Below are 56,851 nucleotides of genomic sequence, written 5' to 3' on the forward strand. Positions count from 1 at the left end.
GGGCTACGTGCTGCCGTGGGGCCAGATGTCGTTCTGGGGCGCCACCGTGATCACCGGCCTCTTCGGCGCGATCCCGGGCATCGGGCCGTCGATCCAGGAATGGCTGCTGGGCGGCCCGGCCGTGGACAACGCCACGCTGAACCGGTTCTTCTCGCTGCACTATCTGCTGCCGTTCGTGATCGCCGCGCTGGTCGTCGTCCACTTCTGGGCGTTCCACACCACCGGCAACAACAACCCGACCGGCATCGAGGTGCGCCGCACCTCGCGCGAGGAGGCTGACCGCGACACCGTCCCGTTCTTCCCCTACTTCGTGATCAAGGACCTGCTGGCGCTGGCCTTCATCCTGATCGTGTTCTTCGCGGTCGTGGGCTACATGCCCAACTACCTCGGCCACCCCGACAACTACGTCGAGGCGAACCCGCTGGCGACGCCCGCGCACATCGTGCCGGAATGGTACTTCCTGCCGTTCTACGCGATCCTGCGCGCCTTCACCGCCGACGTCTGGATCGTGCAGATCGTCAACTTCCTGAGCTTCGGCATCATCGACGCCAAGTTCTTCGGGGTGCTGGCGATGTTTGGCGCGATCCTGGTGATGGCGCTGGTGCCGTGGCTGGACACGAGCCGCGTCCGCTCGGGCCGGTTCCGGCCGCAGTTCAAGTGGTGGTTCTGGCTGCTGGCCGTGGACTTCGTGGTGCTGACCTGGGGCGGCGCGCAACCGGCCGAAGGGATCTATCCCTACATCTCGCTGGTCGGCGCGGCCTACTGGTTCGCCTACTTCCTGGTGATCCTGCCGCTTCTCGGCCTGATCGAGCGTCCGGCGCCGATGCCCACGACGATCGAGCAGGATTTTGACGAACACTACCGGCCTTCGGCCGCCCATCCGGCCGAATAAGGAGCGCGCGAGATGACCTTCAGAACCGTTACGCTGACGGCGGTCGCGGCGCTGTCCCTGGGCATGGCCGCAAGCCAGGTCCAGGCGCAGGCCCAGACCATCACCGTTCCCCTGAACGAACCCGGCACCGCCGCCCCCGCCCAGACCGGGCCGGGCACGGTCGTGACCCGCGGCTCGGACGGCGCCACCACGGTCGACACCGTAGGCGGCGTCGCGGCGGGCAGCGCGCCCGCGGTGCCTGCGAACGATGCGGCGGCCCCTGCCGCGCCGGCCGCGACCGACACGTCGGCCGCGCCTGAAACCACCCAGACCCCCGGCGCGACCGGCGGCGTCGCGGCCACGGGTCCGGGCGCCGCCCCGGCCACCGGCTCGATCGCCGACCCGAACGCCACCAGCGCCGAGGCCGATCCGTCCGCCGAGGCCGCCAGCCCCTCGGGGATGACCGGCGGCGCGACCGTCGAATCGGGTGCGGGCAACGTCGTCTCGGGCACCACCGACGCGCCCGCGACCGACGGCGTGACCAGCACGGGCGTGCCAGCGGCCCAGCCGCAGCAGCCCGCAGTGACCGACGCGGCGACGACCGAAAAGACCGGCGGCGACGTGTCGGACAACGAATCGACCCCGCGCCCGACCGCCGAGGGCACGACGCCCGCGCCGCAAAGCTCGGACGCCGAGGCGACCTCGACCGCGCGTTCCGGGACCGCCGCGCCTGACGGGGCACCAGCGACGCCCACGCCGACCCAGTCGGCGGGCGAGCCGCCGGCGGCGCCCAAGGAAGGGCTGCCCGCCTCGGCCACCGAGGAGCAGGTGACCGCGCCGGTTCCGGTCGGGACCGAGGAAGGCGAAGCCGTCGTCGAGGACGCGCCCGCCCCCGCGGCGTCCGACGCCGCCGCCCCGGAAGGTGCGGCCGACACCCCCGCCGACGGCCAGGATCATGCGGCCGCGCCCGAAGGCGCCGACGCCCATGCCGCCGAGGGCGCGCCCGCCGCCGCTCACGCCGCGCATGTCGAGGACGTGGACTTCTCGTTCGAGGGCCCGTTCGGCCGGTTCGACCAGTTCCAGCTTCAGCGCGGCCTTCAGGTCTATACCGAGGTCTGCTCGGCCTGCCACGGCATGAAGCAGGTGGCGATCCGCAGCCTGTCGGACGAGGGCGGCCCCGGCCTGCCCGAGGATCAGGTCCGCGCCTATGCCGCGCAGATGACGATCATGGACGCGGAAACCGGCGAAGAGCGTCCGCGCCTTCCGACCGACCACTTCCCGACCGTGACCGGGCTTGGCATGGGTCCCGACCTGTCGCTGATGGCCAAGGCGCGCGCGGGCTTCCACGGCCCCTACGGCACCGGCATCAGCCAGCTGATGAACGGGATCGGCGGGCCGGAATACATCCACGCCATCCTGAACGGCTATACCGGCGAGCAGAAGGAAGAGGCGGGGTCGGTCCTTTACGAGAACACCGCCTTCGCCAGCGGCTGGATCGCCATGCCGCCGCCCCTGCAGGCCGACCAGGTTGCCTTCGCCGACGGCGCGCCGGCCGACGTGGACAGCATGTCGATGGACGTCACCTCGTTCCTGATGTGGGCGGCCGAGCCACACCTGATGGACCGCAAGCAGGTCGGCTTCATCTCGGTGCTGTTCCTCATCGTCCTGACGGTGCTGCTGTACCTGACCAACAAGCGCCTGTGGTGGCCGCTCAAGCACGGCCGGGACCGGCTGAACGACGGCCGCTGAACCGCCGCCACACGGCCAAGACATCGGAACGCGCCCCCCGGGGGCGCGTTCGTCCGTTTCAGGGACGCGCGGGTCGCGGGCATTGCTCGGATGCGCAGACAGCGGGGCGACATGACGATCTTCAACCTCGGCTCGATCAACGTCGATCACGTCTATCGCCTGCCGGCTCTGGCCCAGCCGGGCGAGACGATTGCGGCGCGAACGCTGTCGCGGGGCCTGGGCGGCAAGGGCGCGAACCAGTCCATCGCCGCGGCCCGCGCCGGCGCGGCCGTGCGCCACGTGGGCGCTATCGGCGCGGCCGACGGATGGGTGGCGGACACGCTGCGCGCGGCGGGGGTGGACGTGCGCGGGGTCCAGCGGCTGGCCGACGAGGCGACGGGCCACGCCATCATCATGGTGGACGACGGCGGCGAGAACGCGATCGTCATCCACGGCGGGGCCAACCACGCGCTGCCGCAATCCGCCGTCACCGCCGGGCTGTCGGGCATCGGTCCCGGCGACACGCTGCTGTTGCAGAACGAGACCGCGCACCAGCGCATCGCCGCCGCGCAGGCGCAGGCGGCGGGCGCGCGCGTCATCTATTCCGCCGCGCCGTTCGATCTGGCGGCCGTGCGCGACGTCATCCCCCACCCCACGATCATCGCCGTGAACGAGGGCGAGGCGGCGCGGCTGCAAGCCGGCATCGAAGGCCCGCTGCCGGTCGCGGGGCTGCTGGTGACCATGGGCGGCAAGGGGGCGGAATACCGCGACCTGACCGCCGGGCGGGTGACGCGGCAGGACGCCTTTCCGGTGACCCCGGTCGATACCACCGGCGCGGGCGACTGCTTCGCCGGGTGGTTCGCCGCCGGGATGGACGAGGGGCTGGCGATCGAGGCGAACCTGCGCCGCGCCGCCGCCGCCGCCGCCCTGCAGGTCACGCGGCCGGGTGCGGCCGACGCGATGCCCACGCTGGCCGAAGTCGACGCGATCCTGACCCGCGGGCGCTGAGCGTGTGCAGGCCCCGCGCTTGCGGCGCGCGGGCGTGGTGCCTATCTGCCAGTCATGCGTATTCCCATTCTGAAGTCCGCACCGTCGGTTGCGGTGATCCGCCTTCACGGCACCATCGGCGCGGCCACGCGGGGCGGCGGGCTGTCCGATGCGGCGCTGGCGCCGCTGCTTGAACGCGCGTTCCGCAAGGGCCGCCCCGTCGCCGTGGCGCTGTCGATCAACTCGCCGGGCGGCTCGCCCGTGCAGTCCTCGCTGATCGCCGACCGTATTCGTCGCCACGCGGACCGCCGCCGCCTGCCCGTCCACGCTTTTGTCGAGGATGTGGCCGCGTCCGGCGGCTACTGGCTCGCCTCCGCCGCAGACGACATCTGGGCCGACCACAGCTCGCTTCTGGGATCGATCGGGGTGATCGCGGCGGGGTTCGGCTTTTCCGACCTGATCGCCCGCCACGGGATCGAGCGCCGGGTCCACACCGCCGGCCGGTCAAAGTCGATGCTGGACCCTTTTCGCCCCGAAACGGCCGAGGACGTGGCGCGGCTGGAACGCCTGATGGCGCCCATGCACGAGGCGTTCAAGGCACAGGTCGCGGCGCGGCGGGGCGCGCGGCTGGCGCAGGGGCTGGACCTGTTCACAGGCGACGTGTGGACCGGCGCGCAGGCGGTCAAGGTGGGCCTGGCCGACGGGATTGCGCATCTGGAACCCAAGCTGCGGCAGCTGTACGGCGACAAGGTCAGGCTGCGCCCTTATGGCGCGCGCAAGCCGTTCCTGCGGCGGCTCGGCATGTCGGCCGACGATCTGGTGGGCGCGGCCCATGACCGGCTGATGTGGCCGGGGGCGGGGGCCTGATGGCAACGCAGGGCGCGACACGCGGGCCGCGATTGGGCGCGGCGCTGGTCACCGGTGCAGGCCGGCGGCTGGGCCGGGCGATGGCGCTGGCGCTGGCCGCGCGCGGCTACGACGTGGCGATCCACTATTACCGATCGGCCGAGGATGCGGAGCGCACGGCGGACGACGCCCGCGCGCTTGGCGTGCGCGCGGTGACGCTGCAGGCGGACCTGCTTGATCTGGACCGGGTCGAGGCGCTGGTGCCCGAAGCCGCGCGGCAGCTGGGTCCGCTGGCGGTGCTGGTCAACAACGCCTCGGTCTTTGAACACGACCGCATCGACACCGCGACCCGCGAGTCGTGGGACCGGCACCTGGGTTCCAACCTGCGCGCGCCGTTCGTCCTGTCCCAGCACTTCGCCGCACATGTCCCGCCCGCGCCGGACACGGGCGCCGAACCGGGCCCTACCGCGCTGATCGTCAACATGGTCGATCAGCGCGTCCTGAAACCGACGCCCGAGTTCATGACCTATTCGCTCGCCAAGGCCGGCCTGTGGGCGCTGACGCGGACGATGGCGCAGGCGCTTGCCCCGCGCATCCGGGTGAACGCGATCGGCCCCGGCCCGACGCTGCGCGGCGACCGCCAGAGCGAGGATCACTTTCGCCGCCAGCGCGCCGGAACGATCCTGGGCCGTGGCGCCGACGCGCAGGACGTCTCGGCGGCGCTGGTCTACCTGCTGGACGCGCGGGCGGTCACCGGGCAGCTGATCTGCGTGGACGGCGGGCAGCACTTGGCTTGGCGGACGCCTGATATCGTCGGGTCGCCGGGGCAGGCGGGGGCTTGAAGGATGCCGGGTTGTCCACTTGTCGCATTTGCGTGAAGCGACCGTCGCGAATCCGTCAACAAAATCAGCCGGTTCTTCGAGCGAGGTAAAATAGTATGCCTTTACAATGGCTTGTAACTGTGCACAATTTATGTGCAATCCGTTGCCAGCCTAACATTTGCTGGCAAGCGGCACCTCTCGCCCCAGCCCCTCCACAGAGTTATCCACAGAAACCGTGGACATGAATCCCCTTGTCAGATGGCCGCTCTTGCGGGGTGCCCCAGGAATCACTTTGTTGTCCCCATGACCGACCAGCCCCCTATGGATAACACGCCTGAGGCGAGTGGGCCGCCGTCCCCGACGCCGCCCCCGCCGCCGTCCCCGACGCCGCAGAAAACCGGGCACAGGCTGATCGCCGACTACGTCCGGCGGCTGGACGGCAGCCCTGGCGTCTACCGGATGCTCGATGCGCAGGGCGCGGTGCTTTACGTCGGCAAGGCGCGCAACCTCAAGGCGCGGGTGTCGAACTATGCCCGGCCGTCCGGGCACTCGGGGCGGATCGCCCGGATGATCCGCGACACCGCCAGCATGATGTTCCTGACGACGCGCACGGAAACCGAGGCGCTGCTGCTGGAACAGAACCTCATCAAGCAGCTGAAGCCGCGCTACAACGTGCTGCTGCGCGACGACAAGTCGTTCCCGAACATCCTCGTCGCCAAGTCGCACCCGTTCCCGCAGATCAAGAAGCACCGGGGCGCAAAGTCCGAGGCGGGCGACTACTACGGCCCCTTCGCGAGCGCCGGCGCGGTGAACCGCACGCTGAACCAGTTGCAGCGTGTGTTCCTGCTGCGGTCCTGCACGGATGCGACGTTCTCGTCGCGCACCCGGCCGTGCCTCTTGCACCAGATCAAGCGGTGCAGCGCGCCCTGCACCGGGCGGATCGACCTGCCCGACTACCGCGCCTTGGTGGCCGATGCCGAACGCTTCCTGCAGGGCAAGACGACCGCCGTGCAGGCGAACCTTGCGAACGAGATGGCGCGGGCGGCGGAGGGCATGGAATACGAACGCGCCGCCGCCTTGCGGGACCGGATCAAGGCGCTGACCTCGGTCCAGTCGGTGCAGGCGATCAACCCCAAGGGCGTGCCGGAGGCGGACGTCATCGCGCTGCACATGGACGGGGGGCAGGCCTGCGTGCAGGTCTTTTTCATCCGTGGCAACCAGAGCTGGGGCAACCGCGACTTCTATCCCAAGTTGAACGGCGCCGAGTCCGCCGACGAGGTGATGGAGGCGTTCCTGGGCCAGTTCTACGACGGCAAGGTGCCGCCGCGCATGATCCTGCTGAGCCACGGGATCGAGGACATGGACCTGATGACATCGCTGCTGTCCGACCGGGCCGGGCGGCGGGTCGTCGTCGGCGTGCCCCAGCGGGGCGAAAAGGCCGAGCTGGTCGAGAACGCGCTTAGGAACGCGCGCGAGAGCCTGTCGCGGCGGATGTCGGAAAGCGCCGCGCAGCACAAGCTGCTGGAGGGGCTCGCCGACGCCTTTGACCTGCCCGCCCCGCCGCGCCGGATCGAGGTCTATGACAACAGCCACATTCAGGGCGCGGCCCCGGTCGGCGGCATGATCGTCGCGGGCCCCGAGGGCTGGATGAAAAGCCAGTACCGCAAGTTCAACATCAAGGGGACCGAGATCACGCCCGGCGACGACTTCGGCATGATGCGCGAGGTGCTGACGCGGCGGTTCTCGCGCCTGCTCAAGGACGACCCGGACCGCGCGTCCGAGGCGTGGCCGGACCTGCTGCTGATCGACGGCGGGGCGGGGCAGGTATCGGCGGTGCAGGGGATTCTTGCCGATCTGGGCGTCGATGACGTGCCCATCATCGGGGTCGCCAAGGGGCAGGACCGCAATCACGGCAAGGAAGAGTTCTACCGTCCCGGCCGGACCGTCTTTGCCCTGCCGATGAACCACCCGGTGCTGTATTTCGTCCAGCGGCTGCGGGACGAGGCGCACCGCTGGGCGATCGGCACCCATCGCGCGCGGCGCACCAAGCAGGCGATGGCGAACCCGCTGGACGAGATCGCGGGCATCGGCGCGGCCCGCAAGCGCGCCCTGCTGGCGCATTTCGGCAGCGCCAAGGGCGTGGCGCGCGCGGGCCTGCCGGACCTGCAGGCGGTCGAGGGGATCTCCGACACGATGGCCCGCACGATCCACGATCATTTCCACGGGCAGGGGTGACGCGCGCGGCCGCGTGGGGCGCGCGCCCTACAGCAACCCCGACGCCCGGAAGCTCAGCTCACGGTCCTTGCCGATGATGAGGTGATCGTGGACGACGATGCCCATCGTCTCGGCCGCCTGCATGATGCGGCGGGTCATCTGGATGTCGGGATCGCTGGGCGTCGGGTCGCCCGAGGGGTGGTTGTGGACGAGGATCAGGGCGCTGGCGTTCAGGTCCAGCGCCCGGCGCACGATCTCGCGCGGGTAGACCGGGACGTGATCGACGGTGCCCCTCGCCTGCTCCTCGTCGGCGATCAGGACGTTCTTGCGGTCGAGGTAGAGGACGCGGAACTGCTCGACCTCGCCATGCGCCATCGCGGTGTGGCAGTAATCGACCAGCGCGTCCCAGCTGGTCAGGACGGGGCGCCGGATCACCCTGGACCGGGCCAGCCGCTGCGCCGCCGCCGCCACGATCTTCAGTTCCACGATGATCGCGGGCCCGACGCCGTCCACGTCCGCCAGCCGCGCCGGATCGGCCGACAGGACGCGGTTGAAGTCGCCGAACCGGTCCAGAAGCCGGCGGGCCAGCGGCTTCATGTCCCGGCGCGGGACGGCGCGGAACAGGACCAGTTCCAGCAGCTCATAGTCCGGCATCGCCGCCGCGCCGCCCTGCATGAAGCGGTCGCGCAGCCGGGCGCGGTGGTCGGCGATGTAGCTGGGGGGCGCCGCCTTCTTCGCTGCCGGGCCCGGCACCGGGTGGACGTCGTCCTGCGCCGGATCGAACCGGAACAGGGACGGCGAGTCTTCGTGAAAGGCGCGGTTCTCTGGCATGGCCTTCAGCCTGCCAGCGAAGGGTTAAGGCGCGGTTAAGCGCCCAGCCCCTCCCAGAAATTCTTGATCTTGCCGAAGAAGTTTGACGTCTGCGGGTGGTTGTCGGCGTCGATCGCCTCGAACTCGCGCAGGATCTCCTTCTGCCGGGCGGTCAGGTTCACCGGGGTTTCCACCGACAGCTCGACCAGCATGTCGCCGAAATCGCCCTGCATCCCCGGCCCGTGCCGCAAGGGCGGCATCCCCTTGCCGCGCAGGCGCATCTGCTGGCCGGTCTGGCTGCCGGGCGCGATCTTGACCCGCGAGCGGCCGCCGTCGATCGTCGGCACCTCGACCTCGCCGCCAAGCGCGGCGGTCGTCATGCTGACCGGCACGTGGCAGGCCAGCATCCGCCCGTCGCGCATGAAGATCGCGTGGTCCTTGACCTCGACGAAGATGTAAAGATCGCCAGACGGGCCGCCGCGCAGCCCCGCCTCGCCCTCTCCCGCAAGGCGGATCCGGGTGCCGGTTTCCACGCCCGCCGGGATGTTGACGGCCAGCGAGCGCTGCTTTTCGATCCGGCCGGCGCCGTGGCAGGCGGCGCAGGGGTTCTTCACGATCTGGCCCTGGCCGTTGCAGGTCGGGCAGGTGCGTTCGACGGTGAAGAAGCCCTGGCTCGCGCGGACCTTGCCCATGCCGGCGCAGGTCGGGCAGGTGGCGGGTTCCACCGCCCCTTCGGCGCCGGTGCCGTTGCATTCGCCGCAGGCAACCGAGCCGGGCACGGAAATCGTCTTTTGCAAGCCCGCGAAGGCTTCCTCGAGCGAGACCTGAAGGTTGTAGCGCAGATCCTGCCCGCGGGTGGCGCGGCTGCGCCCGGACGCGGCGCGCCCGCCCATCATGTCGCCGAACAGATCCTCGAACACGTCAGCGAAGGCGCTGCCGAAGTCGCCATTGCCGCCGCGCGCGCCACCAAAGCCGCCGGGACCGAAGCCGCCACCCTCGAACGCCTGGTGGCCGAAACGATCATAGGCCGCCCGCCGCTGCGCGTCCTTGAGGCAGTCGTAGGCCTCGTTCACTTCCTTGAAGCGGCCTTCCGACAGGGTGCAGTCGGGGTTGCGGTCGGGGTGCAGTTCCTTGGCCTTGGCGCGGAAGGCCTTCTTGATCTCGTCGGCCGAGGCGCCGCGCGCCACACCAAGAACCTCGTAGAAATCGCGCTTGGCCATGATCTTCCGGTCTGAGGTGGATCGTCAATGAAAGACCGGCCCGCGTGCAGAAACACGGGCCGGCCACGGTCGCGGGAAGCTTACTTCCGCTTTTCTTCGCCGAGGTCTTCGAAGTCGGCATCGACGATGTCGTCGTCCACGCCGCGCGGGCTTTCCTCGCCCTCGCTCTCGCCCGAGGCACCGGCCTGGCCGGCCTTGTAGATCGCCTCGCCCAGCTTCATGGACGCATCCATCAGGTTCTGGATGCCGCCCTTGATCTTGCCGGGCTCGTCGGATTTCAGCGCCTCTTCAAGCGCGCCGACGGCCAGTTCGATCGCCTCGACGGTCGAGCCGTCGACCTTGTCGCCATGCTCGTCCAGCGACTTGCGGGTCGAGTGGATCAGGCTTTCGGCCTGGTTGCGCGATTCGACCAGCTCGCGGCGACCCTTGTCGGCTTCGGCGTTCGCCTCGGCGTCCTTGACCATCTTCTCGATCTCTTCGTCGGACAGGCCGCCCGACGCCTGGATCGTGATCTTCTGTTCCTTCCCGGTGCCCTTGTCCTTGGCGTTCACCGACACGATGCCGTTGGCGTCGATGTCGAAGGCCACCTCGATCTGCGGCATGCCGCGGGGGGCGGGCGGGATGTCTTCAAGGTTGAACTGGCCGAGCAGCTTGTTGTCGGCGGCCATTTCGCGTTCGCCCTGGAAGACGCGGATCGTCACGGCGTTCTGGTTGTCCTCGGCGGTCGAGAAGGTCTGCGACTTTTTGGTCGGGATCGTCGTGTTACGGTCGATCAGGCGGGTGAACACGCCGCCCAGCGTCTCGATCCCCAGCGACAGGGGCGTCACGTCCAGCAGCACCACGTCCTTGACGTCGCCCTGCAGAACGCCCGCCTGCACCGCTGCACCCAGCGCCACGACCTCGTCGGGGTTCACGCCCTTGTGGGGTTCCTTGCCGAAGAAGTTCGTCACTTCCTCGATCACCTTGGGCATCCGGGTCATGCCGCCGACCAGCACGACCTCGTCGATGTCGGATTTCGCCAGACCCGCATCCTTAAGCGCGTCCTGAAGCGGCTTGATCGTCCGCTTGATGAGGTCCGAGACAAGGCTTTCCAGCTTGGCGCGGGTCAGCTTGACGACCATGTGCAGCGGCGTGCCCGAGTTCTTGTCCATCGAGATGAACGGCTGGTTGATCTCGGTCTGGCTGGACGACGACAGCTCGATCTTGGCCTTTTCCGCCGCTTCCTTCAGGCGCTGAAGCGCCATCTTGTCGCGCGTCAGGTCGACGCCGTGTTCCTTTTTGAACTCGTCGGCGAGGTAGTTGACGATCTTCATGTCGAAGTCTTCGCCGCCCAGGAACGTGTCCCCGTTGGTCGATTTCACCTCGAACAGGCCGTCGTCGATTTCCAGGATGGTGATGTCGAAGGTGCCGCCGCCGAGGTCGTAGACCGCGATGGTCCGGCTTTCCTTCTTGTCGAGGCCATAGGCCAGTGCGGCGGCGGTCGGTTCGTTGATGATCCGCAGCACTTCAAGGCCCGCGATCTTGCCCGCGTCCTTGGTCGCCTGACGCTGGGCGTCGTTGAAATAGGCCGGGACGGTGATGACCGCCTGCTCGACCTTTTCGCCCAGATACGACTCGGCCGTTTCCTTCATCTTCTGAAGGATCATCGCGCTGACCTGCGCGGGGGAATACTTCTCGTCGCGAACCTCGACCCAGGCGTCGCCATTGCCGCTGTCCACGATCTTGTAGGGGACGAGGTCCTTGTCCTTCTTTACCTCGGCGTCCGTCACCCGACGGCCGATCAGGCGCTTGACCGCGAACACGGTATTTTCCGGGTTCGTCACGGCCTGCCGCTTGGCGGGCTGGCCGACCAGGCGCTCGCTTTCGGTGAAACCCACGATCGACGGCGTGGTGCGCGCGCCTTCGGAGTTCTCGATCACCTTGGGCTGGCTGCCGTCCATAATGGCGACGACGCTGTTCGTTGTTCCGAGGTCAATGCCGATGACTTTGGCCATTCGTTTACCTTTCTTGAGGCGATGAGCGGGCTGCGGGTCCGATATGCGGCCCCCGGAACCCTATCCCTTGGGGGTGTGATGGCCGGTGACCCGGCCGGTTCGTTGGGTATATAGGAAGGGGATTTTGGGCCTGCAAGCATCGCGCGACACCAGGATGAACGACACGGAAACCAGTTCGCCGCCCGGTCCGACGGGCGCGGCCGCGCCGCTGAGCCTGCGGGGCATCGGCCTGTGGCCGGGGTTTCTGGGCGCGCGCGAACAGGCCGCGCTGATGGCCGAGGTCGCCGCGATCTGGGACGCGGCGCCGCCCGTGCGTCCCGTCACGCGCTGGGGCAAGCCGCTGTCGGTCGCCATGACCTCGGCCGGCAGCCTTGGCTGGACCACCGACCGGCGCGGCTATCGCTACGAACGCGCGCAGCCGGACGGGCGCGCGTGGCCGCCGATCCCGCCGATGCTGCTGGCGCTGTGGGACCGGGTGACGGGCGGGGCGCGGCGGCCCGACAGCTGCCTTGTCAACCTGTACCGCGACGCCGCGCGCATGGGTCTGCACCAGGACCGGGACGAGGCCGACCTGACCTGCCCGGTGGTGTCGGTCAGCCTGGGCGACGACGCGCTGTTTCGCGCGGGCGGGACCGAGCGGGGCGGGTCCACCGAAAGCGTCTGGCTGAAATCGGGCGACGTGATGGTGCTGGCGGGGGCGGGGCGCCTGGTCTTTCACGGCGTGGACCGGATCAGGCCCGGAAGCTCGGGCCTTGTGACCGGCGGCGGGCGCGTGAACCTGACCCTGCGCGTGGCCGGCGGCTGACCCGCCGGTTCGCGATCAGCCTCGCGAGCCCGCGATCAGCCCCGCGGGCCCGTGATCAGCGCGCCGCCCAGCTGAGCGAGCGGGCGTTGCGGGTCACGAACTCCAGCATCAGGGCGACCATCAGGCAGGCCAGCGTCACATAGACCGCATAGCGCACCGACGAGTTGTGGGGCGTATAGTTGATGAAGGCGAACCCCCGCGCCTGGTCGATCACGTGGAACAGCGGGTTCCAGTCGAACAGGTTCAGCATCATCGTCGGCAGCACGTTGGCCACGAACATCTTGCCCGACGCGATCATGTTGAGACGCTGGTAGAAGCTGCTGATGACGCCGATCCCCGACGGCCACCACTGCTTGGCCGACATGAAGATCATGCCGATCGCACAGCCCGACGCCCAGGCCAGAAGCAGCATCGCGTAGCAGCCCGTGATGTGCTCGATCCGGATCGGCATGATCAGGGCGTGGTAGGTCCACAGGATCACGATCGAGGCCAGCGTCTGCTGATACAGGATCGCCAGCGCGGTGGCGCTGATCGACACGGCGGTGTTCATCGGCTCGTGTCGCATCATGGTCGAGGTCGCGTTGGCCGCGCCGGTCATCGCCGCGATGGACTTGGTGTGCGTCATGAACATGAAGATGCCGGTCATGACGAAGACCATGAAGTCGCCGCGGATGGGCGAGCGGCGCACCCCCAGCACGTAGAACATGGCGACGAAACCGATCACCATCGCCAGCGACTGCATGATCGACATCGCCAGCCCCACGACCGCGTTGCTGTGCGACTGCCGCAGGTTGTGGACCGTCTGGTGATAGATCAGCGCCAGCGTCGCGAACGCGGCCTCGATCATGTTGCGGTTGCGCGGCTGGACGAACATGCGGGGCGGCTTTCGGTGGAAAGGTCTTTGGGTCGGTCGGGGGCTGTCGGGGGGTCTGTCGGGCCGCGTGGACGCGCCGCTTGCCGGAAACGATCGCTGCGATCATAAGAGGCGTGACCCCGTCTTTCAACGCCGCGCATCCGGCGGATGCCCGTGACTGCAAAGGAAAGCGCATGCAATTTGATGAATTGATCGCCGTCATGCGACGGCTCGCGCTGGAAGCCGGGGACCGGATCATGCAGATCTATGACGGCCCCGACTTCGAGGTGCGCGCCAAAAGCGACGATTCGCCCGTGACCGAAGCGGACGAGGCTGCCGACGCGCTGATCTCGGCCGGGCTGCGCGCGGCGTTCCCCGACGTGGCGCTGGTGACCGAGGAACAGGCCGACACCCACGGGCAGCGCCCGCGCAGCTTCCTGATCGTGGACCCGCTCGACGGCACGAAGGAGTTCGTGCAGCGCCGGGGCGATTTCACCGTGAACATCGCCTATGTGCAGGACGGAACGCCGGTGCGCGGGATCGTCTATGCGCCTGCCCGCAAGCGGCTGTTCTACACCCTTGCCGACGGCCGCTCGGTCGAGGAGATCGGGCCGTTCGGCGATCGTCCCGGCGAGGTGCGCCCGATCGGCGTCAACGCCACCCCCGACAACCGCGCGCTGATGGTCGTGGCGTCCAAGTCGCACCGCGATCAGGCGACCGACGATTACATCGCGCAATACGGCGTCCGCGACATGACGAGCGCGGGATCGTCGCTCAAGTTCTGCCTGGTGGCGACGGGCGAGGCGGACCTTTACCCGCGCCTCGGCCGCACGATGGAATGGGACACGGCGGCGGGGGACGCGGTGCTGCGCGGCGCGGGCGGGCAGGTGGTGCGTTTCGACGACCACGCTACGCTCGGCTACGGCAAGGCGGGGTTCGAGAACCCGTTCTTCATCGCCTACGCGCCGGGCGTCCTGCTGCACCCCCTGGGCTGAGCCGCGCGTGTCGGTCGTCATCGTCATCCCCGCCCGCCACGCCTCGACCCGCTATCCGGGCAAGCCGCTGGTGCCGCTGACGGGCGCGTCGGGGCAGGCGCGGACGCTGATCCGGCGCAGTTGGGACGCGGCGATGCAGGTCGGCGGTGCCGACCGGGTGATCGTGGCCACCGACGACGCCCGGATCGCGGATCACGCGGCGGGCTTCGGGGCCCAGGTTGCGATCACCTCGACCACCTGCCGCAACGGCACGGAACGCTGCGCCGAGGCGGTGGCGGCGCTTGGCCTTTCGCCCGAGATCGTCGTGAACCTGCAGGGCGACGCGCCGCTGACGCCCGCGTGGTTCGTCGAGGATCTGGTCGCCGGGCTGCGCCGCGACCCTGCCGCACAGGTGGCGACCCCGGTCCTGAACTGCACGGGCGCGATGCGCGCCGACCTGATGGCCGACCGCGCCGCGGGCCGGGTGGGGGGGACGACGGCGGTCTTCGGCGTGGATGGCCGGGCGCTTTACTTTTCCAAGGAAGTGATCCCGTTCGTGCCCCATGACGTGGCCCCGGATGCCGCTAGCCCCGTGTTCCACCACGTCGGCGTCTATGCCTATCGCCCCGAGCCGCTCGCCGCCTATGCCGGCTGGCCCGAAGGCACGCTCGAACGGCTCGAGGGGCTTGAACAGCTGCGCTTCCTCGAACGCGGGATCCCCGTTCTTTGCGTCGAGGTTCAGGCGCGCGGGCGCGAGTTCTGGGAATTGAACAACCCCGAGGACGTGCCGAAGATCGAGGCGATGATGCGGCGCATGGGGCTGGATTGACGCAGCCGGACGCGGGCGCGCCGGCAGTCAGTGTTGTCGGCAGTGTCGTCGGCAGCGTCGTCGGCAGCGTCAGCGTCGTCGTCGTCTCGCGCCACCGTCCCGCGGCGCTGTCGCTGTGCCTGACCGCGCTCACGCTGCAGGATCATCCCGGGTTTGAAATCGTGCTGGTGGCCGACGCGGGGTCGGTCGGAGTGCGCCCGGACCTGCCGATCAAGAGGGTGCGCTTCGACGCGGCCAACATCTCGGCCGCCCGCAACGCCGGGATCATGGCGGCGGCGGGCGAGGTCCTGGCCTTCATCGACGACGACGCGGTGGCCGAGCCGACGTGGCTGTCTCGCCTGACCGCGCCGTTCGCCGACCCTGCCGTGCCGGCTGCGACCGGGGCCACGCGCGGGCGCGACGGGCTGCGCTGGCAGGTGCGGGCCGAGAGGATGACCGGCAACGGCCTGGCTGTGCCTGTTCAACCCTGGGGTGATTCGGTCCGCCTTCTGGCACCCGAAGGCGGGCGTCCCGTCGGCACGCTGGGAACCAACTGCGCCTTTCGCCGCGATGCGCTGGCCGAACTGGGCGGGTTCGACACCGCCTTTGCCTATCATCTGGACGAAAGCGACCTGAACATGCGGATGGCGGCGCGCTGGCCCGACGCCCCGACCGCTGTCGTGCCGCTGGCCGAGGTGGCGCATGGATGGGCGGGCGACGATCGCCGCAGCGCCTCGGGCGTGCCCGCCGACCTGACGCAGATCGGCCGGTCCGCGGCGATCTTCTGCGACCGGCACGGGGGCGATTCGGCCAGGGCGTCCGAACGGGTGCGGACGCGGCTGCTGCGGCTGATGGTCTCCGGCAGGCTCGACCCCTTGCGGGTGGCGCCGCTGATGGCGACGTTCCACGCGGGCGCGACCGGCGCCCCGCGCAGCGTTTGCTGGCCGAAACCGCTGTCCGACGCCCCGCCGCCGCCGTTTTTGACCCTGCCCGGCACCGGCCCGCGCGCGCACAGCCTGCTGACCGGCTGGCACTGGCAGCGCCGCCGCCTTCGCGCCGACGCCGTGCGGCTGTCCGGCAAGGGGCGGCTGGTCACGCTGGTCCTGTTCAGCCCTTCGATCCTGCGCCATCGCGTGCGGTTCGACCCCGCCGGGTTCTGGGAACAGGCGGGTGGCCTGTGGGGGCCGTCGCTTCCCGGCGATCCGGCCGTCCGCGCATGGCGTTTCCGCGTCCGCGCCGCGCGCGAGGCGCAGCGCCTTGCCCGCACGCGCAGTTTGCAAAAGTTAGATGAAATCGGCGGCGTTTGACCGGTCGTCACAGTCGTTTGCTTGCTACGGGGGCCGTCTGTGGGTAAGCCCTTGGCCATGAAAGCAGGGCGGGTGCGCGTCACCCAAAACGGAGCTACGTCCATGGTCCGCAAGGTCACCAAAGCAGTTTTCCCGGTCGCCGGACTGGGCACCCGGTTCCTCCCCGCAACGAAGTCGATCCCGAAAGAGATCATGACTCTCGTCGATCGGCCGCTGATCCAGTACGCCATCGACGAAGCGCGCGCGGCCGGCATCGAGGAGTTCATCTTCGTCACCTCGCGCGGCAAGGGCGCGCTCGAGGATTACTTCGACCACTCGCACGAGCTGGAAAACACGCTGCACAAGGCGGGCAAGAACGACCTGCTGGAGCTGCTGCGCCAGACCAACATGGATTCGGGCGCGATCGCCTATGTCCGCCAGCACAAGGCGATGGGTCTCGGCCACGCCGTCTGGTGCGCCCGCCGCCTGATTGGCGACGAGCCCTTCGCGGTCGTCCTGACCGACGACGTTGTGATGGGCGAGCCGCCGTGCCTGCAGCAGATGATCGAGGCGCATGCCGAGACCGGCGGCAGCATGGTCGCCACCATGGAAGTGCCGCTGGACAAGACCAAGTCCTACGGCGTCCTCGACATCGAGGAAGACATGGGCGCGATCGTCAAGGTCCGCGGCATGGTCGAGAAGCCCAAGGAAAACCCGCCCTCGAACCTTGCCGTGATCGGGCGCTACATCCTTGCGCCGACCGTCATGGAAAACCTCAACAAGCTGAAGCAGGGCGCGGGCGGCGAGATCCAGCTGACCGACGCCATCGCCGACGAGATCGAGGAAGGGCGCGACGTGTTCGGCCTGCGCTTCCGCGGTCAGCGCTACGACTGCGGGTCCAAGGCGGGCTTCCTGCAGGCGACGGTCGCGTTCGGGCTGGAACGCGACGACCTGCGCGAGGAGTTCGCGGAATACCTGCACGACGTTCTTGCGATGCGAAAAGCGGCCGAGTGACCGGATGGCAGATAAGGTTCTTGTAACCGGCGGCGCCGGTTACATCGGCTCGCATGCCTGCAAGGCGCTGGCCGCCGCGGGCTACATCCCCGTCACCTTCGACAACCTCTGCACCGGCTGGCGCGAGGCGGTGAAGTTCGGCCCGTTCGAGCAGGGCGACCTGATGGACCGCGCCCGGCTGGACGAGGTGTTCGCGGCCCACAAGCCGATCGCCGTCATGCACTTCGCCGCGCTGAGCCAGGTCGGCGAGGCGATGCGCGAGCCGGGCAAGTACTGGCGCGGCAACGTCTGCGCCTCGCTCAACCTGATCGAGGCGGCGGTGGACGCGGGCTGTCTGGACTTCGTGTTCAGCTCGACCTGCGCGACCTACGGCGACCACGACGGCGTCGTGCTGGACGAGACGACGCCGCAGGCGCCGCTGAACAGCTACGGCGCCAGCAAGCGCGCGATCGAGAACATGCTGAAGGATTTCGGCGCGGCCCACGGCCTGCGCTCGGTGATCTTCCGCTATTTCAACGTCGCGGGCGCCGACCCCGACGCGCAGGTGGGGGAGTTCCACCAGCCCGAGACGCACCTGATCCCCGTGATCCTTGAAGCGATCGACGGCAAGCGCCCGGCCCTGACGATCAACGGCACCGACTACGACACCCGCGACGGCACCTGCGTGCGCGACTATGTCCACGTGATGGACCTGGTTGACGCGCATGTGCTGGGGCTGAAGTGGCTGCGGGACGGGCGCGGCCGCCCGGCGGACACGCAGGGCGAAGGCGGGGCCGAGGTGTTCTGCCTTGGCACCGGCTCGGGCTTCTCGGTCCGTGAGGTGATCGACCAGGCCAGGCTCGCCACCAACCACGCCGTCCCGATGACCGAAGGGCCGCGCCGCGAAGGCGATGCGGTGTCGCTGGTGTCGGGCAGCGCGCGGGCGGGCGAGGTGCTGGGCTGGCGGGCAGACAGGTCCACGCTGCCGCAGATGATCGGCGACGCGTGGCGCTGGCACCAGACCGGCGGCTATGGGAAATGACCCGGACGTTCCGCTGCCCTTTTTCCTGTTCGATGTCTCACGGCTGATCTCTCGCCTTGGGCAGGGGCCGCTGACCGGGATCGACCGGGTCGAGGCGGCGTGGCTGTCACATCTGCAGGACCGCCCGCATCTGCTGGTCGCGCGGCTGGGGCCGGTGCAGGCGGTGTTGCCGCCCGCGGCGGGCGCCGATCTGCTGCGCTGGGCTGCGGGCGATCTGGCCACGGCGCCGCGCGCGACGCTTCTTGACCGTGCGCTGCGGCAGACCGGGCTTCGCGCCCGGGTCAAGCGCGCGCTGGTGCGCCGCGCGGTGGTCCGGGCGGGGCGGTCGGGCCGGGGGCTGCAAGCGCCGGTGACCCGTATCCTGCCGGGGGCGACCTACCTGAACGTCGGCCACACGAATCTCGATCCGCCGTGGCTGGCCCGCATGGCCTGGGCCCGCCCGGCGATCCTCATCCACGACACCATCCCGCTGGACCATCCGGAATTCACGCGCGCCGGTCAGAGCGCGCTGTTCCGCGCCCGCCTGCAATCGGCCCTGCGCCACGGCGCGACCATCGCCACGATCAGCGACGCGACCCGCGCCGACGTGCTGCGCTGGCGCGACCGCTTCGGGATTGCGGGCGGCGCGCCGGTCGTCGTGGCCCCCATCGGCACGACGCTGGCCGCGCCCGCGCCCGCCCACCTGCCGCCCGACCTCGACCTGTCGCGTCCGTTCTTCGTGGCGCTGGGCACGATCGAGCCGCGCAAGAACCACGCGCTGCTGCTGGACGCGTGGGACCTGCTCGCGCAGCGCCTGACCCCCGGTACCATGCCGGGGCTTTTCATCGTCGGGCGCCGCGGCTGGGAAAACGCCGCGACCTTCGCCCGCCTCGATGCGCTGCCGCCGGGCGGCCCGGTGCGCGAGCTGAACGACCTTTCCGACGAAGCCGTCGCCGCGCTGATTACACGGGCCCACGCGCTTTTGATGCCCAGCCACAGCGAAGGCTTCGGCCTGCCCTTGACCGAGGCGGCGGCGCGCGGGACCCGCGTCCTTGCAACGCCGCTTCCCGCCGCGCGTGCGCTGCTGGGCGATCTGGCGACGTGGCTGCCGCCCGACGACCCCGCGCCCTGGGCGGCGCATGTTGCAGAAATCGCATCCTCGCCCCGCGACACGCTTCAACCTATGGTGGTTCCCGGGTGGAGCGGGCATTTCCAAACGATTAGCAATGCTGTGATAAGTCAGGCATCCGCAAGGAACTGATCGGCTGGGGTTTCGGGGGCAAAGGGGTAACGTGCCGGGTTGGTGGACAGGCTACTGGCGTAAGATCCGGCTGCGCGCGCGCCGCCAGTATTTCCTTGGCCGCGCCATCCGCCGCAGGCGGGCGCTGTCGCCCGTGGCCAACCGCACGAGGGCGATCGGCAGCGGCGCGATCCTGTGCTTCGTCACCCTGCGGAACGAGGCGGTGCGCCTGCCGTATTTCCTGGATTACTACCGCGCGCTGGGGGTCGATCACTTCCTGGTCGTGGACAACGACAGCGACGACGGCAGCCGCGCGCTGCTGGAAGCGCAGCCGGACGTGTCGCTGTGGACGACGAAGGCCAGCTACAAGGGATCGCGCTACGGCCTCGACTGGGTCAACTGGCTGCTGTTCCGGCACGGCACCGGGCACTGGTGCCTGACCGTCGATCCCGATGAGTTCCTCGTCTATCCCCATTGCGACGTGCGGCCGCTGCGGGCGCTGACCGACTGGCTGGACAGTTCGGCCTATCGCGCGTTTCCGGCGATGATGCTGGACATGTATCCCCGTGGATCGGTTACCGAACGCATCTACGCCGCGGGCGAGAACCCGCTGGACATCGCGGCATGGTTCGACCCCGCCAACTACATGATCCGCAAGAACCGCGAATACGGGAACCTGTGGATCCAGGGCGGGCCGCGCGCGCGGGCCTTCTTTGCGGACGATCCGCAGAATGCGCCCGCGCTGAACAAGATCCCGCTGGTCCGCTGGGCGCGGCACTATGCCTATGTCAGCTCGACCCACATGCTTCTGCCGCGTTCGCTGAACCTCGTCTACGACGAGAACGGGGGCGAGCGGGCATCCGGCATCCTGCTGCACACCAAGTTCCTGTCCACCTTCGTAGGAAAATCCGACGAGGAGATGACGCGCGGCCAGCACTATGCCGGCAGCCGCGAATACAAGGCCTATCACTCGGCGCTTCAGAACCAGCCGCAGCTCTGGTGCCCGGAATCGATCGAATACGAGGGCTGGCGCCAGCTCGAGCATCTGGGCCTGATCTCGCGGGGGAACTGGCCGTGATGTACGCGGCCCGCCCCGTGCCGTCGGTGCCGACGACCGCCGACCGCGCCGCGGACGCGCCGGCCGCGCGGCTGGGCGTCGTGATGCTGTGCCACGAAAACCTCGACCTTGCCACGCGGATGGCGCGGATCTGGGCCGAGGGGGGCGCCACCGTCGCGATCCACGTGGACGCCAAGGTGCCCGACGCCGCGTTCGCGGCCATGCGCCAGACGCTGGCGGACTGCGCGCGGGTCCTGTTCGCGCCGCGCCGCGCCTGCGAATGGGGCACCTTCAGCCTGGTCGCCGCCACGCAGGACACGGCGCAGGCGCTGCTGGCGGCCGATCCCGACCTGACCCACGTCCTCACCGTGTCGGGCGCCTGCCTGCCGCTGCGCCCGGTCGAGGAACTGATCGAGTTCCTGTCCGCCCGCCCCGACCGCGACTTCATCGAAAGCGTGAACGCCTCCGATGTGGGCTGGGCGATCGGGGGGCTGGACCTTGAACGGTTTACCCTGCGGTTCCCGTTCTCGTTCCGCCGCCAGCGCAACCTGTTCGACCGCTACGTGAACCTGCAACGGCGGCTGAACCTGTCGCGCCGCATTCCCGAAGGGGTGATCCCGCATCTGGGGTCGCAGTGGTGGTGCCTGACCGTGCGCACGCTGACCGCCATCCTGTCGGACCGGGAGCGCGCGCGGTACGACCGCTATTTCCGCCACGTGTGGATCCCGGACGAAAGCTATTTCCAGACCTTGGCGCGGCGGCACACGCTGGGGATCGAAAGCCGGTCGCTCACGCTGTCCAAGTTCGACGGGCAGGGCAAGCCCTACGTCTTTTACGACGACCACCGCGACATGCTGGCGCAGTCGGGCTGCTTCGTCGCCCGCAAGATATGGCCGCGCGCGCAGGGCCTGTACGAGGCGTTTCCCCGCCCCGCGCAGACGGCCGAGCCCGACAGCTACATGATCGACCGCCTGATCGACCAGGCGGTCGCGCGCCGCAAGGTGGGCCGGCCGGGCCTCTACATGCAAAGCCGCTTTCCCCGCAAAGACGCCGAGAACGGCAAGACCGCCGCGCCCTACACGGTGCTTTACGGCCTTGCCGAAGCCTATCCCGGCCTGACGGAATGGCTGCCATTCCATGTCGACGCGGACGTCCACGGCCACCTGTTCGCCGAAACGGGTGTCGAATTCAGCGGCGGCCGCAGGCTGGGACCGGGCTGCCTGAGCGGCAGCGCCGCGATGCGCAACCTTGACCCGCAGGGGTTCCTCACCTCGCTGATCCGGGTGACGAAGCGGCGGCAGATGTTCCAGTTCAGCCCGCGCGACGACCAGCAGCTCAACTGGTTCATGGGCACCGACCCCAACATGCGGCTTCTGGTCATCACCGGCGCGTGGGCGGTGCCCTTGCTGCATTCCGGCATGCCATTCGACGACGTGCGCCGCGCGGCCGCGATCCTGCAACGGCGCGAGCTGGATTTCCTCAATATCCTCGATTCCGTCTGGCTGAAGGCGCAGGTGAGCCGCTGGAACCTGGCCGAGATCGGCGCCGACCCGCTGCCGCCGCTGGCGACGCTGCTGGAAACCGACGACCTGCCCGACGGCGCGCCCGCGCCCGCCGACCTGACGGGAATGCTTGCATTCCTCGACCGGCTGCGCAACGCGGGGCTGCGCCCGCGCAAGATGGGCGATTTCCGCCATCCCGAACGATCCGCCCGGCCCCCGATCATCAAGGACGCCTCATGACGCCGCAGCCCTTCCGCAGCTTCGTGATCTTTGCCGAGATGCGAACCGGGTCGAACCTTCTGGAAGCTACGCTGAACGCGATCAAGCGCGTCACCTGCTTTGGCGAGGCGTTCAACCCCTACATGCTGGGCTGGCCCGACAAGGACGAGCTGCGCGGCGTGACGATGGCCGAACGCGACGCCGACCCGATGGCGCTGTTCGAGGCGATCCGCTCGCACCCCAACATGACGGGGTTCCGGTATTTCCACGATCACGACCCGCGCATCCTCGACGCGATCCTGGACGACCATAGCTGCGCCAAGATCGTCCTCGCCCGCAACCCGCTGGACAGCTACGTCTCGACCCGGCTCGCCTATGCGACGAACCAGTGGAAGCTGAACGAGACGGAAACCCCGATCCCCGCCCGCATCCGCTTCGACCCGGCCGAGTTCGCGCAGGCCATGTCCGAGGTCGAGCAGTTCCAGCTGCGCGTCCTGCACCGGCTCCAGACCAGCGGTCAGGCGGCGTTCTGGCTGGGCTATGACGATCTGCGCGACGCGGACGTGATGACCGGCCTTCTGCACTGGCTTGGCCGGACCGATCTGGAACGGGTCGAACCCGCCAGCGACCAGGTGCCCCAGAACCCGCGCGAACTGGCCGAAAAAGTCGAGAACTTCGACGAGATGCAGGCGGCGCTGGCGGCGATGGACCCGTTCCAGTCCCGCCGCCTGCCCAGCTTCGAGCCGCGGCGCGGCCCGGCCGTCCCGTCGTTTCTGGGCGTGGACGCGGGGCGCGGGCTGGTATTCATGCCGGTCAAGGGCGGCCCGTCGGACGTGGTCGATCCCTGGCTGCGCGGCCTTGGCGCCGTCACCGCCGACTTCAACCAGAACAGCCTGCGCCAGTGGAAACGCCAGCGTCCCGGCCATCGCGGCTTCACGGTCGTGCGCCACCCGCTGCCGCGCGCATGGGCCGCGTTCACCGCGCTTGCGAACGGCGGCAACGCCGACCTGCGCGAGGTCCTGCGCACGGTCCACCGCGTTCCCCTGCCCGAAGGCGGGGTGCAGGCGATCGCGCCCGACGCGCGTGCGGACGTGTTCGCGGCCTTTCTCGACTTCCTGCGCCGCAACCTGAACGGCCAGACGACGCTCGCCACCCATCCGGGCTGGGCCACGCAGTCCGAGGTCGTGTCGGGCTTCGCGCGCTTCGGCGCCCCCGATATGATCGTGCGCGAGGACCGGATGGCCGAGGACCTGGGCTTTCTGTCCCGCGCGGCGGGGATCGACGCGGCCCCGCCTGCGCCCGCACCGCTGCCGGACCTGCTGGACGACGCGGGCCTGCGCAAGGCCGCAAAGGCCGCCTATCTGCGCGACTACGTGGCTTTCGGGTTCCCGGACCAGCCCTAGCCGCGCGCTTCAGCCTTGCGGCGTCATCGCCTTGCGCGACCGCGACCGGGCGATCCCCAGCTGCCGTTCGCGCCAGATGATCGCGATGCCCGCCGCGATGATGACCGCGGCACCCGCCAGCATCGTGGTGGTCGCCACCTCGCCGAACACGAACCAGCCGATCAGCAGCGCCAGCACCATCGACGCATAGTCGAACGGCGCCACCAGCGACGCGTCGGCATAGCGGTAGGACGAGGTCAGCATGATCTGCCCGATCCCGCCCAGCGTCCCGGTGGCGACCAGCAGCGCCGCCGTCGCGGGCGAGGGCCAGACCCAGCCGAACGGCAGCGATACCAGCGCCAGCACGGTCGAGGTCACGGAAAACCAGAACACGATCGCCGAGGTGCGTTCCTGCGTGACCATCCGCCGGATGAAGATCTGCGCCAGCGCCCCAAGCGCCGCGCCGGCAAGCGTCACCACGGCGCCCAGCGTCTCGCGCGTGGACACGTCGGCGCCGCCGCTGCCCAGGCGCGGCGACAGCACGATCAGCACGCCGACGATCCCCAGCAGCACCATGCTGATCCTGAAGCCGCGGATCTCCTCGCCCAGGAACATGCCCGCGAACAGGACCGTCAGCAGCGGCATCGCATAGCCCAGTGCTGTCTGCTCGGGCAGCGGCAGCAGTCCAAGGCCCGCGAACCCGCAGACCATCGCCATCGTCCCGATGATCCCGCGATAGAAGTGGCTCATCGGCCGATGGGTCCGCAGCCCGGTCCCCAGTTCGCCCCGCGACGCGAGCCACACCAGGATCACGGGAATCGCGAAGAACGAGCGGAAGAACACCTGCTCGCCCACCGGCACCTCGTCGGCGGTGGCCTTGAGGATCGCGCCCATGACGGTAAAGACCGTGACGCTGCCGAGCTTGAGGGTGATCCCCTTCAGCGGGTTCTGGAAAGGCAGGGCACTGGGGGCGGCGCGCGGCAGGTCGGCGGGGCGAAGGTCGTCGGGGCGCAGGTCGTCGGGGGTCGTCATGCCAGCCGCGCCACGGCCCAGCGGGCCGCGTCCGCGACCGCCGCGTCGGGGTCGTCCACTAGCGCGCGCGCGAACGGCGCCAGCCGCGCCTGCCCGCTGTTTCCCAGCGCATACATCACGTTCCGCACCATCCTGTCCCGCCCGATCCGCTTGATCGGACTGCCCGCGAACCGCGCCCGGAAACCCGCGTCGTCAAGCACCGCCAACTCCTCCAGAGCGGGTGCGCGGTGGGGGCCGTGATAGCGCATCTCGCTGGCGTCGACGGCGAACTTGTTCCACGGGCAGGCCGCAAGGCAATCGTCGCAGCCATAGATGCGATTGCCAAGCAGAGGCCGCAATTGTTCATCGACCGGGCCGCGATGCTCGATCGTCAGGTAGGAAATGCAGCGCCGCGCATCCAGCTGGAACGGCGCCGGAAAGGCCCGGGTGGGGCAGGCGTCCAGACAGGCGGTGCAGCTGCCGCAGTGGTCGCGCTCGGCCGGATCGGGCGGCAGGTCCAGCGTGGTGAAGATCGCGCCAAGGAAGAACCAGTTCCCCAGTTCGCGCGACAGGACGTTGGTGTGCTTGCCCTGCCAGCCCAGCCCCGCCGCCTGCGCCAGCGGCTTTTCCATCACCGGCGCGGTATCGACAAAGACCTTGATCTCGGCCCCCGTCTGATCGACCAGCCAGCGGCCGACGCGCTTCAGCCGCGCCTTGACGAGATCATGATAGTCGCGCCCCTGCGCATAGACGCTGACCGCGCCCCGGTCCGCGCGGCCAAGGTCCACGCGGGGATCGTGGCCGGGGGTATAGACCTCGGCCAGCATCACGACCGACCGCGCCTCGCGCCACAGCGCGGCCGGGTCGCCGCGCCAGTGCGTCCGCTCGGCCATCCAGCCCATCTGCCCGTGCCGTCCCTTCGCGACGAAATCGGCCAGCCGCGCCGCCGCCTGCGGGATCGCGCCCGGCGTGGTCACGCGCACGGCCGAAAATCCTTCGGCCAGCGCGCGGGCGACCAGCGCGTTCTTTTTTGCCGAAATATCCCCGGGGGAATCGCCCGCCGGGCGATGGGGGGCGGCGCCCCCCTGCGGCCGGTCAGAAGTCAAGCTGGGCATAATGCGGCGCGGGCGGGATGCCCGGCACCTGATCGGCCAGCACGCTGCGGAACGCGGGCCGCGACTTCACGGTCGCATACCAGTCGCGCAGCGTGGCCGAGCGGTCCCAGTCCACGTCCGAGATGTAGTCGAGGCACGACAGATGCGCCGCAGCGGTGAAGTCGGCAAGGCTCAGCGTGTTCCCCGCCAGCCACTTCCGCGTTTCCAGCAGGCCGGTCAGGTAATCCATGTGGTCCTTGACCGCACGCAGGCCGCCCTTGACCAGCTTGCTGTCGGGATAGCCCGCCTTCATCACCTTCTTCCACACCCGTTCGGACAGGATGGGCTGGGTGACTTCCTCGTTGAACTTGTCGTCGAACCACGCGCAAAGGCGGCGCACCTCGTAGCGTTCCAGGGGCGAGCCGGGCATCAGGGGCGGGGCGGGGACCGTCTCGTCCAGGTACTCGCAGATGGCCTGGCTTTCGGCCATCAGCCGCCCGTCCATCCGCAGGACCGGGATCTTGCCCGCGGGATTGCGCTTGAGGACCTCGGACCCCGGCTCCCAATAGCGTTCCTCGACCAGCTCGACCTCGATCCGCTTCTCGCCCAGGACCAGCCGCACCTTGCGGCAGAACGGGGACAGCGCGATGTGGTAAAGGCGCGGGGTGGTCGTGGCGGTCATGGACATGCGGGCGATCTGGTCTGGGCTCATGGCGTGCGGGGGACCTTGCGGTCATACGCGCCGGGCGCGCGCGTTTCAACCGCGGGGGCGGCAGCTCAGCCGGCCGGAACCTCGCGCTGGAAGCAGGCGGCGCGGCCGTCGGCATCGATGGTGGCCGCCCCGTCGGCGATGGCGCGCGCGCGGCGCGATCCGGGGTCGGGGCTGCGGGTCTTGGGCGCGGGCAGGACCGCAGCCAGGGCCGCCGCCTGCCGCGCGGTCAGCTTGTCGGGGGTGGTCCCGAACAGCTCGCGCGCGGCGGCGTCGATGCCGAATATGCCGGGGCCGAACTCGGCCACGTTCAGATAGGCCTCGAGGATGCGGCGCTTGGACCAGACCGCCTCGATCATCGGGGTATAGACCGTTTCCAGCAGCTTGCGTGCCCAGCTTCGCCCCTGCCACAGATACACGTTCTTCGCCGTCTGCTGCGTGATGGTCGATGCGCCGCGGTTCGACCCGGACGCGACGACGCGCCGGATCTCGGTCATGTCGAAGCCCCAGTGGGTGCAGAAATTGGCGTCCTCGGCCGCGACGACCGAGCGTGCGACCACCGGCGCGATGTCGTCCATCCGCACCCAGGCGCGGGGGCCGGGCCCGGCCTCGCGCATGATGGTCCAGGTCGTCGGCGGGTTGACCATCCAGTAAAGGACGACCAGCGCCGCCATCAGCGCCACCACCCGCAGCGCGAACCACCTGAGCGGTCGGGTAAGCCGCCCGAGCGGCCGCAGCAGGCGCGTGACCCCGCCCCGTCGCCGCGCGGGCGGCACGGGAACGGGGTCATCGACCGGCGGGGCAGGGGGCGTGCCAAAGCGCATGGGGCGTGGTGTCACGCCCCCGCGCCGCGCGTCAAGTTCGGCGTGAGGGGCTACAGCCGCGGAGGCCGGGACGGATCGGCCGCCACGTCTCCAGCCGGACCGTCGCTGTCGGGCCCGTCCTCGGCCAGGATCGACGACTTGTGGGCGCCCGTGCGCGCGTGCGGCACGGTGACGGCCTGACCCGCCCCGCCCGACAGCGCAGACCGCAGTCGCGCCTCATCCTCGTTCCCCAGCGAGGTCTGGATCACCCGCGCCGTGCTGCCATAGCGTTCCAGCCGCGGCAGCAGCTTGTCGAGGTTCATCTTGCGCGACAGGATGAACACCGCGCCGCTGCCGACCGGAACCGTCTTGCCGATCTGGCGGATGAAATCGTCGTTGATGCCATAATCGGAGGCATTTCCGGCCAGCGCCCCGGCCCCCGCCCCGACCGCCGCGCCGAGCAGCGGATTGAGGAACAGAAGCCCGATCAACCCGCCCCAGAACCCGCCGCCCAAGGCGCCCGCCGCCGTCAGGTTCGCCGCCTGGTGCAGCTGGTAATGCTCGGCATCCGGCCGGGTGACGACGACCGCGTCCTCGAGCTCGACAAGGTATTCGGACTGCGCCTTCGCAAGATCCTGCCGCACGGCAAAGGCGTCATCCTGGTTGTCGAAGGCGATCACGATGAGGTCGGACATGGGTTCCTCGGGGCTGGCTCTTGTTGCGGCCCAACCCCCGCCGCGCGCGCTCGGTTCCCCCCGCGGTTCCCCGCAGCCGCCCTCGCTAGCGCGCCCCGGGGCGAAGGCTCATGGCGTAGCCCTCGACGTTGCCCTTGCCGCCGCCGATCGACCAGCGGGCGGGATCGTCGTATTCGAACTGCACGTCGATCTCCGGTCCCGGCCGGCTGATCTGGACCAGCGCCTGCACCCAGCGCTTGCCAACCTCGGCGGCCATGACGTCCTGAAGGTCGGCGGCGAGGTTGATGAGGTCATCGCCGTTCTCGTCGGGCAGCGATCCTTCCCAGTCGTCGCCGGAATAGACGTAGCCGTTCATCGACGTGTGCCCCGGCTCGACGTTGATGACGATCGAGATTCCGTCCCAGTCGCTGTTCATGTAGGCCGGATCGGACAGGATCGCGTAGCCGATATCCGTGATCAGGTCGTCTTTGCTCATTGGATGGGGCTTTCTGCTATGGGCTTGCTAATGAGCGGGGGTGCCCCCGCGTCTCGCAGTGATGATGAATTCGCTGTTAGTTGCAACGTTGTTAGCCGACAAGAATTGGTAGCTTCGCCGCAGGCCTAATTACTTGTTTGCACCGGCGGCCTCAGGCTTTCGGCGTAATCCGCCAGATCGAGGCTGACCTTTTTCAGCGACCAGCGCGTGGGGTCGTCGTATTCGAACTGGATGTCGATTTCTGGGCCCGGACGGGTGATGTGGATGAGGGCCTGCTTCCAACGGTTGCCGGTTTCGGCGGCCATGGCGTCCTGAAGCTCCTGAAGGGAGTCGAACAGCTCAAGAGAGTATTCTTCAAGTTGAAGCCCCTCCCATTCCGTTGCGAGAAACCGATAGCCGGTCCTCTGAAGGTGCCCTGGCTGAATGGTGGCAACGAAAGACAAGGCATCCCACGACGCGGCCCGGACAGCACTGTCAGATAGAATCAGTTCGCCAATTTTCATGACGAGATCGTTCTGGCTCATCGGATTATCTACGCTCTATTTCAAGCCGCTCGGCTATTTCCTTGCGGGTCAGGCGCGAAAAACCTTGCCCTGCCGAATTGTTGAACAAATGCTCGTTTGGATAGACAAGGCGCCCTGTGGTCGGGTCGATAACTTCGTAGCGGACGTCCACGATTCCCGGCCTCCCGCTCGCATCCATCGTCCCCAGCCGCACGTCCAGTCTTACCTCAGCGCCCGCCTTCACCCAAACGGACGACTCGTTCATCATCGTCCAATACGCGCTGGCGGTGAAGGTCTTCAGCGTCTCCAGCAGCACGCCGATCTGCGGGAACATGTTGACTGCCCGCTGGATCATCCAGAAGCCAGTCCCCGTATCCGTCACCTGCGAGGCGGTCGGAGGCTCTCCGCATAGTCCGCCAGATCAAGGCTAACCTTCTTGAGCGACCAGCGCGTCGGGTCGCCGTATTCGAACTGGATGTCGATCTCGGGGCCGGGGCGGGTGATGTGGATGAGGGCTTGTTTCCAGCGGTTGCCGGTTTCGGCGGCCATGGTGTCCTGGAGTGCTCTCAGTATGTCGATCAGGTCGCGACCGTGCCGAGGGGTTTCGGCATACCAGTCCTCGTCAGCGTAGCGATACCCTGTTAGGTTCGTCCGTTCGGGCGTCAGCGTGGCAACAAGAGAAATGTCGGTCCACTCGTCATCCGCATAGTTCTCGTCGGATAGTATCTGAAAGCCCGCATCCGTAATGAGATCGTCCGCCGTCACGGTCATCGTGCTAGCCTCGCGAGTATTTCTGACTTCGACATTCGCTGAAAAACCTGACCAGCACGATTTTCGAAATAGTCCTCATTCTTGTAAACACGTCGATCATTCGACCAAACTTCGTAGCTGACGTCTACAACGCCCGGCCGCCCGCTCGCGTCCATCTTCCCCAGCCGCACATCCAATCTGACCTCAGCCCCCGCCTTTACCCAATCGGACAACTCGTTCATCATCGTCCGATACGCGCTGCCGTTGAAGTTCTTCAGCGCGCCGAGTGGCACCCCGTTCTGCGGGAACATGTTGATCGGGCCTTGGTCACCCACGAAACGGTGGTCGAAGATGTGGCCGCCATGGTCGCTGGGCAACCCGCTTTTTCCGACTGAGCGTTGCGCCGCCTTTTCCGTCGACGATCTCGTAAGGCCGCTGAAGACCTCGCGCAGCACGGCTTTGGCGCGGACGACACGACCTGCGTTGTCCGAATGCCATTCAACCTCGTTCCGCCCGATGCTGGCCGTGCGGATGGTCAGGTTGCCGACCGCGCCGCCTGCCGCACCATCGGCTTTCGACGCGGTTCTTGCGGTCACCGCCTCCGCAACCTCGTCCCCTGCACCCAGCAGGCCCGACACGGCACGCACGCCTTTGCCGGCGAGACTCATCGCCACCCGCGCGAGCGCTACGGTTTCGGCAGCGCTGACGACCAGCGCGCCGCCCTTTTCCGCGTCTCCGTTCAGCGTCGCCTTCGGAAGCTCGAACTCGCGTATCCGCTCGAACGTGCGTTCGTTGCGTGCGTGGTAATCCGCTGCGGTCTGGTCGAGGCCAAACGCGTCAAGGCCGGCCGCGATACCCGTGTTTACCCCGTAGCCGATGCCGTTTGCAGCCACGATCCCGAGGTCGCCAACCGAGATGACGTCATTCAGAACTTTTTTCAGGCCGCCTGCAACCGCTTCTTCTGGACTGTTTGTTGCCGCCGCAAGTTGCCGGATAGGGGTGTCGAGAAATGACCGCTTTGGCGTCGGATGGACCGGCGCCACGCTATGCCGGGCCCCGCGGCCGGAAGCCTGCGCCTCGCAAGGGTGCCCGGCTGCCTGCATGACGTAGTTGCATGACATGTTTATCGCTCCTTGCTTGCCGCCCGGAAATAGTAGGAATGCTGTGCGAAGGTTTCATCTCTCAATCTGACGATCGGCACAACAGCGCCGATCGGCAATCGGCGCCCTCGCCTCACTCCGCCGGCACCGCCGCCAGATCGCCGGTCTCATCCAGCGGGTGCTTCAGGTGCGCCAGCATCTCGACCGGGCAGACCTGCAGGAACGCGGCGCGGGTGCGGGGCCAGTCCTGCAGGATCTCTGTCGCCCGTGCGCTGCCGGTTTCCGCCGCGTGGCGCTCGACCAGCGCGCGCAGCTGGTCTTCCCAGAAGGTCTGCGTCACCGGGCAGGTGACCAGCGTTTCCATGTTCAGGTGCTTTGCCGCCACGCCCTCGGGGTCGTAGATATAGGCCATGCCGCCCGTCATGCCGGCGCCGAAGTTGGTGCCGATGGACCCCAGGATCACCGCGACGCCGCCGGTCATGTATTCGCAGCCGTTGGTCCCGCAGCCCTCGATCACCACCTTCGCGCCCGAGTTCCGCACCGCGAAACGTTCGCCCGCGCGCCCCGCGGCGAACAGGTGGCCGGCGGTCGCGCCGTAAAGGACGGTGTTGCCGATGATGACGTTGTCGGCGGCGACCAGCGGGCTGCCCATCGGCGGCTTCACCACGATGATGCCGCCCGACAGACCCTTGCCGACATAGTCGTTGGCGTCGCCCGTCACCTCGATCTTCAGGCCCGGCGCGGCAAACGCCCCCAGCGACTGCCCGGCGCTGCCCGTCAGGCGCAGCGTCAGGTGGTCGGGCTGCAGCGTGTTCCGCATCCCGTATTTCTGGACGATCAGCGAACTGGTGCGGGTGCCGATGGTGCGGTGGGTGTTCCGCACGGCATAGGACAGCTGCATCTTCTCGCCGTCCTCGAAGAAGCGGGCGGCGTCGCGGGCTATCTCGGCGTCCAGCGTGTCGAGGACGGCGTTGCGGGGCCGCGAGCGGTCGTAGACGATCTTGTCCGCGCCATCGACGGTGATGAGCAGCGGGTTCAGGTCGAGGTCGTCCAGATGCGCCGACCCCCGGCTGACCTGCGTCAGCAGGTCGGCGCGCCCGATCACCTCGTCGATGGACCGCGCCCCGATCGAGGCGAGGATTTCCCGCACCTCCTGCGCGTAGAAGGTGATGAGGTTCACGACCTTGTCGGCCGAGCCGGTGAACATCGCGCGCAGGCGTTCGTCCTGCGTGCAGACGCCGACCGGGCAGGTGTTCGACTGGCACTGGCGGACCATGATGCAGCCCATCGCGATCAGGGCGGCGGTGCCGATGCCGTATTCCTCGGCCCCCATCATCGCGGCCATGACGATGTCGCGGCCCGTCCGCAGCCCGCCATCGGTCCGCAGCGTGACGCGGTCGCGCAGGCGGTTCATGGCAAGGACCTGGTGCGCCTCGGTCAAGCCCATTTCCCAGGGCAGGCCCGCGAATTTGATGGACGTGGCGGGCGACGCGCCGGTGCCGCCGTTGTGGCCGGAAATCAGGATGATGTCGGCCTTGGCCTTGGCCACCCCGGCGGCGATGGTGCCGACGCCCGACCCGGCCACCAGCTTGACCGTGATCTTGGCGCGCGGGTTGATCTGCTTGAGGTCGTAGATCAGCTGCGCGAGATCCTCGATCGAATAGATGTCGTGGTGCGGCGGCGGCGAGATCAGCGTGACGCCCGGCGTCGAATGGCGCAGCCGCGCGATCAGGCTCGTGACCTTCATGCCCGGCAGCTGCCCGCCCTCGCCGGGTTTCGCGCCCTGCGCGACCTTGATCTCCAGCTCCTCGCAGGCGTTGAGGTATTCCGCCGTGACGCCGAAGCGGCCCGACGCGACCTGCTTGATCTTGGCCGACGGGTTGTCGCCGTTGGGTAGCGGCGCGTGGTGGGCCGGGTCCTCGCCGCCCTCGCCGCTGTCGGACTTGGCGCCGATGCGGTTCATGGCGATGTTCAGCGTCATGTGCGCTTCCGGGCTGAGCGCCCCCAGGCTCATCCCCGGGGTCACGAAGCGCTTGCGGATCGAGGTGATCGATTCCACCTCCTCGATCGGGACCGGCTTGCCCAAGGGCTTGATGTCGAGAAGGTCGCGGATGTGGATCGGCGGGTTCGCCCGGATCGCGGCCGAGAACTGCTTCCACACCTCGTAGGACGCCTTTTCGCACGCGACCTGCAGCAGCCGCATGGTGCCCGCTTCCCAGGCGTGCTTTTCGCCGGACCGGCGGGCCTTGTAGAAGCCGCCGATCGGCAGCAGGTCCGCGGCCTGGGTGAAGGCCTGCGCGTGGACCTGTTCCAGCTTGCGCTGGATGCCGATCAGGCCGATCCCGGAGATCCGGCTTTGCATGCCGGGGAAGTATTCGGCGACCATCGCGCGGCTCAGGCCCACCGCCTCGAAGTTCAGGCCGCCGCGATAGGACGACAGGACGGAAATCCCCATCTTCGCCATGATCTTCAAGAGCCCCGCGTCGATCGCGTCGCGGTACCGGCGCATCGCGGTGACAAGATCGCTGTCGAGCAACCCGCGCCCGATCCGGTCGGCGATGCTGTCCTGCGCGAGATAGGGGTTCACCGTCGTCGCGCCGCAGCCGATCAGCACCGCGAAGTCGTGCGGGTCCACCGCCTCGGACGAGCGGACGTTGATCGAACAGAAGGTCCGAAGGCCCTTGCGGGTCAGCCATGAATGGATCGCGCTGGTCGCCAGCACCATCGGAATGCCGATCCGGCCCTCGCCCAGCGCCTCGTCGGTCAGCACGATCTGGCCCGCGCCCGACCGCACCGCGTCCTCGGCCTCGGCCCGGATGCGGTTCAGCGATTGCTGCAGCGCGTCGGGCCCCTGCCCGAAGGTGCAGTCGATGCGCGTCACCTGCTCGGCAAAGGCCGCCATCAGCTCCTCGAACTCGGCATTGGCGAGGAACGGGGTTTCCAGCATCGTGATCTCGGTCTGGGCCGAGCTTTCATCCAGCACGTTCTTGAGGTTGCCGAACCGGGTCTTGAGGCTCATCACCCGGCTTTCGCGCAGGCTGTCGATGGGCGGGTTGGTGACCTGGCTGAAGTTCTGGCGGAAGAAGTGGCTGAGCGGGCGGTACTGCCGCGACAGGACGGCCGGCGGCGTGTCGTCGCCCATCGAGGCGAGCGTTTCCTTCCCGTCCTCGGCCATCGGGGCGAGGATGGTTTCCAGTTGCTCGACGCTGTAGCCGGCGGCGATCTGGCGGCGACGCAGGGTCTCGCCGGTGAAGGACACCGTTTCCGGCAGCTCCCGCATCTGCGCGGACAGCTGGACGACCTTCTGCACCCATTCGCCGAAGGGCTGGGCGGCGGCGAGTTTGTCCTTGATCTCGCGGTCGTGGTAAAGCCGCCCCTCGGCCATATCGACGGCGATCATCTGCCCCGGCCCCAGCGCGCCCTTTTCGCGGACGGAGGTCTCGTCCACCGGGACCATGCCCACTTCGGAGCCTGCGACCAGCAGCCCGTCGCCGGTGACGACATAGCGCATGGGGCGCAGCCCGTTGCGGTCAAGGCCGCCGCAGACCCAGCGCCCGTCGGTCATGGCCAGCGCGGCGGGGCCGTCCCACGGCTCCATCACGGCGTTGCAATAGGCGTACATGTCGGCCCAGGCCTTGGGGATGTCGGTGGCCGACTTGGACCAGCTTTCCGGGACCAGCATGGTCTTGGTCATCGGCGCGTTGCGGCCCGACCGCACCATCACCTCGAACACCGCGTCCAGCGCGGCGCTGTCGGACGAGCCCGCGGGCACGATCGGCTTGATGTCCTCGGCCATGTCGCCGAACGTGGACGACGCCATGCGGATTTCGTGGCTTTTCAGCCAGTTGACGTTGCCGCGCAGGGTGTTGATCTCACCGTTATGGGCGAGCATGCGGAACGGCTGCGCCAGCCACCACTGCGGGAATGTGTTGGTCGAATAGCGCTGGTGGTAGATCGCGAAGGCGCTTTCGAACCGCGCGTCTTTCAGGTCGGGATAGAACTCGGCCACCTGCTCGGCCAGCATCATGCCCTTGTAGATGATCGACCGGCAGCTGAGCGAGGCGAAGTACAGCCCCTGCACCTGCGCCGCCGTGGCCGCCCGCTCGATCCGGCGGCGGATGATGTAAAGCTCGCGCTCGAACGTCTCGTCGTCGATGTCCTTTTCGCAGCGGATCAGGATCTGCTCGATCTCGGGACGGGTCGCGTTGGCCTTTTCGCCCAGGACGGCGGTGTTCACCGGCACGTGCCGCCAGCCGTAGATGTAGTGGCCCATCCGCAGCACTTCGGTTTCCACGATCGTGCGGCAGCGTTCCTGCGCGGCGAAATCGGTGCGCGGCAGGAACACCTGGCCCACGGCGATCAGCTTGCCCGCGTCGGGTTCGTGCCCGGTGCGGCGGACCTGGTCGTGAAAGAACGGGACCGGGATCTGGACGTGGATGCCCGCGCCGTCGCCGGTCTTGCCGTCCGCATCGACCGCGCCCCGGTGCCACACGGCCTTCAGCGCGCCGATGCCCAGTTCGACGACCTTGCGGGACTTGCCGCCGTCGATCGACACGACAAGGCCCACGCCGCAGGACGCATGCTCGTCCTCGGCCCGGTACATCGAGTTTTCCGCCATCCAGGCGCGGCGGGCTTCTTCGTCGGCCATCCAGCTCGGGGAAATGGTCACGGCATGTCTCCTTCGAGATGGGGGTTCGTCGCTTCGTACTCGGCGCGGGTCTTGCGCCGGTGGTCGCCTGCCAGCGCAAGGCCCGGCAGCGCCCGGTCCACGTAGATTTCGCTTGTCAGCGGGATGTGGCGGGCGTCGTCGAAAAGGCCGGGCATCAGGTCGTAGTCCGCGTCATCCCTATCGGTGTCGCGCATCCACAGATGCGATCCGCATGTGGGGCAGAAAGCGCGTTCGGCAAAGGCGGTGGACTGAAAGCGCGTGACGTCGCCGGTCACCGTCACGTCGGACGCAGGCGCGGAAAAGCACACGAACAACGCCCCCGACCACCGCTGGCACATGCGGCAATGGCAGGCGCCGGTGAAGCCGCCATGCCCGGCGACCGTCACCGTGACCGCGCCGCACAGGCAATGGCCGTGCATCGCGGTCATGCCCCGCCGCCCGTCGCGCGGCCGACCATCTGCATCTCGCAGTCGTATTGCGGCTCGGTCGAGCCGAAGCCCGGCTGGCCCGGCAGGCTGAACTGCACGGGGCTGTCGTTCGTGTCCTGCCGCTCGCCGGTCCAGTCGGTCGCGGTCTCGACCCCACCGTAGAAGCGGCGCTGGGATTCGTTCACGAATTGCTGGCCGGAGCGTTCGATCAGCAGGTTGTCGGCCTCGTCATAGGTTTTCAGCTGAAAGCGCGTGATCTTCAGCGGCACGCCTGCGATGTCGGCGGTTTCCCCCGTCAGCTCGTCGCGGCCCACATGGTGCAGCCGCTCGCCCGTGTCCGACCGGGTCCAGAAGTCAAAGTCGTCGCTGCCCTCGGCCAGAAGCGTCGTCAGGCTGGAATCGTCCGGCCCGCCTTCCTCGATGACGTCGGTGATCCCGTCGACAAGGCCGTGGCTTTCCATCCACCGCGTCTCGTTGTCGATCCGGGACCGGTAGGACGCGCCCTCGCGGGTGAAGTATTCGACCCACTGGTCGCCCGGCGTGTCGGCGTCACAGCGGTAATGCTGCGACACGGTGCAGCTGCGGTTCTGAACCGTCATTTCCAGCGTGCAGCCGGCGGGCGGGGAAAAGACCGGCGCGGCCGCCAGGGCCGGTCCGGTGGAAAGGACGCCGAGCGCCAGCGCCAGCGCGCCGCCGGTCGTGTCGAGCCTGAGTGCAAAGGGTCGTGCCATGGGTTGCCCCCCTTATTCGGCGGCGATGCTGCCCGACCGGGTCAGCGCGGCCGCGATGCTGTCGGCCGCCTCGCGCCCGTCGCGGATGGCCCAGACGACGAGGCTCGCGCCCCGCACGATGTCGCCCACCGCGTACACCCCCTCAAGGCTGGTGCGGTGGGTGCGGTGGTCGGCGCGGATGGTGCCCCAGCGCGTGACCTCCAACCCCTGAACGCCCCAAAGCCGCGGCAGTTCTTCGGGCTCGAACCCCAGCGCCTTGATGACGAGGTCGGCGGGCTCGTCGTGGACCGCGCCCTCGATCAGTTCGGGGGTCTGGCGGCCCGACACGTCCGGCGCGCCAAGCCGCATCCGCTGCACCTGCAGGCCGGTCACGCGGCCCGGAGCAGCGTCCGCGACAGGCCCGGTCGAGGCGTCGGTTTCCGTCCGCAGCCGCGCGGGCGCGAGCCGGGGGTTGTCGCCGATCCCGTCGCCGTCCACGTCGCCGCCGTCGTTGGCCACGTCCGATTCGTCCCGACGCGCGGCGTCGCCCGCGACATGGCCGGAGAATGCGGCGGGGGCGGACAGCCAGACGAACTCAACGCCTTCTTCCTCGGCGTTCTGAACCTCGCGCTGCGAGCCGGGCATGTTGGCGCGGTCGCGGCGGTACAGGCATTTCACGCTTTCCGCGCCCTGACGGATCGCGGTGCGGACGCAGTCCATCGCGGTGTCGCCGCCGCCGACCACGACGACGCGCTTGCCGGCCGCGTTCAGCTCACCATCCGCGAAGTCGGGGACGTGGTCGCCCAGGTCGATCCGGTTCGACGCGGTCAGGTAATCCAGCGCCGCGACCACCCCTTGGGCGGGCGCGTTGTCCATGTCGAGGTCGCGGGTCTTGTAGACGCCGGTCGCGATCAGGACCGCGTCGTGCTGCGACCGGATCTCGTCGAAGCCGATCGAGCGGCCGACATCGGCGTTCAGCCGGAAGGTGACGCCCGCGTCGGCCAGCAGTTTCGAGCGGCGTTCGACCACCGGCTTTTCCAGCTTGAAGCCGGGGATGCCATAGATCATCAGCCCGCCCGCGCGGTCGTGCCGGTCATAGACCGTGACCTGAAATCCCATCGCCCGCAGCCGGTCGGCGGCGGCAAGCCCGCCCGGACCCGCGCCGATGATGCCGACGCTTTCGGGGCGTTCGACCGCCGGGCGCGGACCCTGCACCCAGCCCTCATCCCATGCGGTGTCGGTGATGTATTTCTCGATCGCGCCGATGGTGACCGTGCCGTGACCCGACTGCTCGATGACGCAGTTGCCTTCGCACAGGCGGTCCTGCGGGCAGATGCGGCCGCAGATTTCCGGGAAAGTGTTGGTTTCCTGGCTGCGCAGATACGCCTCGTGCAGCCGCCCCTCGGCCGTCAGGCGCAGCCAGTCGGGGATGTTGTTGTGCAGCGGGCAGTGCGACTGGCAGTAGGGCACCCCGCATTGCGAGCAGCGGCTGGACTGCTCGGCGGCCTTGGCGTCGGCGAACTCGCGATAGATCTCGTGGAAATCCCGCGCGCGGTCGGGCGCGTCGCGCTTTTCCGGCATCTCGCGTTCGACGGTCACGAACCTGAGCATCTTTTGCGTGGCCATCGGCTGCGTCCTTCATGAGATCACGGGCGCGGAGGCCCTGCGAATCGTTGTAAAACATGGGGCTGGAGCATAAAAGGCAACGTTGCTGACCTATCATGCGATTGTCGCGCGGCGCTTGCTAACGCCTTGCCGCCGCCCGATTAATTTAGGTCGCAAAACGGACCTTATTGCCGCAGCTGCAAACTGCGAGCGCACGGGCTTCCCATCACGCCCTTCGTCCGTTACCCCTCGATCCTGTTTTGTTCCCGATGAAAGCCGATGGACGGAGCGCAGCCAGACATCTTTACCCCCTTCGGCCCGGTCCGCGACGGCGACGTGCCGATCGTCGCGGGCTTCGAATGCGGCCGCCTGCATTGGAGCGGGCACGACCTGCTGCATTCGACCGACCACCTGCCGCAGGGCGGCATGCCGCACCACTATGCCACGGCGATCGGGCAGGGGGCGCGGGGGGCGCGCGACGGGCTGTCGTGGCGCCATGACGTGGTGGCGCGGGTGCAGGCGGTGCCCGCGGGCTTTCCGGTGATCTGGGACTTCTGCCATTTCGACCTGCCGCCGCGTCCCGCCGCCCACGCCATCGCTTGCACGGTGGCGCTGCCGCCGGGCGCGTGGGCGATCGCGGTCAACGAGCCGTCGGTGGGGCGGCGGGTGTCGGGGATCACGCCCGCCCGCGCCGTCGCCGCCGCGCGCAAGATGATGACCAGCGCCGCGATGCTGCCGAACGCGCCGCGCTTCGCCACCTGCGACCCGTTCCACCACCTCGCCCCGTTGGTCTTTCGCGCGACGGACGAACTCGTCTCGACCGGCCTGATCGGCATGGTCGGCGTCAACTACTACCCCCACCACGCGGCCGAACCGCTGCACCGGGTCCTGCGCGCGGTCGCCGACAGGTACCGGCTGCCGGTGATGATCGCGGAAACCGGCTGGCATGACGGGTTGCGCGCGGCCCACCGGCGCTTTCCCCATATCCGCGACCGCTGGGGCTGGCTTGACCACGTCCGGGCCGAGATCGCGCTGTCGGGCGTGCCGGTCACCGGCATCTGCTGGTATCCATGGCTCGACATGCCCGACTGGGACGACCCGCGCCGGGGCAGCTGGCCCTGCGGCTGGCCGGGGCGGCAACGCTGAAGGCGTCGATCGGGGGCCGGACTGCGTTGGGGCGAAGCAACCACGAGGGCCCCATGCCGCGCACCCGATCCATCCTGTCCGCAACCGCCCGCATCCTCGCCGGAACGGCGCTCGCCTCGCGCGCCATGCAGGCGGCGATCGAAACCGCCGCCCCGCGCCAGGGCCGCATGATCGACGCCGGGGGCCTGCGCCTGCATGTCGTGTCGCGCGGCGCGCGGCGCGAGGGCCGGCCGGCGATGCTGATGGTCCACGGCCTTGCCGGGACGGCGCGCAATTTCACCATGCGGCTGACCGGACTGCTGGAGGGCGACCACGAACTGCACGTCGTGGACCGCCCCGGCGCCGGTTATTCGGACGACATGGGGACGCGCGGCACCCTGGCCGCGCAGGCGCGGCTGCTGGTGGACCTGATCGACACGCTGGGCCTTCACCGGCCGCTGCTGGTCGGGCATTCGCTGGGCGGCGCGCTGTCCTTGCAGGTGGCGGTGGATCATCCGCAGGCGATCCGGGGCGCCGCGCTGATCGCGCCCGCGACCCACGCGCTGCGCTCGCCCCAAACGGCGGCGTGGCAGCGGGCGCTGCTGACGCCGTCGCCGCTGGGCTGGCTCTGGACGCAGACCCTCGCCGCGCCGATGGCGGCGCCGCTGTCGCCGTTCGTGACCGGCCACATCTTTTCACCCGAGCGCTGGCCGCTGTCGGTCGGCTGGCAGGGCGGCGGCTACCTTGCGCTGCGCCCCCGCAGCATCGCCGCGTCGGGCCGCGACCTGCGCACCGCGCTGGATGAACTGCCGGCGCTGTCGCGGCGCTACGGCGAGCTGTCGGCGCCGGTCCACGTGCTGGGCGCGGAAAGCGATGCGCTGGTGCCGCAAGCCGAACACGCGGCGCGGCTGGCGCGGGAAAGCGGCCGGGTGCGGCTGACGCTGGTGCCGGGCGGGCACATGCTGCCGATCACGCAGCCGCATCTGGTGGCGGCCTGGCTGCGCGACGTGGTGGATATTGTGGCGGACGAGGTGGCGAGCCCCTGATCCCCTACTTCACCCGCTCCATGATCGAGACGTAGTTGGCGACCGCCGCCCCGCCCATGTTGAACACGCCCGCGAGCTTTGCGTCCGGGATCTGCATCCCCTCGGCCTCGCCTGCAAGCTGCATCGCGGCCATGACGTGCATCGACACGCCCGTGGCCCCGATCGGGTGACCCTTGGCCTTCAGCCCGCCCGAGGGGTTCACCGGCAGCCGCCCGTCCTTCTGCGTCACGCCCTCGCGGATGACGCGGTGGCCTTCTCCCGGTTCGGAAAGGCCCATCGCCTCGTACTCGATCAGCTCGGCGATGGTGAAGCAGTCGTGGCTTTCGACCAGCGACAGGTCGTCCAGCGTCAGGCCCGACTGGTCGAAAGCCTTGGCCCATGCCATGCGGGCGCCCCGGAACTCCAGCACGTCGCGGTGCGACATGGCCATGACGTCGTTGGCCTGTGCGCGCGCGCGGAATGCGATGGCGCGGGCCATGCCGGCGGCGGTCTCCTCGTCCGCGAGCACCAGCACCGCCGCCCCGTCGGATACGAGCGAGCAGTCGGTGCGTCGCAGCGGCCCGGCCACGCGGGGGTTCTTGTCGCTGATCGTGTTGCAAAAGGCGGTGTCGAAGTCCTTGCGCATGTGCGCGTAGGGGTTCGCGACGCCGTTGCCGTGGTTCTTGGCGGCGATCATCGCAAGCTCCTCGGACCGGTCGCCGTAGCGCTGGAAGTACTTGTCGGCAATCTGCCCGAACAGGCCCGCGAAACCGCCCTGAACCTCGGCCTCTTCCTTGCGGTAGGAACAGCCCAGCAGGATGTCGCCCACCTCGACGTTGGGGGTCGCGGTCATCTTTTCGGCGCCCACCACCAGCGCGATCCGGCCCCGGCCCGATTCGATGAAGTCCATCGCCCCGTGCATCGCGGCCGATCCGGTCGCGCAGGCGTTTTCGTACCGGGTGGCGGGCGTGTGGGCGAAGCGTTCGTCGCCCATCGCGACCAGCGCGCCCTGGAAATCCTGCCGCGCGAAGCCGTTGTTGAAGACGCCGACGAAGATCCCGTCCACGTCCTCGGGCGCGATGCCCGCGTGATCCAGCGCCTGCGGCACAACCTCGGCCATCAGGGTTTCTGTGTCGGGTGCCTCGGCCTTGCCGAAGCGGGAATGCGCCCAGCCGACGATCTGTGCCTTGCCCATGATGTGCCCCTTGCGATGCGTTCGCCCCGATGAATGGCACCCGCGGGGCAGGCTGGCAACATCCGTGACGGCAGGGTCATACCCCGCCGTAGTCCACGGCCGTCCGCATTCCCGTCGCCGCGGCCTGGGCGACCGCCTGCGCCACCGCCACCGCCTTCGCCCCGTCGACGCCGGTGGCTGCGGGCTGACCCCGCCCTTCCGTCGCCTCAGCGAACATGGTCAGCACGCGCTGGTGCAGGCTGTGGTGCGAGAACGGGACGGTTCGGATGCCTTCGGCGGTCCGCAGCAGGACCTCGCCGCCCGCGCGCGAGGTCATCGTGCCCGCGCCCACGATCGAGCCTTCGGTGCCGTGGACCTCGATCCCGTTGCCGGCGAAGGGGTGGGTAAAGCTCACATGCACCATGACCTGCGCGCCCGAGGGCATGGACCACGCCGACACCACGTTGTCGTCCACCCCGCCCCCCAGCGTCGGCGGGGCGGACAGCGCCACCACCTCGGCCGGGTCCTCGTTCAGGTGAAAGCGCACGATGTCGGCGGCGTGGACGAGGATGTCGGCGATCACCCCGCCCGTGGCCCGGTCATGCACCCGCCATCCCTGCCGATGGGGCGGCAGCTGTATCGCCTGGAACACCCGCATGCTCTGTACCCGGCCGATCCGGCCGTCCTGGATCAACTCGCCCATCCGCTGGTGGCTGCCCGCGCCCCGCAGGTGGTGGTTGGTGGCAAGGACGCGGCCGCTTGCCCGCGCGGCCCGCTCCATCCGCACAGCCGACGCGAGGTCGGTGGACAGCGGCTTTTCGCACATGACATGCGCGCCCGCATCCAGCGCCGCGATGGTGTGGTCATGGTGCAGGTCGTTCAGGGACGAGACATAGACGGCGTCAACCGGCCTTTCCCGCAACGCGAGGTGCGGATCGGTCCGGCTGACGGGGATGCCGTGTTCGTCCGCGAACGCCCGGCCGCGCGCGGGGTCGCGCGACATCACCCACGCGATCTCGCCCCCGGTGGCGCGGATCGCGGGCACCATGTGCGTGCGCGCCATGTCGCTTGCGCCGATCAGACCCCATCTCATGCCGCCGCCTCGTTCCGTTCGATGCCTCCGATGGCATGCTGACAGCGGCCGCTCGCGAAGGCCAGCCGCACCGGCGGGCTGGCGCGACGGGCCGGGCGGTGAAATGGTGCCGCGACGCCTGCCAAGAAGGAACCCGCGATGCCGCTGCCCCGCAACGACGACCCGACCCCGCCGTGGCGCGACCGGCCCGACCATCAGGCCTGGCTGCGGGCCGAGGCTGAACGGCAGGTCCGCTTCTTCCGTCCCAGCCTGCGGCGCGGGGGTGCCTTCGCGGTGCTGGACCACGACGGCAACCCGCTGCCGGGGCAGGTGCAGGAACTGCATACCACGACGCGGCTGGTCCATTCCTATGCCCTTGCCGCCGCCGCGGGCATGCCCGGCACCGACGACATGATCGAGGCGGGAATGGCGCGGCTGTGGTCGCACCACCGCGACGCGCGCCACGGCGGCTATGTCTGGTCCACCGAAGGCGACGGGGTGGGGGACGGCACCAAGCTGGCCTATGGGCACGTTTTCGTCCTGCTGGCCGGCGCGTCCGCCAAGTCGGCCGGGCACCCCGACGCCGACCGGCTGATCGCGGACGTGACCGAGATCATCGACCGGCATTTCTGGGACGAGCCGCGCGGCCTTCTGCGCGACGAATACACCCGCGACTGGCAGCCCTTTTCGACCTATCGCGGCATGAACGCCAACATGCACGGGATCGAGGCGCTGCTGACCGCGTTCGAGGCGACGGGCGAGCGTCAGCATCTGGACCGCGCGGGCCGGATCCTCGATTTCTTCGTGGGGCAGGTCGCGCCCGCGCATGGCTGGCACATTCCGGAACATTACGACGAGAACTGGCGGGTGGACCGCGCCTATCGCGGCAACCCGATGTTCCGCCCGCCGGGCACCACGCCGGGCCATTCGTTCGAGCTGGGGCGGCTTGCGCTGCAGCACTGGGACCTGACCGGCCGCGCCGACCCCGAGGCGCCGGACCGCGCGCGGATGCTGATCGAAACGGCGCTGGCGGCGGCATGGCTGCCGCAGGGCGGGTTCGCCTATACGCTGGGCGACGACCGCCGGCCGCTGATCGCCGACCGCTACTGGTGGCCGGTGACCGAGGCGATCGGGGCCCTGTCCGCCTTGCAGAAACTGGGGGACGTGTCGCGGGCCGGGGAGAACAACGAGGGGCTGGACGCGGACGAAGCGTGGTATCGCCGCCTGTGGACCTTTGCCGACGCGCATCTGATCGACCGCGCGCGGGGGGGCTGGTTCCCGGAACTCGACGATCGTGGCCGTCCGACCTCGCGCCAGTTCACGGGCAAGCCCGACATCTACCACTCGCTGCAGGCGGCGCTGCTGCCGCAGCTGCCGGGCATCTCGCGCCTGGCCGGGGAATTGCGGGACGGCGCGCGCTGACTGCGCCGTCCCGGGCATTTTACCGCGTCGGGGTGACGCGCCAGATCGTGTTCGACAGGTCGTCGGCCACCAGAAGCGCGCCCTTGGGGTCAACGGTCACGCCCACCGGGCGGCCGCGCGTGTTCCCCTCGTCCACGAGGAAGCCCGACACGAAGTCGATCGGCTCGCCTGCGGGCTTGCCGTTCTGGAACGGCACGAACACCACCTTGTAGCCGACCGGATCGCTGCGGTTCCAGCTTCCGTGTTCGCCCACGAACGCGCCGTCGGCGAACTGCCCGCCCATCGCCGCGTTCGAGAACGAAACGCCAAGCGCCGCGACGTGCGACCCCAGCGCATAGTCGGGCGCGATCGCCGAGGCGACCTTTTCGGGGTCCTGCGGCTGGGCGCGCGGATCGACGTTCTGGCCCCAGTAGCTGAAGGGCCAGCCATAGAACGCCCCGTCCTGGACCGAGGTCAGGTAGTCGGGAACGAGGTCCGGGCCGATCTCGTCGCGCTCGTTCGCGACGGCCCACAGCGTGCCGGTGCCCGGCTGGATGGTCAGCGCGGTAGGGTTGCGGATGCCCGTCGCGTAGGGGCGATGCGCGCCGGTCCGGGCGTCGATTTCCCACACCATCGCGCGGTCCTGTTCGGCCGCCAGCCCGCGTTCGGTGATGTTGCTGTTCGACCCGATCCCCACGTAAAGGAACCGCCCGTCGGCGCTGGCCGTCATGGCCTTGGTCCAGTGGTGGTTGATCTCGGACGGCAGGGTGGTCAGCGTCACCGGCGGGCCGTTGGCGGTGGTCTGGCCGTCCACGTAGTCGAAGCGGACGACCGCGTCCTGGTTGGCCACGAACAGCGACCCGTTCACCAGCGCAAGGCCGTAGGGCGCGTTCAGGTTCTCGGCAAAGACGCCCTGCATCTCGTAGGTGCCGTCGCCGTCTGCGTCGCGCAGCAGCGTCAGCCGGTTGCCGCCCTTGACCCCGCTCTTGCCCAGGTTCTTGATGAAGCCCGCGATGAAATCCTTGGGCCGCAGCTTCGGCGCGCCGCCGCCCGACCCCTCGGCCACGAGGATGTCGCCGTTGGGCAGCACCAGCATCTGGCGCGGAATCTTGAGGTCCGTCGCGATGGCGGTGACGCTGTAGCCCTGCGGCACCGTGGGGACCGCGTCGCCCCAGGTGGCGGGGCGCGGCACCTTCATGTCGGGCAGAAGCCCGCGCTGCGGCTCGGGCAGGGTCGGCTGCGGGCCGACCTGTGCGGCGACCGGCGTCGCCTGTGCGGTGGCGGCCGGTGTAGTGGCGGCGGGTGTCGCGGCGGGCGCGGTCGCGGACTGCGCGAGCGCGGCCACGGGCGCCAGCGCGACGGCGCTGGTCAACAGAAGCGAACGGATCATGCCAGATCTCCCGAGCGGAACCCCGCAAAGCCGATCCACGACGCGATGAGCGCCAGGATCACGGTCACAGCCGACAGCCACAGCCCCATCGGCATCGTGGCGGCGGCGTCCTTGGCGTGGACAAAGGCGTTGACCAGACCCACCGCGAACGTCAGCAGCAGGACGGCGAAGTAGCCGCCGCGCCCGCGGTCGCCGCGGCCACGGTTGGCGATCAGCGCGATCAGCGCCCAAAGAAGCGCAAGCCCCGCGCCCACAAGCGCGCCCGCGATCAGCCACGACGCGAAGTTCGCCCACTGGATGTTCCAGCTGCGCGAATAGGCGACGTCGCTGATGAGCGCGCCCAGGAACAGGGGAAGCGGGATCGCCAGAAGGATCGCGTGCAGCGGGTGCAGCGGCCTCCGATGATCGAGATAGGACATGGCGACCACGACGATTTCCTTCTGCTGGCGCGAACGGTCCCCGCCCGCAAAGGCGGACGGGGCACGCAGGGGAAATGCGGCGCGGGGCGGATAAGTTTCCCGGATTCTGGGACCGCGACGCGGCGTCCGCCCGCGCGCCGCGCCGCAGACGCCCGGCGCGGCGGGTCAGGCGCGGCGGGGTCAGGCGCTCCGTGCGGGCCGTGCCCGTGCCGCAACCCGCTGCCCGATCAGGTCGAGGGCGACCATCACGACCATCGACAGCCCCGTCAGCGGGAACAGCACCCCGCCGATCCCCAGCAGGACGAAAAGCCCCGCGAACACGCGCCGGTCCGAGGGCAGGGGCGGCACCCCCAGCGCCCGCGCCGGCCGCCGTTTCCACCACATCACCGCCGCCGACACCGCCAGCAGCACGATCCCCGCGCAGGCCAGCAGCAGGACGATCTGGTTCGCCGCGCCGAAGGTCTGGCCCATATGGGTGTTCACGCCCCATTCGATCGCCTTCGCGACGGGGCCGTAATCCGCGAAGCTCACGTCCACCAGCGGTCGGGCGCTGTACTGGTCAAGGTGGATCACCCGCTGCGCGGCGATGTCGTCGGGATAGACCGAACCGGAACAGACCCCGGTCGGCCCGTTGGGCAGCGCCACGGAAAAGCCCGGATGCAGGCCCAGGGCGCGAAACGCCGTGACCGCCGCGTCGATGCCCACCGGCGCCATGCCCGCGTGCGGCGCGTGCGTCATGGGGATCTGCGCCTGCTCCAGCGTCCACGAGGTCTTGGCCACGTGGTCCAGATGTTCGGCCGACATCGGCACGTCCACGAACAGCCCGGCCGGATAGCCGAAGTTCGTGCCGTTCGCCCAGCTGTGCACCTTGGCGCCCCAGACGGACGACCAGGGCAGCCCGGTCAGGGCGAGAAACAGGACGAACCCGCCGACCGCCAGCCCCGTGACGGCGTGCAGGTCGCGCCAGAACACGCGGCGCGCGGGCGTTCCCCTGACGGTGACGACACCCCCGGCCGCCCCCGCCCTTGGCCACCAGAGATAGGCGCCGGTCAGCACCAGGATGATCGCCCAGCCCGCCACGATCTCGATCCACATCCGCGGGGTCGCGCCGAAGAAGCGCAGCGAATGCAGGTAGCGCACGGTCCAGGCGAAGGTGCTGCGGTCGGGCCTGACCTCCAGCACCCGGCCGTCGTGCTGGTCGACATAGACGGCCATCGGGCCGCCGGTCCCGGGCTGGATCGTGATCTCGGTCGAGCGGTCGTCGGACGGCGGCTCGGTGATCTTCACGACCTTGCCGGGCTGCGTCTGTTCGGCGGCGGCGATCAGTTGCGACGCCGGCAGCCGCGCGTCGGACGGGGCGACGCGGATGAAGCGGGCGTGGACGATGCCGTCCACCTCGTCCTTGAACAGGTAGATCGCCCCGCTGAGCGCCAGCGTGACGAGGAAGGGCAGGATCAGCAGCCCGGCATAGAAATGCCAGCGCCAGACCGCGCGATAAAGGTCGGAAGGCTCGCGCCGGGCGGTCTTGCGCAGCGCGTCGTCGTGGCGGCCGCGGCCGCCGGAAATCTCGGTCATGTTCGATGGTCCGGTCTGATGTCGGTGGGGCAGGCGATCAGACGCGGAAAGGTGGCCCCGTGGACGGCGGAAGCCCGGTCGCGCGCGAAACGGCGATGACCGTGGAAACCGGGGCGAGGGGGGCCACGCGCGGCGTCGGCGCGGGGCCCTGCGGCACGTCCGCCGCGGGAAGCGCCACGGCAAGCTGCCCCGCCGCCCAGTCGCAGGCCGTGTGCCCGGCGGGACGATGGTCGCCGTCGCCGTCCGGGTTGCCCGGCGCGGCATCGACCGGCCGCATGGTGGCCGGATCGACCGCGATCTCGGTCGCGGTCCCGTCCATGCAGATGACGAGCGCGATCGTATCGTCCGCGATCCGCGCCGGCATCACCCCGGCCGCCAGCAGCGACGCCAGGAAGAACGGCACCAGCCCGAGCCAGAGCGCGACCGCGCGGAAAACAGGATGAACGTGACGCCCCATGCGCGACCGGTAAGTGATCGCCGGACGCGCGGCAATGGGTGCGTCGTCAAGCCGCCCGCGCTTGCAAGGATCGCGCGCATGGCGGCCGTTCGGCCGCGCGTTCGCGCCCATCCGCCGACGCGGCGGAACGGATGCTTGCGCGTCCGGCGCGTCTTGGGGGGTGCCTTCGGGGCGGTTCGGGCCGGCCGCCCGCAACAAGGCTTCAGCTGTCCCCTGCTTCGCTCAGGTCCCGCCGACATGCCTTTCGATAAACGCCGCCGCCTCGTCCAGCGCGGCCCGTCCTTCGGGCACCGGGACGACCGGCCAGCTATGGGGCATGCCGGGATACTCGCTGAGGGTGAAGTCGGTGCCCGCAGCCCTGGCGCTTGCCATCAGGCGATGCGCGTCGGCGTTCAGGATGTCGTCGGTCCCGGTCAGGATCAGCGTCGACGGCAGACCTTCCATCGACGCCGAAAGCGGGTTGACGCGCGGGTCGTCCGGCGCAAGCGCACCGGCCCACTGCTTGCCCGCGGCCCGCGTGCGGCTGATGGACAGCAGAAGATCCCGCCTGGCGATTTCCGTCTGGGCCGGGTCGCTGACGGTCAGATCGCCCCAGGGCGAGAAAAGCACCATCGCGGCAGGCATCTGGCCGCCCCGGGCTTGCAGGCGCTGGCAGAACGACAGCGCCAGCCCGCCGCCGGCGGAATCGCCTGCTATGACCAGCCGTTCCGCGCCGACGCGGCTGACGAGGTCGTGGTAAACGCGCTCGATCAGGGCGTAGGCGGGTTTGTGATCGTGCTCCGGCACCAGCGGATAAAGCGGGATCGTCACGTCGGCGGGAAGCCGGTCGGCAAGGCCCGCAATGATGGTCCAGTGCTGCGCCAGCAGATGAAGCTCGAACCCGCCGCCGTGAAGATACAGGATGTGCAGATCGCCGTGATCGCCCTTCTGGCCAAGGCCAAACACCCGGCCGCCGTCCACATCCTGCTGGCGAAACCGGAACCGGCGGCTGACCGCGGCGGGCGGCAGCGCCTCGCCCGTCTTCCTGTTCGCCGCGATCGCCGCGAGCCGCCCCTGGGGCGTCGAGGTCTTGCGGGCGCGGTTCAGCAGCGGCAGGACGATGGAGATCAGCGCCTCGGCCTGAATGCTGCGCCCCGAACGTCGCGCCGACAACGCCACCAGCGCGGCGGCTAGGACGCCGCTCGCCATCACGCAGCCCGCGACGACGACAAGCACGAGCGCGATGTCCTTCATGAAGGCGAGCCGACCCGGCCGCGCCCGTCGGTCGCATCACCGCACCGGGAATGCGGCGGCACGCGCGATTGCGCGGCCGGCGCGCCTTGGACATCCTTCATTCGGCGGTCAGTTCGCGGCCATGCGCGTAGTTCACCCACCAGCCGAACGCCGCGGCGGTGAAGAACATCAGGACGCTGTAGAGCGCGGCGGGAATGGCCATGGTGCTGTTGTTGAGAAGGGCCGGGCTCAGGGCCAGCGCGATCGCCAGCGTCCCGTTGTGGATGCCGATCTCCATCCCGATGGCGACGGCCTGCCGCCTGCTGAGATTGAGCATCCGCGGGACGTAATAGCCGACGGCGAGGCTAAGCAGGTTGAAACAGAGCGCGGCCAGCCCGACCACCGGCGCATAGGTCGTCACGGTCTGCCAGTCCTTGATCACCGCCATCAGGACGATGACGAGCAGGAACAGCGCCGAGACGATCTTGACCGGCTTTTCCATCCGGGCGGCGAAGGCCGGAAAGCGGCGCCGCAACGCCATGCCGATGGCCACGGGGCCAAGCACGATGACGAAGACCTGCAGCACCTTGCCGAACTGCAGCGGCAGCGCCTGATCGTCAGTCATGAAGTGGGCCAGCGAAAAGTTCACGATCAGCGGCATGGTGAGGATGGCGATCACCGAACTCACCGCCGTCAGCGTGATGTTCAGCGCCACGTCGCCATGGGCGAGGTGGCTGTAAAGGTTTGCCGTCGTGCCACCGGGTGACGCGGCGAGCAGCATCATGCCCACGGCCAGCGCCGGCGCGAGGCCGAAGGCCTTGGCGATGAAGAAACAGGCCACGGGAAGCAGCAGCAGTTGACAGGCAAGGCCCACGAGCACCGGCTTGGGATAGCGCGCAACGCGCGTGAAGTCGGCCAGCGTCAGCGAAAGCCCCAGGCCCAGCATGATGATGCCAAGCGCAAGGGGCAGGAAGATCGTCAGCAGGGGACTGGCGGCCAACGCTTTTTTCTCCTCGGGTGCATGTTGCGCGATAGGCCATGTATGGCGGGCGACTTGCGTTCACGCAAGCGTGAGGTGAGGGGTTGGTCATCGTGATGGCAGCGGCAGCGGGCTGGCGCGCCGACGATAAAAGTGGGGAAGATGCCGTGTTCGCTTGCGTGCGGCGCGCATCCGACTTGCCGTTGGTCGCCGAAATCTCGCCTGCGATTGGCGTGTCCCCTGCGGTCGGGGCAGCAAACGCGGGTTCGACGGGGTTCGCACGGGCGATCCGGGGGCTCATACCCTGGGGCACAACCCGACCGGGAAGGAGAGTCCGGCGAAATGTCAGGACATGTGGATTGCCACCCAAGTGTTCCTCAGCGCACGAGTAAGATCAATGACTTAGAGCAACTAAGGCAAACTATTTCTTCCTCATTTGCCAACATGAACTTGCGCTACCCGTGCGAACGACGGCATGGATCGCCTCCGCCGGGATGATGGCCCCGGCAGGACGCAGCGGCAGCCGGCGTCCGCGACGAGCAGCATCCGGTAACCAAGATTGGCCCCCAGGCCTCAAAGCTTTCGGCGGATGACGTCCTGCAGGATCTTCCTGTCGAGCGACAGGTCCGCGACCAGCTTGCGCAGCTTGCCGCTCTCGTCTTCGAGTTGCTTCAGTCGCCGCATCTCGGTCGGCAGCAAGCCGTCGTAGCGCTTCTTCCAGTTAAAATAGGTGGCCTGACTGATCCCCGCCTTGCGGCACATCTCAGCCACCGGCACGCCCTCGACGTCCTGCTTCAGGATGAACGCCTTCTGGGCGCGTAGTGCCGCCCTTGCAAAGATCGCGCGCATGGTTGTCGATCCTGACCACCCACGTGCCTTGATTCGAGGCCGTTCGCAGCAACCCACCGCCTTCCAGGCCGGCGACGAAAGGACGGAAGAGATTCGTCGCGACATTCACAATTCGACGGTGCCGGTCCTGTGCCAAGCCTGCGAGGCGCGGCACGGAGGCATCTGCGGTGCGCTTGACCCGGGGCAGTTACAGCAGCTCGGCCGCCAGACCGCGCGGCGGGAGGTGGCGGCGGGCACGCAACTGGTTGCGGCAGGCGTGCCAGCGGACGGCTACGCCAACATTCTGGGCGGCGTGGTCAAGCTGATCAAGCTGATGCCCGATGGCCGCCAGCAGATCGTCGGGCTGCAGTTCGCGCCGGATTTTCTCGGCCGTCCTTTCGCCGACAGCAGCGACGTCAGCGCCGAGGCGGCCAGCACCGTGCGCCTGTGCGTGTTTTCCAGGTCCGCGCTCGAACGGATGGTGGCGCAGGCCCCGGCGCTGGAACACCGGCTGCACCAGCAGGCGCTACGCGAACTGGACGACGCCCGCGAATGGATGATCACGCTTGGTCGCAAGAGCGCGCCGGAAAGGGTGGCATCGTTCCTGCTTTTGCTCGCGGCGCACATCGACCCGCTGGTGCCCGGCTACTCGACGACCTTCGACATCACGCTGAAACGGGCCGACATCGCGGATTTCCTGGGGCTGACGATCGAGACGGTCAGCCGCAACCTCAGCGCGCTGCGCAAGGCGGGTATCATCTCGATCGAACGCAGGCGGTGCATCACCATCAACGATACCGCCGCGCTTGAGGTGGCGGCCGGGCGCTGACGCGACCCCCCGCACGCAGAACCCCGCACGCCAACCCCCTGCGGCCCCACCGCAAGCCAACCGCGCCAAGCACAAAGCGCCCGGTGCTTGATCCAGATCAAGTTTGCCGCGGCCACTTCGTGTCACCTGTTCCCCCTGCCGGCGGGCCAGCGTCGCCGCCGCCGGCTGCCAGATGCAGGAAGACCCGTGGTGCCCGACCAAGCCAGCCAACACATCCGCCTGCAGTCTGGCATGCTCGACCGTGCCGAGGTTCAGGCCGCCGTGCGCCCCCTTGCCGATGGTCACGGGCGGATCGTCCTGTTGGTGCCCGGCATCCGCTGCGGCAGCTGTGTGGCGCGGATCGAACGCGAGCTGAACGCGCGGGGCGACGTCGCCTCGGCCCGCGTCAACCTTACGCTGCGGCAAGCAAGCGTGACCCTCGCCGCGCCCGGCACCGATCCCTTGCCGCTTATCGCCGCGCTCGCCGCGCTCGGGTTTCCGGCCGCCCCCGCCGACATGGGCGACGCGGCGGATGCGAGCCGTGACGCGACCGGCGCCGGGCTGCTGCGTGCGATGGCGGTCGCGGCGTTCGGCGCGATGAACATCATGCTGCTGTCGGTGGGTGTCTGGTCGGGCGCGGATGAAGAAACCCGCGCGACGTTCCACCTTGTCTCGGCGCTGATCGGCGTGCCGGTCGTGGCCTATGCAGGGCGGCCGTTCTTCCGCTCGGCGCTGGGCGCGCTGCGGGCAGGGCGCACGAACATGGACGTGCCGATCTCGATCGGGGTGGTCCTGGCGCTGGCGCTGAGCCTGGCCGAGACGCTGCGCGGGGGCGAGCACGTCTTTTTTGATGCGGCCGTTGCCCTGCTCCTGTTTCTGCTGGCGGGGCGCTATCTGGACCACCTGATGCGCGAACGGGCCCGCAGCGCGGTGACCGGCCTTGCCCGGCTGTCGCCCCGCGGCGCGATGGTCCGCAAGGACGACGGCTCGCTGCGCTACGCGGCCCTTGCCGACGTGCCGGTGGGCGCGATGCTGTCGATCGGCCCGGATGAGCGGGTGCCGGTGGACGTCGAGATCGTCGAGGGCGCGACCGACCTTGACCGTAGCCTGGTCACCGGCGAGGCGGCTCCCGTCGCGGCAGGTCCCGGCGACACGCTCGAGGCGGGAACGCTGAACCTGACGGGGACCATTGCCGCGCGCACGCTGCGCACGGCCGAGGCGTCGTTCCTCGCGCAGATGATCCAGATGCAGGGGCGAGTGGAATCTGGGCGCGGCCACTATGTCCGCATCGCCGACCGCGCCGCGCGCCTCTATGCGCCGGTCGTCCACACGCTGGCCCTGGCGACCTTTGCGGGCTGGCTGGTGGCGACCGGTGGCGACTGGCAGCGCGCGGCGTTCGTCGCGATCAGCGTTCTGATCATCACCTGCCCCTGCGCGCTGGGGCTTGCCGTGCCGGTGGCCCATGTGGTGGCGGCAGGGCGGCTGATCCGCATGGGAATCCTTCTCAAGGACGGCGGCGCGCTGGAACGGCTTGCCGAGATCGACTGCGCCGTCTTCGACAAGACCGGCACGCTGACCACCGGAACGCCGCAGGTCGCAGCAGTGCCGCGCGATCCCGCCGTCCGCGGGGCCGTGAAGGCGCTGGCGCAGCGTTCGGCCCACCCGGCGGCGCGCGCGATCGCGGCGCGGCTGGCCGACCCCTCCGCGCCGCTGTCCGACGTGACCGAGCACCCCGGTTTCGGGATCGAAGGCGTGATCGACGCGCGCCGCGCGCGGCTTGGGCGCGCCGCCTGGGTCGCGGACATCGCCACCGTGCCGCCGGGCGCCCGCAGCCCCGCCTTTGCGTTCGAGGGGGGGACCGCCGTCTCGTTTGATCTGATCGAAACGCTGCGGCCCGGCGCCCATGACGCGCTTGCGGCGTTCAGGGCGCGGGGCATCCCTGTTTCCATGCTGTCGGGCGACATAGCCGACCGCGCCGGCCGGGTGGCGCGGGATCTGGGGATCGCCGAGATCCTGCACGGCGCGACGCCCGCCGACAAGATCGCGGCGCTGGATGACCTTCGCGGCAAGGGGCATCGCGCTCTGATGGTCGGGGACGGGCTCAACGACGTGGCGGCGCTGGCGGCGGCGCATGTGTCGATGGCGCCAGCGACCGCGGCGGACGCCAGCCGGACGGTGGCGGACGTGATCTTCCTGCGCGAACGGCTGGACGCCGTGCCGGCCGCGTGGCGCATTGCCCGCGACACCGCGCGGGTCGTGCGCCAGAACCTCGCGCTGGCTGTCATCTACAACGCCGTCGCCATTCCGCTGGCCGTCGCGGGCTGGGTCACGCCGCTGATCGCCGCGCTGGCGATGTCGGGATCGTCGATCCTGGTCACCGTGAACGCGCTGCGCCTGAACCGCGCCGGCGCGCGGCGCCCGCAACCGGCAGCCATGCCAAGGCCGGCCGAGGGCGCGGCATGACGGCGCTGGCCTTTCTTGTCCCCGTCACCATCGCCATGGGGATCGCGGGCGTCGCCGCTTTCTTCTGGAGCCTTCGCGACGGCCAGTACGACGACCTGTCGGGCGATGCCGAGCGCATCCTGTTCGACGAGGACAGCCCGCGCCCGCCCAAGCGCGCGCCTGCCCCCGCCTCACCGCCGATCACCCTGTCATCCGCTACCGAGGAGTCCCTGCCATGATGTCGAACCTGACGGTTCAGGAACGCGCCACAGCGATGCTTATCGCCACGGCCGCCGGGGTGGTCGGCCTGCTGATGGCGACCGCCGGGCGGGGCGACGCGATGGGGGTGCACGGCTGGATCGTGATGATCTTCGCGGCCGCGATGTTCGCCATCGTCGCCGACAAGCTGGAAGCGCCCGAGCCGACCGAGGATCGCGCGGCCTCGTACTACGATGATCCAACCCGCGTGGGCATCCTGATCGCGCTGTTCTGGGCGGTGGTCGGGATGGGCATGGGGGTGTGGGTCGCGTCGCAGCTGGCCTGGCCCGACCTGCGCTTTGACGCCGCCTGGTCGAGCTTTGGCCGCCTGCGTCCGGTCCATACCTCGGGCGTGATCTTCGGCTTTGGCGGCAACGCCCTGATCGCCACGTCCTTTCACATCATGCAGCGCACCAGCCGGGCGCGGATGCCCAACCAGGTCCTGCCCTGGTTCGTGCTCATGGCCTACAACCTGTTCTGCATCATCGCCGCGAGCGGCTACCTGATGGGCATCACCCAGTCCAAGGAATACGCCGAGCCGGAATGGTACGCCGACATCTGGCTGGTCGTCGTCTGGGTCGCCTACTTCGTTCTCTACATCCGCACGCTGGCGCGCCGGAACGAGCCGCATATCTACGTCGCGAACTGGTACTACCTTGCGTTCATCCTGGTGGTGGCGGTGCTGCACATCGTCAACAACCTGGCGGTGCCCGCGTCGCTGGTCGGCGCCAAGAGCTACTCGGCTTTCGCCGGCGTGCAGGATGCCATGACGCAGTGGTGGTACGGGCACAACGCGGTCGCGTTCTTCCTGACGTCGGGGTTCCTCGGCATGCTGTACTATTTCCTGCCCAAGCGGGCGGGGCGGCCGATCTATTCCTACCGGCTGTCGATCCTGTCGTTCTGGGGGATCGTGTTCTTCTACATCTGGGCGGGCTCGCACCACCTGCACTACACCGCGCTGCCGCACTGGGTGCAGACGCTGGGGATGACCTTTTCGGTCATGCTGCTGGTGCCGTCTTGGGCCTCGGCGGGGAACGCGCTGATGACGCTGAACGGCGCTTGGCACAAGGTCCGAAGCGACGCCACCCTGCGGTTCATGATGGTGGCCGCGGTGTTCTACGGGCTCTCGACGTTCGAGGGGTCGTTCATGGCGATCCGCCCCGTGAACGGCCTGTCGCACTATACGGACTGGACGGTCGGCCATGTCCACGCAGGCGCGATGGGCTGGGTCGCGCTGATTTCGTTCGGGTCGATCTATGCCCTGACGCCGGTGCTGTGGCGGCGCGAGACGATGTATTCCTGGAAAGCCGTCGAATGGCACTTCTGGTTGGCCCTGGGGGGGACCGTCGTCTACGTCTTTGCGATGTGGAACAGCGGCGTCATCCAGGGGCTGATGTGGCGCACCTACACGCAATCCGGAACCCTCAGCTATTCCTTCGTCGATACGCTTGTGGCGATGCACCCCTACTACGTCGCCCGCGCGCTTGGGGGGCTCATGTTCCTGACGGGCGCGGCGATCGGTTTCTGGAACGTCGTCATGACGATCCGCCATGTCCCGCGCGCCGTTCCCGCGCTCGACTACCCCACCTCATCCGAAGCACATGAGCCGGCCGTGCCGGCAGCGGAATGACGTCATGAAGAACCCCCTCCGGATCCTCCTCGCGCCCTTCGCCGGCTTCTTCGATCTGCACGCGCGCACCCACTACCGGGCCGAACGGCATTCGATGGCGCTGACCGCCGGCATCATCCTGGCTGCCAGCGTCGGCGGCTTCATCGAGATCGCGCCGCTGTTCACCATCGACGAAACGGTCGAGGCGGACCCCCACATGCGGGTCTATACCCCGCTCGAACAGGCCGGCCGCGACATCTACGTTCGCGAGGGCTGCTATGCCTGCCACAGCCAGATGATCCGCACCCTGCGCGACGAGGTTGAACGCTACGGGCCTTATTCGCTCGCGGTCGAATCGAAATACGACCATCCGATGCTTTGGGGGTCCAAGCGCACCGGGCCGGATCTTGCGCGCCTTGGCGGCAAGTATTCCGACGACTGGCAGCTGCGCCACCTTGCCGATCCGCGCGCGCTGGTGCCCCAGTCAGTCATGCCGCAATACGCCTTCCTGCTGGATGCCCGGCTGGACACGGAAAGCCTGCCCGGCCGTCTGGCCGCGCTTCGCAAGGTCGGCGTGCCTTATTCCGACGAGATGATCGCCAGCGCGGCCGATGACGCGATCGGGCAGGCGAGCCCGTTGAGCGGGCGCGCGGACGGGGTCGCCGCCCGGTACGGTGACGGCACGGCCGTGCGCGCCTTTGACGGCCGCGCCGATCGCCTGACCGAGATGGATGCGCTGATCGCGTATCTTCAGGTGCTGGGCAAGCTCACCGACCTGCCCGCGCAGGTTCAACCCGTGGCCGAGGAGTAGAAGATGGACCTTCCCCACGAATGGTATGTCGCGATGGCGAAGTCATTCGGCCTGTTCTGGCTGGTGGCCATGTCGATCGTGAT

General features: G+C 69.0%; 51 protein-coding genes and 1 pseudogene (2 of these 52 cut by a window edge). 25 read left to right on the forward strand and 27 right to left on the reverse strand.

Annotation, left to right across the window (positions count from 1 at the left end):
* The 6 genes from petB to uvrC all read left to right on the forward strand — a co-directional run.
* Positions 1–892: the 3' portion of a cytochrome b gene (gene petB, locus FNF32_RS07135; protein WP_131672653.1), read on the forward strand. Its footprint begins 434 nt before the window's first position; only the last 892 of its 1,326 coding nucleotides appear in the window; its start codon lies beyond the left edge, outside the window; its stop codon occupies positions 890–892.
* 12 nt (positions 893–904) lie between these two features.
* Complete coding sequence (locus tag FNF32_RS15745; protein ID WP_281285654.1) at positions 905–2,620, forward strand: cytochrome c1; 1,716 nt, start codon at positions 905–907, stop codon at positions 2,618–2,620.
* 111 nt (positions 2,621–2,731) lie between these two features.
* Positions 2,732–3,607: a ribokinase gene (locus tag FNF32_RS07145; RefSeq protein WP_131672722.1), complete on the forward strand. Its 876-nt coding sequence runs from the start codon at positions 2,732–2,734 to the stop codon at positions 3,605–3,607.
* Between the two features lie 54 nt (positions 3,608–3,661).
* On the forward strand, positions 3,662–4,453 hold the full coding sequence (locus FNF32_RS07150) for a S49 family peptidase (protein WP_131672654.1): 792 nt from the start codon (positions 3,662–3,664) through the stop codon (positions 4,451–4,453).
* Positions 4,453–5,274: an SDR family oxidoreductase gene (locus FNF32_RS07155; protein ID WP_131672655.1), complete on the forward strand. Its 822-nt coding sequence runs from the start codon at positions 4,453–4,455 to the stop codon at positions 5,272–5,274. The genes FNF32_RS07150 and FNF32_RS07155 overlap by 1 nt, the downstream gene beginning before the upstream one ends.
* Positions 5,275–5,574: 300 nt before the next feature.
* Entirely contained in the window at positions 5,575–7,488 is a 1,914-nt protein-coding gene (uvrC, locus tag FNF32_RS07160) for an excinuclease ABC subunit UvrC (RefSeq protein ID WP_131672656.1), read from the forward strand.
* 27 nt (positions 7,489–7,515) lie between these two features.
* On the opposite strand, the gene radC is transcribed toward uvrC, so the two are convergent.
* The 3 genes from radC to dnaK all read right to left on the reverse strand — a co-directional run bounded on the left by radC (position 7,516) and on the right by dnaK (position 11,491).
* On the reverse strand, positions 7,516–8,298 hold the full coding sequence (gene radC / locus FNF32_RS07165) for a RadC family protein (RefSeq protein WP_131672657.1): 783 nt from the start codon (positions 8,296–8,298) through the stop codon (positions 7,516–7,518).
* Between the two features lie 35 nt (positions 8,299–8,333).
* Positions 8,334–9,497: a molecular chaperone DnaJ gene (gene dnaJ / locus FNF32_RS07170; protein WP_131672658.1), complete on the reverse strand. Its 1,164-nt coding sequence runs from the start codon at positions 9,495–9,497 to the stop codon at positions 8,334–8,336.
* Positions 9,498–9,577: 80 nt separating this feature from the next.
* Entirely contained in the window at positions 9,578–11,491 is a 1,914-nt protein-coding gene (gene dnaK / locus FNF32_RS07175) for a molecular chaperone DnaK (RefSeq protein WP_131672659.1), read from the reverse strand.
* 154 nt (positions 11,492–11,645) lie between these two features.
* Here dnaK and FNF32_RS07180 point away from each other — a divergent pair, with 154 nt between their 5' ends.
* Positions 11,646–12,296: an alpha-ketoglutarate-dependent dioxygenase AlkB family protein gene (locus FNF32_RS07180; RefSeq protein WP_131672723.1), complete on the forward strand. Its 651-nt coding sequence runs from the start codon at positions 11,646–11,648 to the stop codon at positions 12,294–12,296.
* A gap of 55 nt (positions 12,297–12,351) precedes the next feature.
* Here FNF32_RS07180 and FNF32_RS07185 read toward each other — a convergent pair whose 3' ends face one another.
* On the reverse strand, positions 12,352–13,170 hold the full coding sequence (locus FNF32_RS07185; protein ID WP_131672660.1) for an ABC transporter permease: 819 nt from the start codon (positions 13,168–13,170) through the stop codon (positions 12,352–12,354).
* Between the two features lie 173 nt (positions 13,171–13,343).
* Between FNF32_RS07185 and cysQ the strand changes: the two genes are divergently transcribed.
* The 9 genes from cysQ (at position 13,344) to FNF32_RS07230 (ending at position 23,652) form a co-directional block, all read left to right on the forward strand.
* Positions 13,344–14,144, forward strand: a complete 801-nt coding sequence (cysQ, locus tag FNF32_RS07190; RefSeq protein WP_131672661.1) for a 3'(2'),5'-bisphosphate nucleotidase CysQ — start codon at positions 13,344–13,346, stop codon at positions 14,142–14,144.
* Positions 14,145–14,151: 7 nt separating this feature from the next.
* Positions 14,152–14,952, forward strand: coding sequence for a 3-deoxy-manno-octulosonate cytidylyltransferase (locus FNF32_RS07195; RefSeq protein WP_131672662.1), 801 nt, complete (start codon positions 14,152–14,154; stop codon positions 14,950–14,952).
* Positions 14,949–16,238: a glycosyltransferase family 2 protein gene (locus FNF32_RS07200; protein WP_185961881.1), complete on the forward strand. Its 1,290-nt coding sequence runs from the start codon at positions 14,949–14,951 to the stop codon at positions 16,236–16,238. The genes FNF32_RS07195 and FNF32_RS07200 overlap by 4 nt, the downstream gene beginning before the upstream one ends.
* Positions 16,239–16,340: 102 nt before the next feature.
* Entirely contained in the window at positions 16,341–17,231 is an 891-nt protein-coding gene (galU, locus tag FNF32_RS07205; RefSeq protein WP_131672664.1) for a UTP--glucose-1-phosphate uridylyltransferase GalU, read from the forward strand.
* Between the two features lie 4 nt (positions 17,232–17,235).
* Entirely contained in the window at positions 17,236–18,252 is a 1,017-nt protein-coding gene (gene galE / locus FNF32_RS07210) for a UDP-glucose 4-epimerase GalE (protein ID WP_131672665.1), read from the forward strand.
* Positions 18,242–19,492, forward strand: a complete 1,251-nt coding sequence (locus FNF32_RS07215) for a glycosyltransferase (protein ID WP_131672666.1) — start codon at positions 18,242–18,244, stop codon at positions 19,490–19,492. The genes galE and FNF32_RS07215 overlap by 11 nt, the downstream gene beginning before the upstream one ends.
* 31 nt (positions 19,493–19,523) lie before the next feature.
* Positions 19,524–20,549 carry a glycosyltransferase family 2 protein gene (locus FNF32_RS07220; RefSeq protein ID WP_246087717.1) on the forward strand — a complete coding sequence of 342 codons (1,026 nt, stop codon included), beginning with the start codon at positions 19,524–19,526 and terminating at the stop codon, positions 20,547–20,549.
* An 83-nt stretch (positions 20,550–20,632) separates the two neighbouring features.
* Complete coding sequence (locus tag FNF32_RS07225) at positions 20,633–22,270, forward strand: DUF5927 domain-containing protein (RefSeq protein WP_484217481.1); 1,638 nt, start codon at positions 20,633–20,635, stop codon at positions 22,268–22,270.
* A complete protein-coding gene (locus FNF32_RS07230) occupies positions 22,267–23,652 on the forward strand; it encodes a hypothetical protein (protein ID WP_131672667.1) in 1,386 nt (461 codons plus the stop codon). The genes FNF32_RS07225 and FNF32_RS07230 overlap by 4 nt, the downstream gene beginning before the upstream one ends.
* Positions 23,653–23,661: 9 nt before the next feature.
* Here FNF32_RS07230 and FNF32_RS07235 read toward each other — a convergent pair whose 3' ends face one another.
* The 14 genes from FNF32_RS07235 to FNF32_RS07300 all read right to left on the reverse strand — a co-directional run bounded on the left by FNF32_RS07235 (position 23,662) and on the right by FNF32_RS07300 (position 38,204).
* Positions 23,662–24,663 (reverse strand): DMT family transporter, encoded by a 1,002-nt coding sequence (locus FNF32_RS07235; RefSeq protein WP_131672668.1) that lies wholly within the window; start codon positions 24,661–24,663, stop codon positions 23,662–23,664.
* Complete coding sequence (gene queG, locus FNF32_RS07240) at positions 24,660–25,682, reverse strand: tRNA epoxyqueuosine(34) reductase QueG (protein ID WP_246087728.1); 1,023 nt, start codon at positions 25,680–25,682, stop codon at positions 24,660–24,662. The genes FNF32_RS07235 and queG overlap by 4 nt, the downstream gene beginning before the upstream one ends.
* A gap of 55 nt (positions 25,683–25,737) precedes the next feature.
* Positions 25,738–26,418 (reverse strand): FtsZ-binding protein FzlA, encoded by a 681-nt coding sequence (gene fzlA / locus FNF32_RS07245; RefSeq protein WP_131672726.1) that lies wholly within the window; start codon positions 26,416–26,418, stop codon positions 25,738–25,740.
* 95 nt (positions 26,419–26,513) lie between these two features.
* Complete coding sequence (gene mtgA / locus FNF32_RS07250) at positions 26,514–27,269, reverse strand: monofunctional biosynthetic peptidoglycan transglycosylase (protein ID WP_131672727.1); 756 nt, start codon at positions 27,267–27,269, stop codon at positions 26,514–26,516.
* 50 nt (positions 27,270–27,319) lie between these two features.
* On the reverse strand, positions 27,320–27,943 hold the full coding sequence (locus tag FNF32_RS07255; RefSeq protein WP_131672670.1) for a DUF1269 domain-containing protein: 624 nt from the start codon (positions 27,941–27,943) through the stop codon (positions 27,320–27,322).
* An 85-nt stretch (positions 27,944–28,028) separates the two neighbouring features.
* Entirely contained in the window at positions 28,029–28,418 is a 390-nt protein-coding gene (locus FNF32_RS07260; RefSeq protein WP_131672671.1) for a hypothetical protein, read from the reverse strand.
* Positions 28,419–28,543: 125 nt separating this feature from the next.
* Positions 28,544–28,942, reverse strand: coding sequence for a hypothetical protein (locus tag FNF32_RS07265; RefSeq protein ID WP_131672672.1), 399 nt, complete (start codon positions 28,940–28,942; stop codon positions 28,544–28,546).
* A gap of 4 nt (positions 28,943–28,946) precedes the next feature.
* A complete protein-coding gene (locus tag FNF32_RS07270; RefSeq protein ID WP_131672673.1) occupies positions 28,947–29,255 on the reverse strand; it encodes a hypothetical protein in 309 nt (102 codons plus the stop codon).
* Positions 29,256–29,299: 44 nt separating this feature from the next.
* The gene (locus tag FNF32_RS07275) at positions 29,300–29,692 is read right to left on the reverse strand and encodes a hypothetical protein (RefSeq protein WP_131672674.1); all 393 of its coding nucleotides are present in this window, start codon (positions 29,690–29,692) and stop codon (positions 29,300–29,302) included.
* Complete coding sequence (locus tag FNF32_RS07280; protein ID WP_131672675.1) at positions 29,689–30,792, reverse strand: DNA/RNA non-specific endonuclease; 1,104 nt, start codon at positions 30,790–30,792, stop codon at positions 29,689–29,691. Before FNF32_RS07280 ends, FNF32_RS07275 begins: the two co-directional genes overlap by 4 nt.
* A 112-nt stretch (positions 30,793–30,904) precedes the next feature.
* Positions 30,905–35,440, reverse strand: coding sequence for a glutamate synthase large subunit (gene gltB, locus FNF32_RS07285; protein WP_131672676.1), 4,536 nt, complete (start codon positions 35,438–35,440; stop codon positions 30,905–30,907).
* Entirely contained in the window at positions 35,437–35,868 is a 432-nt protein-coding gene (locus FNF32_RS07290; RefSeq protein ID WP_131672677.1) for a GFA family protein, read from the reverse strand. Before FNF32_RS07290 ends, gltB begins: the two co-directional genes overlap by 4 nt.
* Positions 35,865–36,599 (reverse strand): hypothetical protein, encoded by a 735-nt coding sequence (locus FNF32_RS07295; protein WP_246087718.1) that lies wholly within the window; start codon positions 36,597–36,599, stop codon positions 35,865–35,867. The genes FNF32_RS07290 and FNF32_RS07295 overlap by 4 nt, the downstream gene beginning before the upstream one ends.
* Positions 36,600–36,611: 12 nt before the next feature.
* Positions 36,612–38,204, reverse strand: coding sequence for an NAD(P)-dependent oxidoreductase (locus tag FNF32_RS07300; RefSeq protein ID WP_131672678.1), 1,593 nt, complete (start codon positions 38,202–38,204; stop codon positions 36,612–36,614).
* A 258-nt stretch (positions 38,205–38,462) separates the two neighbouring features.
* Between FNF32_RS07300 and FNF32_RS07305 the strand changes: the two genes are divergently transcribed.
* Positions 38,463–39,329 carry a hypothetical protein gene (locus FNF32_RS07305; protein WP_131672679.1) on the forward strand — a complete coding sequence of 289 codons (867 nt, stop codon included), beginning with the start codon at positions 38,463–38,465 and terminating at the stop codon, positions 39,327–39,329.
* Positions 39,330–39,382: 53 nt separating this feature from the next.
* Positions 39,383–40,354, forward strand: a complete 972-nt coding sequence (locus FNF32_RS07310) for an alpha/beta fold hydrolase (RefSeq protein WP_185961882.1) — start codon at positions 39,383–39,385, stop codon at positions 40,352–40,354.
* Between the two features lie 4 nt (positions 40,355–40,358).
* Here the strand turns inward: FNF32_RS07310 and FNF32_RS07315 are convergent, their stop codons facing one another.
* Positions 40,359–41,528: an acetyl-CoA acetyltransferase gene (locus FNF32_RS07315; protein ID WP_131672681.1), complete on the reverse strand. Its 1,170-nt coding sequence runs from the start codon at positions 41,526–41,528 to the stop codon at positions 40,359–40,361.
* A gap of 76 nt (positions 41,529–41,604) precedes the next feature.
* Positions 41,605–42,600 (reverse strand): Gfo/Idh/MocA family protein, encoded by a 996-nt coding sequence (locus FNF32_RS07320; protein ID WP_131672682.1) that lies wholly within the window; start codon positions 42,598–42,600, stop codon positions 41,605–41,607.
* 138 nt (positions 42,601–42,738) lie between these two features.
* Here FNF32_RS07320 and FNF32_RS07325 point away from each other — a divergent pair, with 138 nt between their 5' ends.
* The gene (locus tag FNF32_RS07325) at positions 42,739–44,001 is read left to right on the forward strand and encodes an AGE family epimerase/isomerase (RefSeq protein ID WP_143796549.1); all 1,263 of its coding nucleotides are present in this window, start codon (positions 42,739–42,741) and stop codon (positions 43,999–44,001) included.
* 19 nt (positions 44,002–44,020) lie between these two features.
* Here FNF32_RS07325 and FNF32_RS07330 read toward each other — a convergent pair whose 3' ends face one another.
* The 7 genes and pseudogenes from FNF32_RS07330 to FNF32_RS07360 form a co-directional block, all read right to left on the reverse strand.
* Positions 44,021–45,370, reverse strand: coding sequence for a PQQ-dependent sugar dehydrogenase (locus tag FNF32_RS07330; protein ID WP_131672684.1), 1,350 nt, complete (start codon positions 45,368–45,370; stop codon positions 44,021–44,023).
* On the reverse strand, positions 45,367–45,789 hold the full coding sequence (locus FNF32_RS07335) for a DUF2231 domain-containing protein (protein WP_131672729.1): 423 nt from the start codon (positions 45,787–45,789) through the stop codon (positions 45,367–45,369). The genes FNF32_RS07330 and FNF32_RS07335 overlap by 4 nt, the downstream gene beginning before the upstream one ends.
* A 180-nt stretch (positions 45,790–45,969) precedes the next feature.
* Complete coding sequence (locus FNF32_RS07340) at positions 45,970–47,364, reverse strand: PepSY-associated TM helix domain-containing protein (RefSeq protein WP_131672685.1); 1,395 nt, start codon at positions 47,362–47,364, stop codon at positions 45,970–45,972.
* 37 nt (positions 47,365–47,401) lie between these two features.
* A complete protein-coding gene (locus FNF32_RS07345; protein WP_143796550.1) occupies positions 47,402–47,821 on the reverse strand; it encodes a hypothetical protein in 420 nt (139 codons plus the stop codon).
* A gap of 222 nt (positions 47,822–48,043) precedes the next feature.
* Positions 48,044–49,054, reverse strand: a complete 1,011-nt coding sequence (locus FNF32_RS07350) for an alpha/beta hydrolase fold domain-containing protein (protein ID WP_131672687.1) — start codon at positions 49,052–49,054, stop codon at positions 48,044–48,046.
* Between the two features lie 97 nt (positions 49,055–49,151).
* Positions 49,152–50,033, reverse strand: coding sequence for a bile acid:sodium symporter family protein (locus FNF32_RS07355; protein WP_131672688.1), 882 nt, complete (start codon positions 50,031–50,033; stop codon positions 49,152–49,154).
* A 558-nt stretch (positions 50,034–50,591) separates the two neighbouring features.
* A pseudogene (locus FNF32_RS07360) lies at positions 50,592–50,861 on the reverse strand (transposase); the annotation flags it as partial.
* Here FNF32_RS07360 and FNF32_RS07365 point away from each other — a divergent pair.
* The 6 genes from FNF32_RS07365 to FNF32_RS07390 form a co-directional block, all read left to right on the forward strand.
* On the forward strand, positions 50,860–51,669 hold the full coding sequence (locus FNF32_RS07365; RefSeq protein ID WP_131672689.1) for a Crp/Fnr family transcriptional regulator: 810 nt from the start codon (positions 50,860–50,862) through the stop codon (positions 51,667–51,669). The pseudogene FNF32_RS07360 and the gene FNF32_RS07365 overlap by 2 nt on opposite strands.
* Positions 51,670–51,900: 231 nt before the next feature.
* Positions 51,901–54,111 carry a heavy metal translocating P-type ATPase gene (locus FNF32_RS07370; protein ID WP_185961883.1) on the forward strand — a complete coding sequence of 737 codons (2,211 nt, stop codon included), beginning with the start codon at positions 51,901–51,903 and terminating at the stop codon, positions 54,109–54,111.
* Positions 54,108–54,329 carry a cbb3-type cytochrome oxidase assembly protein CcoS gene (gene ccoS / locus FNF32_RS07375; RefSeq protein ID WP_131672691.1) on the forward strand — a complete coding sequence of 74 codons (222 nt, stop codon included), beginning with the start codon at positions 54,108–54,110 and terminating at the stop codon, positions 54,327–54,329. Before FNF32_RS07370 ends, ccoS begins: the two co-directional genes overlap by 4 nt.
* Positions 54,326–55,978, forward strand: coding sequence for a cytochrome-c oxidase, cbb3-type subunit I (gene ccoN / locus FNF32_RS07380; protein WP_131672692.1), 1,653 nt, complete (start codon positions 54,326–54,328; stop codon positions 55,976–55,978). Before ccoS ends, ccoN begins: the two co-directional genes overlap by 4 nt.
* A 4-nt stretch (positions 55,979–55,982) precedes the next feature.
* Positions 55,983–56,768, forward strand: a complete 786-nt coding sequence (gene ccoO / locus FNF32_RS07385) for a cytochrome-c oxidase, cbb3-type subunit II (protein ID WP_131672693.1) — start codon at positions 55,983–55,985, stop codon at positions 56,766–56,768.
* Between the two features lie 3 nt (positions 56,769–56,771).
* Positions 56,772–56,851, forward strand: the beginning of a protein-coding gene (locus FNF32_RS07390; RefSeq protein WP_131672694.1) for a cbb3-type cytochrome c oxidase subunit 3. It continues 127 nt past the right edge of the window; the window shows 80 of its 207 coding nt (coding positions 1–80); its start codon is at positions 56,772–56,774; its stop codon lies off the right edge, out of view.

It is taken from the genome of Paracoccus marinus (genome assembly GCF_007018965.1).
Taxonomy (GTDB): domain Bacteria; phylum Pseudomonadota; class Alphaproteobacteria; order Rhodobacterales; family Rhodobacteraceae; genus Paracoccus; species Paracoccus marinus.

Bases quoted from the DNA above. Each gene is read 5' to 3' on its own strand.
- FNF32_RS15745 (WP_281285654.1), top strand. From the start codon at position 905: ATGACCTTCAGAACCGTTACGCTGACGGCGGTCGCGGCGCTGTCCCTG.
- FNF32_RS07145 (WP_131672722.1), top strand. From the start codon at position 2,732: ATGACGATCTTCAACCTCGGCTCGATCAACGTCGATCACGTCTATCGC.
- FNF32_RS07150 (WP_131672654.1), top strand. From the start codon at position 3,662: ATGCGTATTCCCATTCTGAAGTCCGCACCGTCGGTTGCGGTGATCCGC.
- FNF32_RS07155 (WP_131672655.1), top strand. From the start codon at position 4,453: ATGGCAACGCAGGGCGCGACACGCGGGCCGCGATTGGGCGCGGCGCTG.
- uvrC (WP_131672656.1), top strand. From the start codon at position 5,575: ATGGATAACACGCCTGAGGCGAGTGGGCCGCCGTCCCCGACGCCGCCC.
- radC (WP_131672657.1), bottom strand. From the start codon at position 8,298: ATGCCAGAGAACCGCGCCTTTCACGAAGACTCGCCGTCCCTGTTCCGG.
- dnaJ (WP_131672658.1), bottom strand. From the start codon at position 9,497: ATGGCCAAGCGCGATTTCTACGAGGTTCTTGGTGTGGCGCGCGGCGCC.
- dnaK (WP_131672659.1), bottom strand. From the start codon at position 11,491: ATGGCCAAAGTCATCGGCATTGACCTCGGAACAACGAACAGCGTCGTC.
- FNF32_RS07180 (WP_131672723.1), top strand. From the start codon at position 11,646: ATGAACGACACGGAAACCAGTTCGCCGCCCGGTCCGACGGGCGCGGCC.
- FNF32_RS07185 (WP_131672660.1), bottom strand. From the start codon at position 13,170: ATGTTCGTCCAGCCGCGCAACCGCAACATGATCGAGGCCGCGTTCGCG.
- cysQ (WP_131672661.1), top strand. From the start codon at position 13,344: ATGCAATTTGATGAATTGATCGCCGTCATGCGACGGCTCGCGCTGGAA.
- galU (WP_131672664.1), top strand. From the start codon at position 16,341: ATGGTCCGCAAGGTCACCAAAGCAGTTTTCCCGGTCGCCGGACTGGGC.
- galE (WP_131672665.1), top strand. From the start codon at position 17,236: ATGGCAGATAAGGTTCTTGTAACCGGCGGCGCCGGTTACATCGGCTCG.
- FNF32_RS07215 (WP_131672666.1), top strand. From the start codon at position 18,242: ATGGGAAATGACCCGGACGTTCCGCTGCCCTTTTTCCTGTTCGATGTC.
- FNF32_RS07225 (WP_484217481.1), top strand. From the start codon at position 20,633: ATGCTGTGCCACGAAAACCTCGACCTTGCCACGCGGATGGCGCGGATC.
- FNF32_RS07230 (WP_131672667.1), top strand. From the start codon at position 22,267: ATGACGCCGCAGCCCTTCCGCAGCTTCGTGATCTTTGCCGAGATGCGA.
- FNF32_RS07235 (WP_131672668.1), bottom strand. From the start codon at position 24,663: ATGACGACCCCCGACGACCTGCGCCCCGACGACCTTCGCCCCGCCGAC.
- fzlA (WP_131672726.1), bottom strand. From the start codon at position 26,418: ATGACCGCCACGACCACCCCGCGCCTTTACCACATCGCGCTGTCCCCG.
- mtgA (WP_131672727.1), bottom strand. From the start codon at position 27,269: ATGCGCTTTGGCACGCCCCCTGCCCCGCCGGTCGATGACCCCGTTCCC.
- FNF32_RS07255 (WP_131672670.1), bottom strand. From the start codon at position 27,943: ATGTCCGACCTCATCGTGATCGCCTTCGACAACCAGGATGACGCCTTT.
- FNF32_RS07260 (WP_131672671.1), bottom strand. From the start codon at position 28,418: ATGAGCAAAGACGACCTGATCACGGATATCGGCTACGCGATCCTGTCC.
- FNF32_RS07265 (WP_131672672.1), bottom strand. From the start codon at position 28,942: ATGAGCCAGAACGATCTCGTCATGAAAATTGGCGAACTGATTCTATCT.
- FNF32_RS07270 (WP_131672673.1), bottom strand. From the start codon at position 29,255: ATGTTCCCGCAGATCGGCGTGCTGCTGGAGACGCTGAAGACCTTCACC.
- FNF32_RS07275 (WP_131672674.1), bottom strand. From the start codon at position 29,692: ATGACCGTGACGGCGGACGATCTCATTACGGATGCGGGCTTTCAGATA.
- FNF32_RS07280 (WP_131672675.1), bottom strand. From the start codon at position 30,792: ATGTCATGCAACTACGTCATGCAGGCAGCCGGGCACCCTTGCGAGGCG.
- FNF32_RS07290 (WP_131672677.1), bottom strand. From the start codon at position 35,868: ATGACCGCGATGCACGGCCATTGCCTGTGCGGCGCGGTCACGGTGACG.
- FNF32_RS07295 (WP_246087718.1), bottom strand. From the start codon at position 36,599: ATGGCACGACCCTTTGCACTCAGGCTCGACACGACCGGCGGCGCGCTG.
- FNF32_RS07300 (WP_131672678.1), bottom strand. From the start codon at position 38,204: ATGGCCACGCAAAAGATGCTCAGGTTCGTGACCGTCGAACGCGAGATG.
- FNF32_RS07305 (WP_131672679.1), top strand. From the start codon at position 38,463: ATGGACGGAGCGCAGCCAGACATCTTTACCCCCTTCGGCCCGGTCCGC.
- FNF32_RS07310 (WP_185961882.1), top strand. From the start codon at position 39,383: ATGCCGCGCACCCGATCCATCCTGTCCGCAACCGCCCGCATCCTCGCC.
- FNF32_RS07315 (WP_131672681.1), bottom strand. From the start codon at position 41,528: ATGGGCAAGGCACAGATCGTCGGCTGGGCGCATTCCCGCTTCGGCAAG.
- FNF32_RS07320 (WP_131672682.1), bottom strand. From the start codon at position 42,600: ATGAGATGGGGTCTGATCGGCGCAAGCGACATGGCGCGCACGCACATG.
- FNF32_RS07325 (WP_143796549.1), top strand. From the start codon at position 42,739: ATGCCGCTGCCCCGCAACGACGACCCGACCCCGCCGTGGCGCGACCGG.
- FNF32_RS07330 (WP_131672684.1), bottom strand. From the start codon at position 45,370: ATGATCCGTTCGCTTCTGTTGACCAGCGCCGTCGCGCTGGCGCCCGTG.
- FNF32_RS07335 (WP_131672729.1), bottom strand. From the start codon at position 45,789: ATGTCCTATCTCGATCATCGGAGGCCGCTGCACCCGCTGCACGCGATC.
- FNF32_RS07340 (WP_131672685.1), bottom strand. From the start codon at position 47,364: ATGACCGAGATTTCCGGCGGCCGCGGCCGCCACGACGACGCGCTGCGC.
- FNF32_RS07345 (WP_143796550.1), bottom strand. From the start codon at position 47,821: ATGGGGCGTCACGTTCATCCTGTTTTCCGCGCGGTCGCGCTCTGGCTC.
- FNF32_RS07350 (WP_131672687.1), bottom strand. From the start codon at position 49,054: ATGAAGGACATCGCGCTCGTGCTTGTCGTCGTCGCGGGCTGCGTGATG.
- FNF32_RS07365 (WP_131672689.1), top strand. From the start codon at position 50,860: ATGGTTGTCGATCCTGACCACCCACGTGCCTTGATTCGAGGCCGTTCG.
- FNF32_RS07370 (WP_185961883.1), top strand. From the start codon at position 51,901: ATGCTCGACCGTGCCGAGGTTCAGGCCGCCGTGCGCCCCCTTGCCGAT.
- ccoS (WP_131672691.1), top strand. From the start codon at position 54,108: ATGACGGCGCTGGCCTTTCTTGTCCCCGTCACCATCGCCATGGGGATC.
- ccoN (WP_131672692.1), top strand. From the start codon at position 54,326: ATGATGTCGAACCTGACGGTTCAGGAACGCGCCACAGCGATGCTTATC.
- ccoO (WP_131672693.1), top strand. From the start codon at position 55,983: ATGAAGAACCCCCTCCGGATCCTCCTCGCGCCCTTCGCCGGCTTCTTC.